The sequence below is a fragment of the Lutimaribacter marinistellae genome, from assembly GCF_042648365.1.
Lineage (GTDB): Bacteria > Pseudomonadota > Alphaproteobacteria > Rhodobacterales > Rhodobacteraceae > Lutimaribacter_A > Lutimaribacter_A marinistellae.
On the sequence record NZ_JBHRXI010000001.1, the window covers coordinates 452103 to 508408 of the forward strand.

53 protein-coding genes (2 of these 53 cut by a window edge) are annotated in these 56306 nt (G+C 63.8%); 24 read left to right on the plus strand and 29 right to left on the minus strand.

Annotated elements, in window-relative coordinates:
- Window positions 1-48, plus strand: the 3' portion of a protein-coding gene (gene mtaB, locus ACFORG_RS02060) for a tRNA (N(6)-L-threonylcarbamoyladenosine(37)-C(2))-methylthiotransferase MtaB (RefSeq protein ID WP_386733709.1). 1206 nt of this gene lie to the left of the window's left edge; only the last 48 of its 1254 coding nucleotides appear in the window; the start codon falls outside the window, past its left edge; it ends in the stop codon at window positions 46-48.
- A gap of 75 nt (window positions 49-123) precedes the next feature.
- Here the strand turns inward: mtaB and ACFORG_RS02065 are convergent, their stop codons facing one another.
- The 5 genes from ACFORG_RS02065 to ACFORG_RS02085 form a co-directional block, all read right to left on the minus strand.
- Window positions 124-915: a cytochrome c1 gene (locus ACFORG_RS02065; protein WP_386733898.1), complete on the minus strand. Its 792-nt coding sequence runs from the start codon at window positions 913-915 to the stop codon at window positions 124-126.
- A 20-nt stretch (window positions 916-935) separates the two neighbouring features.
- A complete protein-coding gene (gene petB, locus ACFORG_RS02070; protein ID WP_386733710.1) occupies window positions 936-2285 on the minus strand; it encodes a cytochrome b in 1350 nt (449 codons plus the stop codon).
- A gap of 12 nt (window positions 2286-2297) precedes the next feature.
- A complete protein-coding gene (gene petA / locus ACFORG_RS02075; protein WP_386733711.1) occupies window positions 2298-2858 on the minus strand; it encodes a ubiquinol-cytochrome c reductase iron-sulfur subunit in 561 nt (186 codons plus the stop codon).
- Window positions 2859-3056: 198 nt separating this feature from the next.
- A complete protein-coding gene (locus tag ACFORG_RS02080; RefSeq protein ID WP_386733712.1) occupies window positions 3057-3668 on the minus strand; it encodes a glutathione S-transferase in 612 nt (203 codons plus the stop codon).
- Between the two features lie 62 nt (window positions 3669-3730).
- Entirely contained in the window at window positions 3731-4351 is a 621-nt protein-coding gene (locus tag ACFORG_RS02085) for an FMN-binding negative transcriptional regulator (protein WP_386733713.1), read from the minus strand.
- 165 nt (window positions 4352-4516) lie between these two features.
- On the opposite strand from ACFORG_RS02085, the gene ACFORG_RS02090 reads away from it, so the two are divergent.
- From ACFORG_RS02090 to ACFORG_RS02110, 5 genes are all read left to right on the plus strand, one after another.
- The gene (locus ACFORG_RS02090; protein WP_386733714.1) at window positions 4517-4771 is read left to right on the plus strand and encodes a GlsB/YeaQ/YmgE family stress response membrane protein; all 255 of its coding nucleotides are present in this window, start codon (window positions 4517-4519) and stop codon (window positions 4769-4771) included.
- 27 nt (window positions 4772-4798) lie between these two features.
- Window positions 4799-5833, plus strand: coding sequence for a sodium:calcium antiporter (locus ACFORG_RS02095; RefSeq protein ID WP_386733715.1), 1035 nt, complete (start codon window positions 4799-4801; stop codon window positions 5831-5833).
- A 72-nt stretch (window positions 5834-5905) separates the two neighbouring features.
- Window positions 5906-7006, plus strand: a complete 1101-nt coding sequence (gene aroC / locus ACFORG_RS02100; RefSeq protein ID WP_386733716.1) for a chorismate synthase — start codon at window positions 5906-5908, stop codon at window positions 7004-7006.
- The gene (locus ACFORG_RS02105) at window positions 6990-7646 is read left to right on the plus strand and encodes an HD domain-containing protein (RefSeq protein ID WP_386733717.1); all 657 of its coding nucleotides are present in this window, start codon (window positions 6990-6992) and stop codon (window positions 7644-7646) included. The genes aroC and ACFORG_RS02105 overlap by 17 nt, the downstream gene beginning before the upstream one ends.
- The gene (locus ACFORG_RS02110; RefSeq protein ID WP_386733718.1) at window positions 7643-8584 is read left to right on the plus strand and encodes an AEC family transporter; all 942 of its coding nucleotides are present in this window, start codon (window positions 7643-7645) and stop codon (window positions 8582-8584) included. The genes ACFORG_RS02105 and ACFORG_RS02110 overlap by 4 nt, the downstream gene beginning before the upstream one ends.
- Here ACFORG_RS02110 and ACFORG_RS02115 read toward each other — a convergent pair.
- Window positions 8581-9906, minus strand: a complete 1326-nt coding sequence (locus ACFORG_RS02115; RefSeq protein WP_386733719.1) for a CoA transferase — start codon at window positions 9904-9906, stop codon at window positions 8581-8583. The two genes, ACFORG_RS02110 and ACFORG_RS02115, sit on opposite strands and share 4 nt — an antisense overlap.
- Window positions 9899-11407, minus strand: a complete 1509-nt coding sequence (locus ACFORG_RS02120; protein ID WP_386733720.1) for a malonate--CoA ligase — start codon at window positions 11405-11407, stop codon at window positions 9899-9901. Before ACFORG_RS02120 ends, ACFORG_RS02115 begins: the two co-directional genes overlap by 8 nt.
- 98 nt (window positions 11408-11505) lie before the next feature.
- Between ACFORG_RS02120 and ACFORG_RS02125 the strand changes: the two genes are divergently transcribed.
- Entirely contained in the window at window positions 11506-12438 is a 933-nt protein-coding gene (locus tag ACFORG_RS02125; RefSeq protein WP_386733721.1) for a DMT family transporter, read from the plus strand.
- A 55-nt stretch (window positions 12439-12493) separates the two neighbouring features.
- Window positions 12494-13093, plus strand: coding sequence for a cob(I)yrinic acid a,c-diamide adenosyltransferase (gene cobO, locus ACFORG_RS02130; RefSeq protein ID WP_386733722.1), 600 nt, complete (start codon window positions 12494-12496; stop codon window positions 13091-13093).
- A 100-nt stretch (window positions 13094-13193) separates the two neighbouring features.
- Here the strand turns inward: cobO and ACFORG_RS02135 are convergent, their stop codons facing one another.
- Window positions 13194-14753, minus strand: coding sequence for an alkaline phosphatase D family protein (locus tag ACFORG_RS02135; protein WP_386733723.1), 1560 nt, complete (start codon window positions 14751-14753; stop codon window positions 13194-13196).
- 135 nt (window positions 14754-14888) lie between these two features.
- The gene (locus tag ACFORG_RS02140; RefSeq protein ID WP_386733724.1) at window positions 14889-15755 is read right to left on the minus strand and encodes a branched-chain amino acid aminotransferase; all 867 of its coding nucleotides are present in this window, start codon (window positions 15753-15755) and stop codon (window positions 14889-14891) included.
- A gap of 157 nt (window positions 15756-15912) precedes the next feature.
- On the opposite strand from ACFORG_RS02140, the gene ACFORG_RS02145 reads away from it, so the two are divergent.
- The 6 genes from ACFORG_RS02145 to dxs all read left to right on the plus strand — a co-directional run bounded on the left by ACFORG_RS02145 (window position 15913) and on the right by dxs (window position 21224).
- Window positions 15913-16425 carry a MarR family winged helix-turn-helix transcriptional regulator gene (locus ACFORG_RS02145; RefSeq protein ID WP_386733725.1) on the plus strand — a complete coding sequence of 171 codons (513 nt, stop codon included), beginning with the start codon at window positions 15913-15915 and terminating at the stop codon, window positions 16423-16425.
- Window positions 16422-17123, plus strand: coding sequence for a response regulator (locus ACFORG_RS02150; RefSeq protein ID WP_386733726.1), 702 nt, complete (start codon window positions 16422-16424; stop codon window positions 17121-17123). Before ACFORG_RS02145 ends, ACFORG_RS02150 begins: the two co-directional genes overlap by 4 nt.
- 127 nt (window positions 17124-17250) lie before the next feature.
- Complete coding sequence (locus ACFORG_RS02155) at window positions 17251-18177, plus strand: histone deacetylase family protein (protein WP_386733727.1); 927 nt, start codon at window positions 17251-17253, stop codon at window positions 18175-18177.
- Window positions 18174-18416: an exodeoxyribonuclease VII small subunit gene (locus tag ACFORG_RS02160; protein WP_386733728.1), complete on the plus strand. Its 243-nt coding sequence runs from the start codon at window positions 18174-18176 to the stop codon at window positions 18414-18416. The genes ACFORG_RS02155 and ACFORG_RS02160 overlap by 4 nt, the downstream gene beginning before the upstream one ends.
- Window positions 18417-19280, plus strand: a complete 864-nt coding sequence (locus ACFORG_RS02165; RefSeq protein ID WP_386733729.1) for a polyprenyl synthetase family protein — start codon at window positions 18417-18419, stop codon at window positions 19278-19280. It begins immediately after the preceding gene.
- 15 nt (window positions 19281-19295) lie between these two features.
- Entirely contained in the window at window positions 19296-21224 is a 1929-nt protein-coding gene (dxs, locus tag ACFORG_RS02170) for a 1-deoxy-D-xylulose-5-phosphate synthase (RefSeq protein WP_386733730.1), read from the plus strand.
- Window positions 21225-21369: 145 nt separating this feature from the next.
- On the opposite strand, the gene ACFORG_RS02175 is transcribed toward dxs, so the two are convergent.
- Both ACFORG_RS02175 and ACFORG_RS02180 read right to left on the minus strand, forming a co-directional pair.
- Window positions 21370-22863, minus strand: coding sequence for a DUF1254 domain-containing protein (locus tag ACFORG_RS02175; RefSeq protein WP_386733731.1), 1494 nt, complete (start codon window positions 22861-22863; stop codon window positions 21370-21372).
- A gap of 31 nt (window positions 22864-22894) precedes the next feature.
- Complete coding sequence (locus tag ACFORG_RS02180) at window positions 22895-23071, minus strand: hypothetical protein (protein WP_386733732.1); 177 nt, start codon at window positions 23069-23071, stop codon at window positions 22895-22897.
- A gap of 102 nt (window positions 23072-23173) precedes the next feature.
- Between ACFORG_RS02180 and ACFORG_RS02185 the strand changes: the two genes are divergently transcribed.
- Complete coding sequence (locus ACFORG_RS02185; protein ID WP_386733733.1) at window positions 23174-24220, plus strand: helix-turn-helix transcriptional regulator; 1047 nt, start codon at window positions 23174-23176, stop codon at window positions 24218-24220.
- Here ACFORG_RS02185 and ACFORG_RS02190 read toward each other — a convergent pair.
- Window positions 24217-25071: an SDR family oxidoreductase gene (locus ACFORG_RS02190; RefSeq protein ID WP_386733734.1), complete on the minus strand. Its 855-nt coding sequence runs from the start codon at window positions 25069-25071 to the stop codon at window positions 24217-24219. The genes ACFORG_RS02185 and ACFORG_RS02190 overlap by 4 nt on opposite strands.
- 81 nt (window positions 25072-25152) lie before the next feature.
- On the opposite strand from ACFORG_RS02190, the gene ACFORG_RS02195 reads away from it, so the two are divergent.
- Window positions 25153-25788: a class I SAM-dependent DNA methyltransferase gene (locus ACFORG_RS02195; RefSeq protein ID WP_386733899.1), complete on the plus strand. Its 636-nt coding sequence runs from the start codon at window positions 25153-25155 to the stop codon at window positions 25786-25788.
- Between the two features lie 2 nt (window positions 25789-25790).
- Here the strand turns inward: ACFORG_RS02195 and ACFORG_RS02200 are convergent, their stop codons facing one another.
- The 4 genes from ACFORG_RS02200 to ACFORG_RS02215 all read right to left on the minus strand — a co-directional run bounded on the left by ACFORG_RS02200 (window position 25791) and on the right by ACFORG_RS02215 (window position 30670).
- Window positions 25791-26585: a carnitinyl-CoA dehydratase gene (locus ACFORG_RS02200; protein WP_386733735.1), complete on the minus strand. Its 795-nt coding sequence runs from the start codon at window positions 26583-26585 to the stop codon at window positions 25791-25793.
- Window positions 26582-27190 carry a DJ-1/PfpI family protein gene (locus ACFORG_RS02205; RefSeq protein ID WP_386733736.1) on the minus strand — a complete coding sequence of 203 codons (609 nt, stop codon included), beginning with the start codon at window positions 27188-27190 and terminating at the stop codon, window positions 26582-26584. Before ACFORG_RS02205 ends, ACFORG_RS02200 begins: the two co-directional genes overlap by 4 nt.
- Window positions 27187-29196 carry an acetate--CoA ligase family protein gene (locus tag ACFORG_RS02210; RefSeq protein WP_386733737.1) on the minus strand — a complete coding sequence of 670 codons (2010 nt, stop codon included), beginning with the start codon at window positions 29194-29196 and terminating at the stop codon, window positions 27187-27189. The genes ACFORG_RS02205 and ACFORG_RS02210 overlap by 4 nt, the downstream gene beginning before the upstream one ends.
- Before the next feature lie 313 nt (window positions 29197-29509).
- Window positions 29510-30670, minus strand: coding sequence for an acyl-CoA dehydrogenase family protein (locus ACFORG_RS02215; protein ID WP_386733738.1), 1161 nt, complete (start codon window positions 30668-30670; stop codon window positions 29510-29512).
- 54 nt (window positions 30671-30724) lie between these two features.
- Here ACFORG_RS02215 and ACFORG_RS02220 point away from each other — a divergent pair, with 54 nt between their 5' ends.
- Window positions 30725-31693: a GlxA family transcriptional regulator gene (locus tag ACFORG_RS02220; protein WP_386733739.1), complete on the plus strand. Its 969-nt coding sequence runs from the start codon at window positions 30725-30727 to the stop codon at window positions 31691-31693.
- A gap of 78 nt (window positions 31694-31771) precedes the next feature.
- Here ACFORG_RS02220 and ACFORG_RS02225 read toward each other — a convergent pair whose 3' ends face one another.
- The 3 genes from ACFORG_RS02225 to wecB form a co-directional block, all read right to left on the minus strand.
- Window positions 31772-32527: a class II aldolase and adducin N-terminal domain-containing protein gene (locus tag ACFORG_RS02225; RefSeq protein ID WP_386733740.1), complete on the minus strand. Its 756-nt coding sequence runs from the start codon at window positions 32525-32527 to the stop codon at window positions 31772-31774.
- 83 nt (window positions 32528-32610) lie between these two features.
- Window positions 32611-33909 (minus strand): nucleotide sugar dehydrogenase, encoded by a 1299-nt coding sequence (locus ACFORG_RS02230; RefSeq protein ID WP_386733741.1) that lies wholly within the window; start codon window positions 33907-33909, stop codon window positions 32611-32613.
- Window positions 33910-33975: 66 nt separating this feature from the next.
- Window positions 33976-35094 (minus strand): non-hydrolyzing UDP-N-acetylglucosamine 2-epimerase, encoded by a 1119-nt coding sequence (gene wecB / locus ACFORG_RS02235; protein WP_386733742.1) that lies wholly within the window; start codon window positions 35092-35094, stop codon window positions 33976-33978.
- A 200-nt stretch (window positions 35095-35294) separates the two neighbouring features.
- Here wecB and glmM point away from each other — a divergent pair, with 200 nt between their 5' ends.
- The 3 genes from glmM (at window position 35295) to fcl (ending at window position 38817) form a co-directional block, all read left to right on the plus strand.
- On the plus strand, window positions 35295-36635 hold the full coding sequence (gene glmM, locus ACFORG_RS02240) for a phosphoglucosamine mutase (protein WP_386733743.1): 1341 nt from the start codon (window positions 35295-35297) through the stop codon (window positions 36633-36635).
- A 91-nt stretch (window positions 36636-36726) separates the two neighbouring features.
- Window positions 36727-37845: a GDP-mannose 4,6-dehydratase gene (gene gmd / locus ACFORG_RS02245; protein WP_386733744.1), complete on the plus strand. Its 1119-nt coding sequence runs from the start codon at window positions 36727-36729 to the stop codon at window positions 37843-37845.
- A 3-nt stretch (window positions 37846-37848) separates the two neighbouring features.
- Entirely contained in the window at window positions 37849-38817 is a 969-nt protein-coding gene (fcl, locus tag ACFORG_RS02250) for a GDP-L-fucose synthase (protein ID WP_386733745.1), read from the plus strand.
- Window positions 38818-38834: 17 nt separating this feature from the next.
- On the opposite strand, the gene ACFORG_RS02255 is transcribed toward fcl, so the two are convergent.
- The 8 genes from ACFORG_RS02255 to ACFORG_RS02290 all read right to left on the minus strand — a co-directional run bounded on the left by ACFORG_RS02255 (window position 38835) and on the right by ACFORG_RS02290 (window position 48606).
- Window positions 38835-40271, minus strand: coding sequence for a mannose-1-phosphate guanylyltransferase/mannose-6-phosphate isomerase (locus tag ACFORG_RS02255; RefSeq protein WP_386733746.1), 1437 nt, complete (start codon window positions 40269-40271; stop codon window positions 38835-38837).
- A gap of 169 nt (window positions 40272-40440) precedes the next feature.
- Complete coding sequence (locus ACFORG_RS02260) at window positions 40441-40758, minus strand: hypothetical protein (RefSeq protein ID WP_386733747.1); 318 nt, start codon at window positions 40756-40758, stop codon at window positions 40441-40443.
- A gap of 118 nt (window positions 40759-40876) precedes the next feature.
- The gene (locus ACFORG_RS02265; protein ID WP_386733748.1) at window positions 40877-41557 is read right to left on the minus strand and encodes a YjbF family lipoprotein; all 681 of its coding nucleotides are present in this window, start codon (window positions 41555-41557) and stop codon (window positions 40877-40879) included.
- Complete coding sequence (locus ACFORG_RS02270) at window positions 41554-43773, minus strand: YjbH domain-containing protein (protein ID WP_386733749.1); 2220 nt, start codon at window positions 43771-43773, stop codon at window positions 41554-41556. The genes ACFORG_RS02265 and ACFORG_RS02270 overlap by 4 nt, the downstream gene beginning before the upstream one ends.
- Window positions 43774-43923: 150 nt before the next feature.
- Window positions 43924-45798, minus strand: coding sequence for a polysaccharide biosynthesis protein (locus tag ACFORG_RS02275; RefSeq protein WP_386733750.1), 1875 nt, complete (start codon window positions 45796-45798; stop codon window positions 43924-43926).
- 326 nt (window positions 45799-46124) lie between these two features.
- A complete protein-coding gene (gene galU, locus ACFORG_RS02280; RefSeq protein WP_386733751.1) occupies window positions 46125-47024 on the minus strand; it encodes a UTP--glucose-1-phosphate uridylyltransferase GalU in 900 nt (299 codons plus the stop codon).
- A 134-nt stretch (window positions 47025-47158) separates the two neighbouring features.
- Window positions 47159-47770 (minus strand): sugar transferase, encoded by a 612-nt coding sequence (locus ACFORG_RS02285; RefSeq protein WP_386733752.1) that lies wholly within the window; start codon window positions 47768-47770, stop codon window positions 47159-47161.
- Complete coding sequence (locus ACFORG_RS02290; RefSeq protein ID WP_386733753.1) at window positions 47767-48606, minus strand: NAD-dependent epimerase/dehydratase family protein; 840 nt, start codon at window positions 48604-48606, stop codon at window positions 47767-47769. The genes ACFORG_RS02285 and ACFORG_RS02290 overlap by 4 nt, the downstream gene beginning before the upstream one ends.
- A gap of 107 nt (window positions 48607-48713) precedes the next feature.
- On the opposite strand from ACFORG_RS02290, the gene ACFORG_RS02295 reads away from it, so the two are divergent.
- The gene (locus ACFORG_RS02295) at window positions 48714-49838 is read left to right on the plus strand and encodes a polysaccharide biosynthesis/export family protein (RefSeq protein WP_386733754.1); all 1125 of its coding nucleotides are present in this window, start codon (window positions 48714-48716) and stop codon (window positions 49836-49838) included.
- A gap of 16 nt (window positions 49839-49854) precedes the next feature.
- Here the strand turns inward: ACFORG_RS02295 and ACFORG_RS02300 are convergent, their stop codons facing one another.
- The gene (locus ACFORG_RS02300; RefSeq protein ID WP_386733755.1) at window positions 49855-51105 is read right to left on the minus strand and encodes a glycosyltransferase family 4 protein; all 1251 of its coding nucleotides are present in this window, start codon (window positions 51103-51105) and stop codon (window positions 49855-49857) included.
- 196 nt (window positions 51106-51301) lie between these two features.
- Between ACFORG_RS02300 and ACFORG_RS02305 the strand changes: the two genes are divergently transcribed.
- Window positions 51302-52249, plus strand: coding sequence for a ParB/RepB/Spo0J family partition protein (locus ACFORG_RS02305; RefSeq protein ID WP_386733756.1), 948 nt, complete (start codon window positions 51302-51304; stop codon window positions 52247-52249).
- On the opposite strand, the gene ACFORG_RS02310 is transcribed toward ACFORG_RS02305, so the two are convergent.
- A complete protein-coding gene (locus ACFORG_RS02310) occupies window positions 52246-53247 on the minus strand; it encodes an NAD-dependent epimerase/dehydratase family protein (RefSeq protein WP_386733757.1) in 1002 nt (333 codons plus the stop codon). The genes ACFORG_RS02305 and ACFORG_RS02310 overlap by 4 nt on opposite strands.
- Before the next feature lie 304 nt (window positions 53248-53551).
- On the opposite strand from ACFORG_RS02310, the gene glmS reads away from it, so the two are divergent.
- Together glmS and ACFORG_RS02320 are read left to right on the plus strand one after the other, a co-directional pair.
- Window positions 53552-55372: a glutamine--fructose-6-phosphate transaminase (isomerizing) gene (gene glmS / locus ACFORG_RS02315; protein WP_386733758.1), complete on the plus strand. Its 1821-nt coding sequence runs from the start codon at window positions 53552-53554 to the stop codon at window positions 55370-55372.
- Between the two features lie 166 nt (window positions 55373-55538).
- A protein-coding gene (locus tag ACFORG_RS02320; RefSeq protein ID WP_386733759.1) for a KpsF/GutQ family sugar-phosphate isomerase crosses the window boundary here: on the plus strand, window positions 55539-56306 show its 5' portion. It continues 186 nt past the right edge of the window; the window shows 768 of its 954 coding nt (coding positions 1-768); its start codon is at window positions 55539-55541; its stop codon lies off the right edge, out of view.

The window sequence follows — 56306 nt, forward strand, 5'->3', positions numbered from 1 at the left end:
GTGCCCGCCCGGATTTCAGCCGTTTCCGGCACGCAGCTCGTCGCCTGATCCGACACCCAACCCAGACGAAAAAACCCCGCGACGTAAATCGCAGGGTTTCGATTTTGCAGCATGCTGACTGGATCAGCTGGACTTGCCCTTCTTGACCGGCGCCCAGATGCGCTTGTTCGTCAGGTAGAGCAGCACCGACAGGATCGTCAGGAACACCACACCGACAAAACCCGCCTGCTTGCGTGCCATCATCTTTGGTTCCGCTGTCCACATCAGGAAAGCGGCAACATCCTCGGACATTGCGTGCATGTCATTGGCATGACCATCGGCGTATTCCACCTGCTCATCGAAGAGCGGCGGCGCCATCGAGATCCAGCCCCCTGGGAACGCAGTGTTTTCGTAAAGGATCACGCCTGCTTCTTCTTTTTCCTCACCAGTGTATCCGGTCAGGAGCGAAGCAATGTATTCAGCGCCGCCCATGCCTTTGAAGAGCTGGTTCAAACCGGTCCCGTAAGGGCCATGGAACCCCGCCCGGCCCTTGGCCATCAGGCTGAGGTCAGGCGCACCGGCTGCGGTCACTTCGGGGAAGTGGTCGGTCGGTGTGCGCGGACGCTCGTCTTCAAGCTCTTCATCGTAGATGAAGAAGTTGTCAGCCGCGTAGGCACGCACCTGATCCTCGGGGATGCCGGGGCCACCTTCGTCGGACAGCGTGCGCAGCGGGACGTATTTCAGCCCGTGGCAGGCAGAGCAGACCTCGGTATAGACCTGAAGGCCGCGCTGAAGCTGGTTCTGATCAAAAGAGCCGAACGGGCCTTCGAACGAGAACTGGAAATCCTCGATGTGCTGGTCGTAGGACCCTGCCGCGAAAGACGCGGCAGGAATGGCCAGTGCGAGCGCAGCACCGAGTGCGAGTTTCTTGAACATTGTCGTCATTGTCCTTTCCCTCACTCCGCGGGGCTTGCCGAAGGGGCAGTCTTCGTCCCGCCGGTATTCGGGGCGTAGTGCGCGTTGAAGTCTTCCTCGATGGTCTCGGGCTGCGGATCGGGCTTCTCGATCACACCCAGCAACGGCAGGATGATGAGGAAGTATGCGAACCAGTAGGCGGACCCGATGAGAGCGATGATCGGATAGATCCCCTCTGCAGGCATTGCGCCAACCCACATCAGAACGAAGAAGTTCACCACGAACAGCGCGAACCACCATTTGAACATCGGACGATAGCGACCCGAGCGCACCGAGGAGGTGTCGAGCCACGGTGCAAGGGCCATGACCGCGATCGCACCGAACATTGCCAGCACGCCGAAGAATTTGGCGTCGATGATGCCACCGGTGATAAAGCCCGCGAACTGCACCACCCAAACGGTGTCGTCGAAGGCACGCAGGATCGCGTAGAACGGCAGGAAGTACCATTCCGGAACGATGTGCGCCGGCGTCACCAGGGGGTCGGCCTCGATGTAGTTATCGGGGTGACCAAGGTAGTTCGGCATGAAGCCCACGATTGCCCAGAACACGGCCAGGATGACCGCCAGAGCGAACAGGTCTTTCATCACGAAATAGGGCCAGAACGGAAGCGTGTCCTTCTCGGCCTCGGCCTTGGACCCGCGGCGCACTTCGACCCCGGTGGGGTTGTTGTTGCCGGTCGTGTGGAACGCCCAGATGTGGACGATCACGAGACCCGCGATGACAAACGGCAGCAGGTAGTGCAGCGAGAAGAAGCGGTTCAGCGTGGCATTATCGACCGCAGGCCCGCCAAGCAGCCAGGTCTGGATCGGCTCGCCGATGAAGGGGATCGCACCAAACAGGCCGGTGATAACCGTTGCACCCCAGAAGGACATCTGACCCCAGGGCAGAACGTAACCCATGAAGGCGGTGCCCATCATCAACAGGTAGATCAGCATGCCTATGATCCACGTGATCTCGCGCGGCGCCTTGTAGGAGCCGTAGTAGAGACCGCGCAGGATGTGTGCATACACCGCAACAAAGAACAGCGATGCGCCGTTCATGTGCAGGTAGCGCAACATCGCGCCGCCGTTCACGTTCCGCATGATGTGTTCGACGCTGGCAAAGGCCATGTCGACATGCGGCGTGTAATGCATCACCAGGACGATGCCGGTGATGATCTGCAGCGCAAGACAGAAGGTCAGGACGATCCCCCAGATCCACATCCAGTTCAGGTTCTTGGGCGTGGGGATCATGATAGTGTCGTAGAGCAGACCCACGACGGGAAGACGGCTGTTCAGCCATTTTTCGCCGTTGGTCTTTGGCTCGTAATGGTCGTGCGGAATTCCGGACATACGTGCGTCTCCTTATCCCAGCTTGATCGTGGTCTCGTCCACGAACTCAGCGATCGGAATATGCAGGTTCTCGGGCGCTGGCCCCTTACGAATACGTCCTGCCGAGTCATAGTGCGACCCGTGGCAGGGGCAAAACCAGCCATGAAAATCACCGGCGCCATCGCCAAGCGGAACACAGCCCAGATGCGTGCAAACGCCGATCATCACCAGCCACTCGCCCGCTTCATCCAGTGTGCGGTTCTGATCGAGCGCATTGGATTGCGGATCATTGGGATTGCGCGCCTCGGGGTCGGGCAGATCGGACAGTTCGACTGCGCGGGCCTCTTCGATCTCTTCGGGCGTACGCCGACGGATAAAGACCGGCTTGCCAAGGAACTTGACGCTGATCTGGGTCCCGACCTCGACACCGCTGACATCGACACGGATCGACGACATCGCCTGAACGTCCGCCGACGGGTTCATCTGGTTTACAAGAGGCCAGATAGCGGCCCCTGCGGTTACGGCACCTGCGCCAGCCGTGGCGTAGTAGAGGAAATCTCTGCGGGTGCCTTCGTGGTCTTCTGCGTGGGACACGAGGTTTCTCCGATTCCTGCACCCGGTACTCCGGGCAAACATGCATCAAGACCGCATGAAAGCGGTGTCTCATCGCGGGTATCTAGCCGGGTGAAATCGGTTCGTCCAGCGGTCATAGGCGCGCACTACGCCGCAAGTGGGAAACTATGTCGCGACGGGACCAGTATTTTTCAACTCCCCGGCAATCCGCAGGGACTATCAGGCCGGCGGCGGGCGCGTTTCGATCATCGAGGGACGTGATTCGAACGTGGCAAACCAAGCGGCCAGATCCGGGCAGCCCTCGCGCCATCCGCGCGCGTCGTGGCGGAAGTCGAGGTAACCCAAGGCGCAACCAACTGCGATCTGACCCATGGTCAGCGGCCCGGACAAGTGGCTCATCCAACGAGACTCCAGCGCCGCGCAGGCACGTTTGATGCGGACCCATTGAGCGTCGCACCATTCGGGAGAGCGGATTTCCTCGCGGCGAAGCCTGCCTTCATAGGTGATCAGGAGCGCGGCATCCAGAATGCCGTCTGCCAATGCCTCGAGCGTAAGAACCTCCCAACGCCCAGGACCGGACGGGTACAGGCGCCCGCCAGCCCTGTCATCCAGCCATGCGCAGATCACCCGGCTGTCAAAAAGCGTCGGACCATCCGGCCGTTCCAATGCGGGGATCTTACCCAAAGGGTTTTTGTCATGCAGCGGCAGACCGCTGTCGAAAGGACCGAGAGAGGAGGGAATCAACTCCACCTCCGGCAATTGCCCGGTCTCGTGCAACACGACCATGACCTTGCGCACATAAGGTGAATTCGGGCTGTGATATAGTTTCATCGGCTCCCTCCGCTTGTTTCCGGGTCACGTTGAGACCGGATCGTCGAAAAGTCCAGCCGCCGTCAAACGTCGCGCATCCATTGCGCCAACAGCGCGGTCTCGGCCCCGATAGCCGCGTTTTCGGCCTCGTTCGCTGCGGCGACCCGCGCGCCATCAGGCTTGTTCTGGCCCAGCTTCCATGTCCCATCGAGCTCGTCGATCCACAGGCGAACCGGAACGATCATCCGCATCATGCGATCCAAGGCAGAGCCATCCATCTTGTCCGCGGTCCATGGCTTCTTCGGGTACAGTCGCGTTTCGAAGGCCGCTGTCTGCCTGTCGATCACGTCGCGCAAACTGTCCTGGGGTTGGCGTTCCAACCGGCCGATCAGGTGAACGGCGACGTAATTCCAGGTCGGAACCTGGTCAGCCGCCCCGTACCAGTCGGGCGAAATGTAGGAATCAGGACCCGATACGGCGAGCCTTGCGGGTTGCTGATCCTCCAACAATGGCAATATCGGGTTGGACCGGACAAGATGCATGTCGACATACAGCGCCCCTTCCGCCTCGATCACGAAGGGAACATGTGACATCAGAGGTGGCTTGCCGTCCTCGGCCACGGCAAGCGTACCAAATCCGCGCCCTCGGGCGAACGCAAGGATTCGATCGCGATCTTGCGTGCGGAAACTGGGATTCGGATGCATGGCGCGCGGCCCTTTTGTTGTTGCGCGACTTTCCTGCCCTACGCTCACCGATCTTTGCAAGTGATCCGGCGCCCGGTGGGCAAGGAACCATGTTACGCCGCGCGGGTTGCTCACCCATGGCGCGGGTCAGACCGTGCCAGAACAACCCTAAAAGGAGATCCTCGTATGGAAGGTGTAGGTTGGTTCGCGGCCATCATTATCGGCGGCCTCGCCGGTTGGTTGGCCGAAAAGTTCATGAATTCCGACATGGGCATCGTGATGAACATCATCCTCGGCATCGTCGGGGCACTCTTGCTCAATGCTATCCTCTTGGCCGTTGCCGGCGGCACGCTGGGCGGCTGGATCGGTCAACTTGTCGTGGGCTTCATCGGCGCCTGCCTGCTTATCTGGATTGCCCGCATGATCCGCGGTCGCGCCTGAGCCCGACAGGGCGAACCGACACGCGGCATGTTCGACGCTCTCTCTCTACCCGTTTTGCTTCTGCTCCTTTTCGGGGCGGGGGCGCTCGTAATCTTCGCGTCGATCCGCGCGACGGGCCTTGCAGACACCATCGCCGACCGTACCGCGATGGGCGAGGCAATGGTCGGCGGCATTGTCCTCGGCGGCGCAACTTCTTTATCGGGCGTGGTCGTATCCGTGACGGCCGCATCGGGGGGCGATGCTAGTTTCGCGGTCTCGAACGCAGTGGGCGGGATCGCGGCGCAGACGCTGTTTCTTGCCGTCGCCGACCTGCTGCACCGTCGTGCAAACCTCGAACATGCCGCCGCCGAGCCTGCGAACCTGTTCCAGGCTGTCATGCTGCTGATCCTGCTCAGCCTGCCTGTTGCCGCAATCGCCGGGCCGGACATGGCCTATTTCGGGGTTCACCCGGTCTCGATCTGCCTGTTCGTCGCGTATGTCGCCGGTGTCCGGCTCTCCGCCTCAGTCAGGGACAACCCGATGTGGACACCCGTCGAGACGCGCGAGACCCGGCGTGACGAGCCGGAGGATGAGAACGAAGCCAAAAAAACTGCGCTACAGCCCGCACTCGCCTTTGCCGGTCTGGTGGCAATCATGGGCGCGTGCGGTTGGATCATCAGCCAGATCGGCGGCAGCTTCATCGCGCGCTTCTCGTTGTCATCCAGCCTTGTCGGAGCACTGCTGACGGCAGTCATCACGTCGCTTCCGGAACTCGTGACGACACTCGTCGCCGTGCGGCGGGGCGCGTTGCAACTGGCGGTCGGTGGCATCATCGGCGGAAACACGTTCGACACGCTTTTCCTTGTTTTCTCGGACATCGCGTATCGCGATGGGTCGATCTATTCGGCGGTCGGCATGAACGACCTCTACTGGCTTGCGACCGGCATGCTGATGACCGCCGTTTTGTTGGCTGGATTGATCCTGCGCCAACGCGAAGGTCCGGCGCGGATAGGGATAGAAAGCGTTCTCATGATGGGCATCTACGCCAGTGCAGTCGCAGTCGAGATTTTCGGCCGCAGCTGATGCAATCGCCCTAAGGGCTTGAGGCACCTCGCCCGCGCCGCTAAGCACGGGCGCATAAAGGAGCCACGCCCCATGTCCATCAACTCTTTCGGCCATCTTTTCCGCGTCACGACCTGGGGTGAAAGCCACGGGCCTGCACTCGGGGCGACCGTCGACGGGTGCCCGCCGGGCGTGCCGATCGACGAAGCGACGATCCAGCACTGGCTGGACCGGCGCAAGCCGGGCCAGAACAAGTACACCACGCAGAGACGCGAGCCCGACGCGGTACGCATCCTGTCCGGCGTGTTCGAAGGGCAGACGACCGGAACCCCGGTGCAGTTGATGATCGAGAATACCGACCAGAGGTCCAAGGATTATTCCGACATCATGGACAAGTTTCGGCCGGGTCACGCCGACATCACCTATTTCCAGAAGTATGGCATTCGCGATTACCGAGGCGGCGGGCGCTCTTCGGCGCGTGAGACGGCCGCACGCGTTGCCGCAGGCGGTCTTGCGCGCGAAGCGATCAAGGCACTGGCCCCCAATATCGAAATCTCTGGCTACATGGTCCAGATGGGCCCAAACCGGATCGAAAGGGACCGCTTTGACCGCGCGCAGATCGAACAGAACCCTTTCTGGGTGCCGGATGCACAAGCTGCCGAGGAATGGGCAACCTATCTGGACGATCTGCGCAAGTCGGGCAATTCCGTAGGCGCCGTGATCGAGGTGGTCGCACGAGGGGTTCCTGCAGGCATCGGTGCGCCAGTCTATGGGAAACTCGATACCGACCTCGCGGCGGCGATGATGTCGATCAACGCGGTCAAGGGCGTCGAAATCGGTGAGGGGATGGCCGCTGCCGAACTGACCGGCGAGGCCAATGCCGACGAAATCCTCATGAGACAGGACGGGCCGCAATACAGCTCCAATCACGCGGGTGGGATCCTGGGCGGAATCTCGACCGGTCAGGACATCGTCGTGCGCTTTGCGGTCAAGCCGACCTCGTCCATCCTGACCACCCGGCGGACGATCACCAAAACGGGTGAAGAGACCGAAATCATCACCAAGGGCCGCCACGATCCCTGTGTCGGCATCCGCGCAGTCCCGGTTGGCGAGGCCATGATGGCCTGCGTTATTCTGGACCATCTGCTGCTCCACCGCGGGCAGATCGGCGAAAACCGTGGCCATATCGGCTGATCTGCGCTCGGCTCTACGGGCCGAGGTCACGGCGCGTATGGCTCAGGATCCGGCCCATGACCTCGCTCATCTCGACCGGGTCTGGGCCAATGCTCAGGCAATCTGCGACCACATGCCAAGTCGCATCCTTTTGGCCGCCAGTTACTTGCACGACCTGGTCAACCTGCCCAAGGACGACCCCGAACGTCATCTCGCCTCGCGCCGGTCGGCCGAGGCCGCGCGGCCCGTGCTGATGGCCCGGCAGTTCACCGCGGATGAGATCGAAGAAACGTGCCACGCAATCGAGGCGCATAGCTTCTCGGCCTGCATCACGCCGAACACCCAAACCGCGCGCATCCTGCGGGACGCGGACAGGCTCGACGCGCTTGGCGCGATCGGAATCGCACGGTGTTTTGCGGTCTCAGGCGCGCTGGGACGGGACCTATATGATCCGGTCGATCCTTTCGCGCAGACCCGTGACCCCGACGACAAGACATGGTCACTCGATCATTTCCGGGTCAAACTCTTGCGCCTGCCCGACGAGATGCTCACCGCGCGAGGCGCCGAGCTGGCGCATGACCGCGCCGCCCGCATGATCGTCTTTCTCGATACGCTGGCGTCTGAAATCGGGACACGCTTGCCCGACGATTGGCGCGCATGACCGGGATCCTCTCGATCACCTTCCCGATCTATGGCGCGATCACCATCGGCTTTCTGCTGGTGCGCTTCGGCTGGTTCTCTGCACAGGACATGCGTGTGCTGGGCAACTACGTCCTGAACGTGGCCCTGCCTGCACTGCTCTTCAACGCCGTCTCGCGCCGCAACATCGCCGAGGTCTTCGACGGCCCCTATATGCTCGCCTTTGCAATGGCCGGACTGGCGACGGTCGCATTGGCATATCTTTGGTTCGCCCTGACCCGAACCGAAGCACCCAGACGGGCCGTGGCCGTAATGGGTACGTCCTGCCCGAACTCCGGCTTCATTGGGTACCCGGTCATGTTGTTGATTTTTCCCGATATCGCCGGTGTCATCCTGGCACTGAACATGCTGGTCGAGAACATCGTGATCATCCCCGTCTGCCTGATCCTGATGGAGTTGAGCCGCGGCGACCAGCATGGATCGTTGACGCGAAAAATAGCGGCGATCCTATGGGGCGTGATCAAGCGGCCGATGGTTCTGGGGCTACTTTTGGGTCTCGTGTTTTCGCTGCTGCGAATCCCCATGCCTGAACCTGTCACGCGACTGTTCGACATGTTCGCGGCGGCGGCCGCCGCCCTGTCGCTACTGGTCATCGGCGGGTCACTGGTCGGCCTGCCCCTGCGCGGCAACCAATGGCGGGCGGCTCAGATCGCGGTTGGCAAGCTGCTTTTGCATCCGGCCATGGCGGCATTTGCCGTGATGAGTATCGGTGCCTTGGGCTTTGCACTGTCTGACGACATGCGGATCGCGCTGATCCTGTCGGCCGCTATGCCGATGTTCGGTATCTACGCCGTGCTTGCCCAGGAACAGGGACATGAGGGCATGGCGTCTATCGCGATGCTGATGGCCACGGCGGGCAGTTTCGTGACGCTTTCGGTCCTTCTGGCCTTGCTCACCTAGCGCCAGGTCGGATGGCTTGACCCCAACGTTGCCGCGCCGCTCGCCCAAGACATCGGTGTCCCGGCAACGCAAAGCGCGGGTTGCAGGCGTCGGGCGGTCCCCCAAGCCGTCTGCTCATTCCCTTCGGCAAGGTCCGATGGTTCGATCCCCGTGATCTCGAGCCCATCCGACTTCTCCATGCCGGCAAGCAACTCTGCCGTCCGAGCCAGCGACAATCGAGCCGAGAACAAACCATCCCCCTTCAAAGCCCGATCAAGAGCAACAATCGCAGCCGCTGCCATGAGGTAGCCCGTGGCGTGGTCAAGCGCCTGAACCGGCAACGGGTGGGGCCGGTCCGACCCGGCCCAACGCATACCCTCGTCGGCAATTCCGCTGCTCATCTGCAGCAAAGAGTCGAATCCGCGACGACCAGCCCACGGCCCGGTCCAGCCATAGGCATCCAGCGCAACTTCGATCAGGCCCGGAGCGATCGACTGTCTTTGCGTCGGGGAGATGATGGCATCCAGCGCACCGGGTCGATAGCCGTGCACCAACAGGTCGGCCCGGGCGAGAAGCGCCTCGAACGCCTTCCGTCCATCGACGGATTTCAGGTCGAGCCGCGCGCATCGCTTGCCCAATGTAACCTCCGGTACGACACCCGGCTCCTCCCAATCCGGTGGATCAATGCGCAAGACCTCGGCGCCGAAGCCGGCCAGCGTTCGGGTCGCCACCGGCCCCGCCAGCACTCGCGTCAGGTCGAGAACGCGCAAGCCCCTCAATGGCCTGTCAATGGTTCCGCCCCAGTCGCGGACGTGCCCGGGCCTGTCCGCCCAGTGCACCAATGGCTCGGCAGCTACGGCACGGCCCTGCGGATGTGACATCCAATCCGTCCGGCTGCGCATCGCAGCCGCGGCGCCCCCGGCAGCGACAATCGCGGCTTCCAGCTCCGCCGCCGCCCAGCGCGAGACCTCGGCGCGGACCGCGTCACGATCCCCGTCGCACCCCAGCACAGAGAGAGCCGCGCGCCGATGGTGTGGCGCGTTGGTATGTAACCTGATCCAGCCGTCCTGCGCCTCGTAATCGCCTGCTACAGGATCCCATGCTGCAGGCAACTCCCACCCTTCCGGCCGGAGCGACCATGAAAACCAGAGCGAGGCAAGCCGTCGGTCGACCGTAACCTCGGGGCGTTTTCCCCATCGCGTTCCGATCAAACCCGCCAACGCGCTGCCGACCGCACCCATCGAACGCGTGGCCAGTTCGGTCACCGCAAATGCCGAGCGCCAGACACCCTCGCCCGTTACCGCGACCTGCCCACCGCTCAACGAAGCGCTGAGATCATCCATGTGCGAACAAACCCGCGTAGTCCTCGCGCAGCGCCTTTTTCTGAACCTTTCCCATCGTGTTGCGCGGCAAGGCGTCAAGCATGATGATACGCTTTGGCTGCTTGAACTTGGCCAGCTGCCCTTCGAGCGCGCCGGTAATCGCCTCGGGCGTAATGCTGTCATCTGCGGGAACGACCACGGCGACGACACCTTCCCCGAAATCGGGATGGGGCACACCGATCACCGCGCTTTCCGAAACGCCCGGCAGATCGTCGATCAGCCCCTCGATCTCCTTGGGGTAGACGTTGAAACCGCCGGTAATGATCAGGTCTTTCTCGCGGCCGACGATGGTGACATAGCCGTCGGCATCCACCTTTGCCAGGTCACCCGTGATGAACCACCCGTCCGGGCGCAACTCTTCGGCCGTTTTCTCGGGCATCTGCCAATAGCCCTTGAACACGTTTGGCCCACGCACTTCGAGAACGCCGATCTCGCCGGTCGGCACCTCCGCGCCGTCGAGCATCACGCGCGCCTCAACGCCCGGCAGGGGAAAACCGACCGTCCCGGCGCGACGCTCCCCCTCATAAGGGTTGGAGGTGCTCATGTTCGTTTCGGTCATGCCATAGCGTTCAAGAATCCGGTGACCGGTCCGCGCCTCCCACTGCTCATGCGTATCGACGAGAAGCGGGGCAGACCCGGAGATGAACAACCGCATGTTCGCTGCCCGCTCGCGTGTCAGGCGCGGATCGGCCAGAAGACGCGTGTAAAAGGTCGGCACCCCCATCAGCGCGGTCGCTCGCGGCATCGCCTCGAGGATCGCATCGCTATCGAATCCCGGCAGGAACACCACCTGTGCCCCGGCCAGAAGTGCCACGTTGGTCGCCACGAACAGACCGTGAGTATGAAAAATCGGCAGAGCATGGATCAGCACGTCATCAGCCGTGAAGCGCCAGTAATCGCGCAGCGTTGCCGAGTTCGAGGCAAGGTTGGCATGGCTCAGCATCGCGCCCTTGGACCGGCCCGTCGTCCCCGAGGTGTAGAGGATCGCGGCCAGATCATCGGCTGCGCGCGGCAGTGGGTTGGCCGGCTCTTGCGCATCTGCCAGATCGCGCAGGGTGCCGTGGCCCGATGAGTCGAGGGTCAATACCTCGGCGCTGCCTGCGATTCCGCGCACCTCATCCAGCCGGCCCGGATCGCACACGACCACCCGCGGGGTGGCGTCCTTGAGAAAATAGGCGACCTCCGGCCCTGTATAGGCGGTGTTGAGCGGCAGGAAGACACCCCCCGCCATCACCGTACCAAGATACAGCTGAATGGCCTCGATGGTCTTTGCCACCTGCACCGCGACCCGGTCGCCCGGCTTTGATCCGCAAGCGATCAGTGCAGCGGCCATACGTCCGGCGCCCTCGAACAGATCGCCGAACCGGACCGTCGCGCCATCGGGAAGATAGGCAAAAATCTCGTCCGCGCGCCCATCGGTCGCGTCGCGCAGTTCTTTGATCAGGTGATTGTGGTCGGGCATTGCTCAGGCTCCTTCTCGCGGCGTGCGCACAGTGCGGGTAGCGCCCATGCAAAATCAAGCAATTGATCTTTCCCCGCCAAAGGCGCAGGGTCGCGCGCATGGCCACATCCTTAACATCGCATCGACCCATGCTGGCCATCGGCCTTAAATTGGGGGCGTTGTTCCTGTTCACCAGCATGTCGGCGCTGGTCAAGGCGCTTTCAGACGACATACCAGCCGGTGAAATGGTGTTCTTCCGGTCGCTGTTTGCGATCCCGCCGATCCTGATCTGGCTCAGCTTCACCGGCAAGCTGGAACACGCGTTCAAGGTCAAGCGCCCTATGGGCCATGTCTGGCGCGGCGTACTGGGGACAACCGCGATGGGCCTGACCTTTACGGGCCTAGGCCTTCTGCCGCTGCCCGAAGTTACCGCCATCGGCTATGCCACGCCGATTTTCACCCTGGTCCTCGCGGCGCTGATGCTGGGTGAAAAGATCCGCATGATCCGTATCGGAGCCGTGGCGCTGGGGCTGCTGGGCGTTCTCATCATGCTCTGGCCCCGTCTGGGCGCCGATCTGAGCGATGCGGCAACCATCGGCGCCTTGTGCATTCTGCTTGCGACCGTGGCCCGTAGCTTCGTGCAGATCCATATCCGCCAGCTTGTCGCCGTAGATCACGCAGCGGCCATCGTGTTCTATTTCTCGTTGACCGCTACGCTGTTGTCGGCCCTCACGGCGTTCGGCGGCTGGGTCATGCCCACGCCGGGACAGGCTGTGACCCTCGTGCTCATGGGGTTCATCGGAGGCGTGGCGCAGATCCTCGTGACTTCGTCCTACCGGTTCGGACAGGCCTCGATGCTGGCACCCTACGATTACACCACGATGCTGTTCGCGATCGTAATCGGCTATGTCTGGTTCGACGAATTGCCCACGCTTGTCATGCTGGCGGGCGCAACGCTGGTAATTGCAGGAAATGTCGTCGTGATCTGGCGCGAACATCAGCTTGGACTGGAACGCGGCAAGGCGCGCGCGGTCACCGATCCGAAAAGCTGAGCTTGCCCTCGGCGCGCCGATCCATAGGGTGGGCGCGACCAGACCGGAGGGCATGATGAACGACGCGCAGGATCACAAGGACAAGATGCAGAAAATGCAGACCAAGCAACGCGAGAAGGTCTCGCAGTTGCGCGACCCCGAGCGTGGGCTGGTTCTTGTCCATACCGGCAACGGCAAGGGAAAATCCTCTTCTGCCTTCGGGGTCGTCATCCGTGCGCTGGGGTGGAAACAGAAGGTCGCCGTGGTGCAGTTCATCAAGGGCACTTGGAAGACAGGTGAAAGGCAGTTTTTTGAACGGCTGGGCGGCATCGACTGGCACACGATGGGCGAAGGATTCACCTGGGACACGCAGGACAGGGATCGCGATATCGCGGCCGCGAACGCCGCTTTCGACAAGGCGTGCGACTTGATGGCAGGCGGTGATTACGACCTCGTCGTGCTGGACGAAATCAATATCGCCCTGCGCTATGATTACCTAAGCATACAGCGCGTGATCGAGGGGCTCGATGCGCGCGCAGCAAAGACCGGCGTGATCCTCACCGGCCGCGACGCGCCCGAGGCCCTTTGCGCCTATGCCGATCTGGTCACCGAGATGACCGAGGTCAAACATCCCTTTCACAACGGCATCAAGGCCCAGCGCGGCGTCGATTTCTAATATCTGATTTTCTTGTCGATCACGGGCCATGTCCGGCCCATGACCGTTCAGTTGCGAAAGAATGACTGGCAGGCCCCCGACCGGGGCCTGCCGTCTTTCGTCAGACGACGGGATCGAGCGTGGTTTTCCACAGCTCGACATCGTCGCGGTCCATCAGCCGCACCGTCATCTGCTGGGTCGCACCGTCGATATCCACAAGGCCAAAGAACTGCAGACCGTCGCTGGGCGGCAGGTTCACGCCCTGCCCCTCTTCGGGTGCTTTCACGAAACGCACCTCGGGGCCAAAGGTCATGTCCATCGCGTTCGGCCCGAAGGTTCCGGCGTGGAGCGGCCCCGAGACGAATTCCCAGAACGGTTCGAAATCCTGGAACTGGGCGCGGTCGGGACTGTAATGGTGCGCGGCTGTGTAGTGGACATCCGCCGTGAACCACACCGTGTTCTTGATCCCGGCAGACTTGATGAAGCGCAGCAGATCCGCGATTTCCAGCTCGCGCCCCTTGGCCGGGCCATCATCGCCATTGGCGACCGCTTCGGCACCGGCCTGTTCACTCCAGTTGTCCCAGACGATCACGCCGATGGGCATATCCGACGCGATCACCTTCCACGTCGCTTGCGACTGGGCCAGTTCACGCTTGAGCCAGGCAATCTGCTCTGCCCCCAGAACGCGGCTTGCCGGTGTCATCTCGTCTTCCATCGCGGGGCCGTTCGGCCCGCGATAGGAGCGCAGGTCAAGGAAGAACACGTCCAGCATCGGACCATAGGAGATCTTGCGGTAAACGCGCCCTGGCTCGGCCGGGGTGATCCGCAACGGCGTCATCTCGTGAAAGGCGCGACCGGCCCGCGCCTGCAGCACATGCACCGATTTCTCGGAATACCGGTCATCCGACATCAGGTCCTTTGAATCCGACCAGTTGTTCACGACCTCGTGGTCGTCCCACTGAAAGAACGTCGGCACCGACGCGTTCATGGCCAGCACATGCTCGTCCATCATGTTGTATTTCCACTGGCCGCGGAATTCGTCCAGCGTCTCGGCAACCTTGCGCTTTTCGTCGATCAGCACGGTGTTCTTCCAGATCACCTGCCCGTCCTTCTCGACCTCGTCCTTCATCGGACCGTCGGCATAGATCGTGTCGCCGGAATGGATGAAGAAGTCAGGTTCGTGCCGGGTCATCGTGGCGTAGGTGCGCATGCCCTCGTCGTCGATCCCCCACCCCTGGCCGGCCGTATCACCGGACCACGCAAAGCGAACCGAGCGGCGCGACGCAGGCGCCGTGCGAAAGCGGCCCACCAGAGGCTCGCTCACCGCATTCACGTCGCTCAGGTCCATCGCGGTGAAGCGATAAAAGATGTCTTGGTCCGACGGCAGCCCGTCGATCAGGCGCTTCACGGCGAAATCGCTTTCAGGCAGGGCATTCAGCGGCGCGAGTTTTCGAGCATTGGCAAAGCTCTCGGTGGTCGAAACCTCGACCGCGACGCGCGCGGGGCGATCCGTGCGGGTCCAGATCATGCCCGACGCGGTATCGACGTCACCCGACTGCACCCCATGGGTGAAGACGGGGCGCTGTGCCGCGCGGCTGATCGCGGGCATCGCAAGGGTGGTGGCAAAGGCGGCGCCGCCGGCCAGTACGGCGCGGCGGGACGGGCGAAGAAGACGTGTCATGGAGAACCTCGCTGTTTTCCGTTGGCTGACGCAACGAAGCCCGCTTATGGCGCCAAGGTAACAGGAATGGAGAGGTTCGGTAACAATTGGATCAAGTTGATATGACGGCGCCCGGCGGACGCCGCCCATCGTTCGTCAGCTGCGGACGAGCTTCTCATAATCTTCGGCGATTTCGCGGGTCAGTGAACCAACCTCGAATGTATAGTCGCCGATCTGCCCGACCGGCGTGACCTCGGCCGCTGTGCCGGTCAGCCAGCACTGCTCGAACCCGGCCATTTCCTCGGGCATGATGTGACGCTCATGAACCGTGATGCCCTTGTCCTTGAGCATCTGGATCACGGTCTGCCGGGTGATCCCGTTGAGGAAGCAGTCGGGCAGCGGCGTGTGCACTTCGCCATCCTTGACAAAGAACACGTTGGCCCCCGTCGCCTCGGCCACGTAGCCGCGATAATCCATGAAGAGCGCGTCCGAGCATCCCTTGGCCTCGGCCTTGTGCTTGGAGATGGTACAAATCATGTAGAGACCGGCTGCCTTGGCGTGCACCGGGATGGTTTCGGGGCTGGGGCGCTTCCACTCGGCGATGTCCAGCTTGGCGCCCTGCATCTTGGCATCGCCATAATAGGCGCCCCAGGGCCAGACCGCGATAGCCATGCGCACCGGGTTGCGGGCCGAGGCGACACCCATATCCTCGCCCGAGCCGCGCCACACGACAGCGCGCACATAGGCATCCTGGAGGCCACTGGCTTTCAACGTTTCTTGCTTGGCGGCCTCGATCTCGTCGACGCTCCAGGGCATCGGCATATCCAGCGCCTCGGCCGATTTCTTGAGCCGCTCTGAATGCTCGCGACTCTTGAAGATCTTGCCGTTGTACGCGCGCTCGCCCTCGAAGACGGAGCTTGCATAATGCATCGCGTGGGACAGGACATGCACCTTTGCGTCGCGCCACGGAACCATCTCGCCATCCATCCAGATCACGCCGTCGCGATCGTCATAGCCTGCCATAACCCACCTCCTGAATCGGGTCGTATTTCAATAAGTTGCGCAAGAGACCGCCAAAAGAGACGGAAAATTGCGCAAAAGTCGCGATTCGATATCGGTTCAGACTTGGAATGTCAATAAGACTGACTTAAACTGCCCGAAAGCGACCAAGAGGCAGACCATGTCAGACACGCGCAACGCGGCGAGCTTTGGCGGCGAGAGCCTGTTGTTTCTCACCGACGAGCAGTTGCGGCAGGGGATCGAGGCGATGTTTTTCGCCTATCGCGGCTTCACGGCCGACCCCGACCGGATCCTGGCCGAAATGGCTTATGGTCGAGCGCATCACCGCGCCATCCACTTCATCAACCGTGCGCCCGGCACGACGGTCAATAACCTGCTCAATATCCTGGGCGTGACCAAGCAGTCGTTGAACCGGGTTCTGCGGACATTGATCGAAGACGGGCTGGTCGAAAGCCGGGTGGGCAAGACGGACAAGCGCGAGCGCAACCTGTTCCTGACGGAAACGGGTAAGTCATTGGAAACACGTCTTTCTGATGCACAGAGGGCACGGATGCGCAGTGCTTACAAGGAGGCGGGACCAGAGGCAGTTGCAGGGTTTCGCAGGGTGTTGGAGGCGATGATGGACCCCGAGATGCATCACGCCTATGCCCGATTGAGGGATAGTGTGGCATGAGCGAGATGGACCCTCACCTGCTGATCGTGGACGATGACGAACGGATCCGCGATCTGCTCAAGAAGTTCCTGATGCGGAACGGTTTTCTCGTGACCGCGGCGCGCGATGCCGCGCATGCCCGGCGCATTCTGTCGGGGCTGGATTTCGACATGATCGTGCTGGATGTGATGATGCCCGGCGAGGACGGGGTCAGCCTGACCCGCGCGTTGCGCGAGGATAACGGCACACCGATACTGCTGCTGACGGCCCGGGGCGAAACCGAGCATCGCATCGCGGGGCTGGAGGCCGGCGCCGATGACTACCTCGCAAAACCCTTTGAACCCAAGGAGTTACTTCTGAGGATCAACGCCATCCTACGTCGTATGCCCGAGGTTTCGGCCGATCAGGGCACGCCGAAATTCCTGCAACTCGGCCCGATCCGCTACGACATAGAGCGCGGCGAGATGTGGCAGGGCGAAGAGGTCGTGCGCCTGACGGCGACCGAAAGCCAGTTGATGCGTCTTTTCTCGGCACAGCCGGGCGAGGCGATAAGCCGGGCGAAGCTGGTCGAGGACCTTGGCCGCGACCGGGGGCAGGCACAGGAGCGGGCGGTGGATGTCCAGATCACCCGGCTGAGGCGCAAGATCGAGCCGGACCCGAAGCAGCCGCGCTACCTCCAGACGGTGCGCGGCGCGGGCTACATGCTGGCGCCCGACTGAGGGGGTACCACCCGAATTGACCGTTTTGTACGTGGGTTCGGGCCGCGATTGACCGTTTTGTACAACCTGGTTCCCCCCGGCAACGCACGGTTTGCCAGCCGCGCGCGCAACGGCTAGCCTGCGCCCCATGACGACAGCCCTTCTGACCCATGCCGACTGCCTGAACCACGTGACGCCGGACGGCCATCCCGAGCGGGTGGCGCGACTGGAACACCTGTTGCACGCGCTCGAACCGCTGAACCTGAAACGCGTGACCGCGCCGATGGCCGCCGAGGATGACATCCTGCGAATCCATCCCGAAAGCTATCTGCGGGACTTGCGTGACACCGTGCCTGTCAGCGGCTTTGCCCAGATCGACGGGGACACGTTCCTGTCGCCCGGCTCGCTGGATGCGGCATTCCGGGGCGCGGGCGCGGTGGTGCGGGCGGTCGACCTGGTGTTGGGTGGCGAGGTCGGCAACGCCTTTTGCGCAACGCGCCCGCCGGGACATCATGCAGAGGAATCGACCGCGATGGGGTTCTGCCTGTTCGGCAACGCGGCGCTTGGGGCGAAACATGCGCTGGATCATCACGGGCTGAGCCGCGTCGCGGTGGTGGATTTCGATGTGCATCACGGCAACGGGACGCAGGACCTGCTGTGGGACGAGCGGCGCGCGCTGTTCATCAGCAGCCACCAGATGCCTCTGTGGCCCGGATCGGGGCGGGCGGACGAGACCGGCGCACACGACAACGTGCTGAACATGCCGCTGGCGCCGATGACCGGCGGGTCCGAGATGAGCGCCGCGTGGGAGGGGCAGGCCATGCCCCGGCTGCGTGCATTCAAGCCCGAGCTGATCATCATCTCGGCCGGGTTCGACGCCCATCTGGACGACCCGCTCGCCAACCTGGAATGGCTGGAAGAGGATTTCGCCTGGCTGACCGCCCAGCTATGCGCGGTGGCGGCGGAGGTCTGCGACGGCCGTATCGTCTCGACTCTCGAAGGCGGGTATGATCTGAACGCGCTTGCCGCCTCGGGCAAGGCACATGTGGAAGAACTGATGAAGGCCGCGCAATGAGTGACAAACCCGTCGAAGAGATGTCGTTCGAAGAAGCGATGAAAGAGCTCGAATCCGTGGTGGACAAGCTGGAGCGCGGCGACGTTGCGCTGGACGAGTCGATCACGCTGTACGAACGCGGTGCGAAGCTGAAGAAACGCTGCGAGGATGAGTTGAAGCGCGCCGAGGAAAAGGTCGCGCTGATCACGCAGGATGGCGAGGGCAACCCGACCGGAACGCGGCCCGTCGAAGGGCTGTAGATGTTTCGCGACAGGCTGGCGGCGGATGCCGCCCGCATCCAGGACGGTTTCGACCGGGTTCTTGGCGCACTGCCCGACAGCGATATCGCCCGCGCGATGGCCCATGCCTGCGACGGCGGCAAGCGGCTGCGCGGGTTCCTGGTTCTGGAAAGCGCGCGGCTGCACGGCGTCGAGGATCGCGCGCTGAACGCGGCCATCGCGATCGAGGCGCTGCACGCCTACAGCCTGGTGCATGACGACCTGCCCTGCATGGATGACGATGACATGCGGCGGGGCCGGCCCACGGTTCATGTCACGTGGGACGAGGCCGTTGCAGTGCTGGCCGGTGATGCCCTGCAGGCGCTTGCCTTTGAACTGGTTACGGCACCCGAAAGCGGCCCGGCCGAGATACGCGCCACGCTGGCGTCGAGCCTTGCACAGGCGGCTGGCGCGCGGGGCATGGTTCTGGGCCAGGCGCTGGACATGGCGGCCGAGACGGCGGCAGCGCCGCTGACGCTGGAACAGATCACGCGGTTGCAGGCCGGCAAGACGGGTGCGTTGTTCGACTGGGCGGCCTGCGCAGGCGCCCGGCTGGCCGGGGCGGATATCGCGCCGCTGCGCGGATATGCACGGGCGCTTGGTCTTGCCTTTCAGATCGCCGACGACATCTTGGACGTCGAGGGCGATGCCGCGCGGGCAGGCAAACGTCTTCAGAAGGACGCCGATGCGGGCAAGGCGACGTTCGTGTCGCTGCTGGGTCTGGAGGGTGCGCGGGCGCGTGCCGCCGAGCTGGTGGCGGAGGCCGAGGCCGCCCTGTCCCCCTATGGCACGGACGCCCTGTGCTTGCGGGAGGCCGCCCGTTTCGTTATTGCCCGCGACAGCTAACCGCAGGTGAGCCCAATGTCCGACCGCCCCGACACCCCCTTGCTGGACCGCGTCAGCCGACCGGCCGATCTGAAGCAGTTCAGCGATGCGCAGCTGGTTCAGCTGGCGTCAGAGTTGCGGGCCGAGACCATCTCGGCCGTGTCGGTCACCGGTGGCCATCTGGGCGCGGGTCTGGGCGTGGTCGAGCTGACCGTTGCGCTGCACGCGGTATTCGACACTCCGCGCGACAAGCTGATCTGGGACGTGAGCCACCAGTGCTATCCGCACAAGATCCTGACGGGGCGGCGCGACCGTATCCGCACCTTGCGCCAGAAGGACGGGCTGAGCGGGTTCACCAAGCGATCCGAAAGCCCCTATGACCCGTTCGGCGCGGCGCATTCCAGCACCTCGATCTCGGCCGCGCTGGGGTTTGCCGTGGCGCGCGATCTTGGCGGCAACGTGCCCGAGGGCCTGGGCGACGCCATCGCGGTGATCGGCGACGGCTCAATGTCGGCCGGCATGGCCTTTGAGGCGATGAACAACGCGGGCCACCTGAAAAAGCGCCTGATCGTGATTCTCAACGACAACGAGATGAGCATCGCACCACCGGTCGGAGCGATGTCGAACTACCTGTCGCGCCTTTATGCCGAGGAGCCGTTCCAGGACTTCAAGGCCGCGGCCAAGGGGGCGGTGTCGCTGCTGCCGGAGCCGTTCCGCGCGGGCGCCAAGCGCGCGAAGGACATTCTCAAGGGCATGACGGTGGGCGGCACCCTGTTCGAAGAGCTGGGTTTCTCCTATCTCGGGCCGATCGACGGACATGACCTGCACCAGCTCTTGCCGGTGCTGCGCACGGTGCGCGCGCGGGCGACGGGGCCGATCCTGATCCACGCGATCACCAAGAAGGGCAAGGGCTACGCCCCTGCCGAGGCCGCGCTGGACCGGGGCCACGCCACCGCCAAGTTCGACGTGGTGACCGGAGAACAGAAGAAGGCGCCGTCGAACGCGCCCTCTTACACTTCGGTGTTCGGCAAGGCGCTGGTCGCCGAGGCCGAGCGCGACGACAAGATCGTGGCGGTGACGGCGGCGATGCCGGACGGCACCGGGTTGAACCTGTTTGCCGAGCGCTTCCCCTCGCGCTGTTTCGACGTGGGCATCGCCGAACAGCATGGCGTGACCTTTTCCGCCGGTCTGGCCGCGGGCGGGATGAAGCCGTTCTGCGCGATGTATTCGACCTTCCTTCAGCGCGGTTACGACCAGGTGGTGCATGACGTGGCGATCCAACGCCTGCCGGTGCGGTTCGCCATCGACCGGGCGGGGCTGGTGGGCGCGGATGGCGCGACCCATGCGGGGGCGTTCGACGTGGCCTACCTGGCCAACCTGCCGGGCATGGTGGTGATGGCGGCGGCCGACGAGGCGGAGCTGAAGCACATGGTTGCAACCGCCGCGGCGCATGATGACGGGCCCATCGCGTTCCGCTATCCGCGTGGCGAAGGCGCGGGCGTCGAGATGCCGGAACAGGGCGAGGTGCTGGAAATCGGCAAGGGCCGCATGATCCAGCAGGGCGCGCGGGTCGCGATCCTGTCCTTTGGCACGCGCCTGTCGGAGGTGCGCCGCGCGGCGGAATCGCTGGAAGCAAGGGGCATCCGGCCGACCATCGCGGATGCGCGATTTGCCAAACCTCTGGACGAGGATCTGATCCTGCGACTGGCCGAGGACCACGAGGCGCTGATCACCGTCGAAGAGGGGGCCATCGGCGGCTTTGGCAGCCACGTGGCGCAGCTTCTGGCCGAGAAGGGCGTGTTCGACGAAGGCCTGAAGTACCGCTCGATGGTGCTGCCGGACACGTTCATCGACCAGGCCAGCCCGGCGGACATGTACGCGGTGGCCGGGCTGAACGCCGAGCAGATCGAGGCAAAGGTGCTGGACGTTCTGGGCGTCGCGCGGCTGGACGAAAAGCGGGCCTGAAACGGCCTCCTTCCGCCTGTCAGTGGCCGAGCGCGGACGGGCCGGCGCAAAAAAGGTGCGACGCCACGAGGGCAGCGCCGCACTGTCTTGCCGAAAGACCTGAATAATCAAAAATCCTTTGGCATGGCCTCGCTGATGCTGCGGATCACTCCATCAATGTGATCTCGCCCGGGCGCCAGCTTTGGTCGAACCAGGCCTCGAGTGGACCGTAGAGGCGCAGCACGGTCGACCACGACTTGCCTGGCATCGTCTGAATCCAGTTGCCTTCTTTGCCTTCCGGCGCTTCGGGACCGAAATAGACGGTGTAGCTGCCATCTTCGTTTGCCTCGAGTGTCGGCTGGTTACTGTCCACACCTGCAAGCTTCTGATCAGTCTCGAGCAGCGAGCGTGTCTGCGTATCATAGACCACGAAGGACCAGTAATCCTTGGCCGGCGGGTTTGGCGGGATCGTCACGGAGTATGTCTTGCCCCCGTCGAAATAGTTGCCGTCGCTGTCGCGGTTGGCGAGCGCGTATTGCGACCCGACCCCGACCTTTTGCGCAACCATCGCAGGCGTGATCCCGGTCGCGTAGTAGTGAAACAGCGTCCGGGCATCGAGGATCTTCACATCGCCCGCCTGAAACTCGTGGTTTCCACCGACGAAAGCCGTCTTCCAATAGCCTTCGTCATAATAGAACGGGGCGCGGGAACGGGGGGCGAAGTTCAGCGATTTCGCCGCCGCGGTTCCAAGTGCGATGGCCTCGGTCAGAAGCGATTTGAGCTCGTCATCCGGCTCGAACGGTTCGCCCTTGCGGATACCGAGAGAGAACATCGCGCCCATCAGCTCTTCGGGCAGCGCCCCTTCGGCCTCGCTGTCGATGACGGCCTTCATTTCTTCGAAGAAGCTGAAATCGTTGGCATGGATCGTGTTGAACTGCATGTCCGTCAGGTTGACGAACTCTTGCTCGGGCGGGTTGTCGCGATCCTCCCAGCGATAGACGCGCAGCGTTTGCTTGACGCGATCGACCGCGGCCTCCACGCCGTCCTCGCCGTAGAATGCCCTGAGCAGGAACCAGTTGCGATAGCTGGGCGGCTTGACGATGAAATAGCCGTCTTCGGGCAGATCTCCCTCGTAGCCCGGCGGCACAATGAGGAACTTGCCGCCCTTGCCTTCGTCCGGGCCGGCATTGCCGATATCGGTCACGTAGCGCATGTAGATGTCGTTCACGAAGCCGAGCATGCCCTCGGGCACGTCGTAGACCACTGGACCCTCGGACAGATCGGTGCAGTTCAGGATGTAGATCGTGGTGGTGTTCGGGGTCAGCAGCAGGGACCGGGCGTTGTAGAGATCCTCGAAAATACCGATTTTCATAGGATCGACACCGGCCCCTTCCTCGAGCCCGTGACACATGGCGTAGGTCGAGGCGGCGGGCATGCCATCCATGAACACCTGCATCCCGCGAACGAAGTTCAGCGCGTTGTAGGACAGCTTGGCCGTTTCGGGTGTCGGCAGACCATCGAAATATTTCAGCGTGCCGAACCGCGTCTCCAGTTCGTCGGGCACGATGATGCTGTCGGGCACGTCCGCCTTGTACTCCTGTGCGGTGGCCGGTATCGCGAATGAGATCGCGGCGGCACATGCAAGCTTGATAACCTTCATTTGTCCTCCTCCCGGAGCATGAGTTGGCTTTTTATCGGGTCGTCTTGACGGGATCGGGACGCTGCCAGCCGTCCATCGACCCGGACATGTGGGCGACACGGGTGCGCTCTCCCTCGGAAAGCGCGGGCGCCGTGGGCGCGGCCGTCGGCGCGAGGATCGACGCAAGCGGCAGTCCGGCGCCTCGGCACAGAAAGTATCTCTCTGACATTTAACGACTCTTTGATCCCATCCCTTTCAGAAATTTTGCACATCGACGGCGCGGTTGCGTATCATTTCACGACAGGCAGGCTGGTTTTTTTGGGTTGAAGGCATGGCATTCAGACCGATGATTTCCGCAAAGGCGCTTGGCGCCATGCCGCAATTCGTGTTCGAGGTCGCGGGCGAACGGCGGCTGGAAAAGGCGATGGATGCGGCCGGGCTGCCCTTTCATTTCATCGACGAGCGGGCCGGCTATATCTCCGAGCACTCGCTGGCGACGTTCATACACGAAGCCGCACGGTCCGCAGGCCGACAGAATATCGGGCTGCTATGGTCATCGGTCCTTACGGTTGCCGATTACGGGGCTTGGGGGGAATATGTGCTGTCTGCGCCGACACTCGAGGCGGCGCTTTGCAGGGCGTCTGCCGCCATGCCCTATCACGCGTCCACGGATCGTGCATGGCTGGAACGGGCAGATCCGCTGTCGCGCTTTTGCTACGGGTTCGGGCTGCGGACGCATCACGCCTATGCGGACATGGGTTTCTCGGCGATCGGGGCCATTCTCAGCATCTTTCGTGCATACCTCGGGCCGGGGTGGTTCCCCGCGGCGGTTCTGCTTGATTTCCCCAAGGTTCCGGGTTTCACCGAGGCAGAGGACGTATTTGCATGCCCCGTGATCTGGGATGCGCCGCGGCTGGCGGTGGTGTTCGAGACGTCATGCCTGCACGCGGAAAGGTCGGTGGGTTGCAGGTACGGGCCGACGACGATCGAGGATATCTGGCGCGAGCGCCGGGATGGGGCGCCCCGGACGGTCAGCGGGCAGGTGACCGCCCTGCTATGGCACCAGCTTTACCGGCACGACACGTCGATCGATGCAACGGCGCGTTCATTGGGGGTGGGGGTTCGGACGCTCCAGCGACGGCTCGAGGCCGAGGGGGTCCGGTTTCGCCGGCTGGTCAACGATGTCCGTGTTGCCCGTGCCAAGGAGCTGCTTTCGCTACCGACCGAGACGGTATCGGGCATCGCGTCGGCGCTGGGATATGAGACGGCCAACAACTTCAGCAGGGCGTTCAAATCCGCGACCGGGGCATCCCCTTCGGAGTATCGGCGCAGGATCGTCGGTCCTGGTGCCTGCGCGAGGGACCTGACGCTGCTCTAATCGCCTGTTTCGGCGGCGAGCAGCGCGCGCAGACCCTCGCGGTAGGAGGGATAGAGCAGTTCGACGCCCAGTTCCTGCTTGATAAGGTCGTTCCGCACGCGCTTGCTCTCGGAATAGAAGGAGCGCGCCATCGGCGACATCTCGGCGCTCTCAAAGGGTTCCTCGGGCGGCTGAGGCAGACCGAGGAGATGCGCGGCATGGGCGATCACGTCCTGCGGCGGGGCGGGATCATCGTCGCACAGGTTATAGACCGCGCCGGGACGGGGCCGCGCGATGGAGGCGGCCAGCACTTGCGCGATGTCATCGACATGTATCCGCGAGAAGACCTGCCCCGGCTTGATGATGCGCCGAGCCGTCCCGGCGCGGACCTTGGCAAAGGGGCCGCGGCCGGGGCCGTAGATGCCAGCGAGGCGGAAGATGTGCAGCGGCAGGCGGGGGATGGCGCTCCATGCGGCTTCGGCCTCGACCCGCAACTGGCCACGGCGCGAGCTGGGCGCCAATGGCGTTGCCTCGTCGACCCAGCCGCCGTCTTGATCGCCATAGACGCCCGTGGTCGACAGATAGCCCGCCCATTCGAGCCGGGGCGCCAGCGCCTCGACCTCGGCGCGCAGTGCGGCAAGAACCGGGTCGCCGTTTTCGCCCGGACCGGCGGTGATCAGCAGATGCGTCACGCCCGAAAGATCCGGCACTGCGCCGGGCCAGAGAACCGGCGTCACGCCATCGGCGCGCATTCGGTCGCATTTGTCGGGGGACCGGGTGGTGCCGCGCACCTGCCAGCCGTGCGCGACCAGAAGGCGGGCCAGCGCGCGCGCGCTGTAGCCGTATCCGAATATGAAAAGCATCCCTGCCATGCGCCTTACATGGCGCGTGGTGGGGGCGCTGGCAAGCGCTGGCGGCTTGCATCGAATCCCGGTTCGACGTTTCATGGCCGGATGAGCACCAAGCAACCCGACCTGGAAAGCGCCTACAACCTGAAGACACCGGAGGATTCCCGGAAGCTCTATGCCGCGTGGGCGGATGATTATGACCGGGCCTTTGCCAAGCAGGAGGATTACCGCCTGCATATCGAAACCGCGCGCGCCTTTGTCGAGGCGGGCGGCCAGGGGCCGGTTCTGGATGTGGGAGCGGGCACGGGGCTGTGCGGGATGGTGCTGGCCGAACATGGCGTGGGCCCCATCGACGCGACCGATATCAGCGCCGAGATGCTGGCCCAGGCGATGCGCAAGGACATCTATCGCGATGCAATCGAGGCGGATCTGTACGACGGCATACCCGCGCCGCAAGACAGCTATTCCGGCATCGTCTCGTCGGGGACGTTCACGCACGGCCATGTCGGGCCGGAGGTGATCCACGGACTGCTGCGCATCGCGCGGCCGGGGGCGCAATTCGCGCTGTCGATCAACGCCAAGCATTTCGCCGAGATGGGCTTTGCCGACATGCTCGACCACCTGGCGCGCGACCGGATCACCGCGCTGTCGCTACCCGAGGTCGCGATTTTCGGTCCACGGGCCGAGGGGCCGCACCGGCACGACACGGCGATGATCGCACTGTTCGAGAAAGCGCGTTAGGGTCAGCGCCCCTTCCATACCGGGTCGCGCTTTTCGGCGAAGGCGCGAGCGCCTTCCATCTGGTCCTCGGAATCGTACAGGACATCGACGCTGCGCAGTTGCCGCTTGGTGATACGGTTCATCATGTCCTGGAACCTGGAATCCTCGGCCTCGCGCACGATTTCCTTGATCGCGGCATAAACGAGCGGTGGGCCGGAGGCGAGCAGCCGGGCCAGGTCCCATGCGCGGTCCATCAGGCCGCTTGCCGGCACGATCTCGTTCACGATTCCCCAGCGATGCGCCTCTTCGGCGTCGAACCAGCGACCGGTCAGCAGAAGCTCCATCGCGATGTGATAGGGGATGCGTTTGGGCAGCTTGACGCTGGCGGCATCGGCCACGGTGCCCGAGCGGATTTCCGGCAGCGCGAAACTGGCATGATCGGCTGCGAGGATCATGTCGGCGCTCAGCGCAAGTTCCAGCCCGCCACCGCAGGCGATACCGTTCACTGCGGCGATCACCGGCTTGTTCATGTCGCGCAGTTCCTGCAGGCCGCCGAAACCGCCGACGCCGTAATCGCCATCGACAGCGTCGCCATCGGCCGCGGCCTTGAGGTCCCATCCGGGGCAGAAGAACTTCTCTCCGCCGCCGGTCAGGATCGCCACGCGCAGGTCCGGATCGTCGCGGAAGCTGCGAAAGGTCTCGCCCATGATCCGGCTGGTGGCAAGGTCGATCGCGTTGGCCTTTGGCCGGTCGAGCGTCACCTCGAGGATGGCGCCGTCGCGCCGTGTGCGGACCGGGCCGCCTGCCGCGTCTGTCATGTCTCGCTCCTTTCGAATGGGTCGTTGTCTGGGTCGGCATTGGGCAGGTACTCCGCCCAGAGGGCGGCGTCCTTTGCCGCCTGCGCACCCTGCTGGCGTTCGATGATGGCCAGCGCCATGTCCATGCCCGCCGAGACGCCCGAGGAGGTGACCATGTTGCCATCCCAGACCCAGCGCGCGCGGCGTTGCCAGTGGACCTGCGGGCATTGCTGGGCCACCCAGTCGAAGGCGAGCTTGTTCGTCGTGGCGCGCCGCCCGTCGAGCAACCCGGCCCGCCCAAGAAGGACGGAGCCGGTGCAGACCGACGCCATCAGCGCCCCGCCGGCGGCCTGCGCCACCAGCCAGTCGAGCAGCGCATCGTTCTTGCGCGCCTCACGCGCGCCGGCGCCGCCGGGGACGATCACCATGTCATAGATGGTCGTTGCCGCAATACCCGCCTCGGCCAGCGTGGCCGGTCCGCCGCTGGCCGGAACCGGCCCGGCATCGAGGCCGACCGGGGTGATCCCGTAGGCCTCGCGATGCATCGAGAAAAGCTCCAGCGGGCCATAGATGTCGAGCATCTCGAAGCCCGGAAAGAACAGCGCGCCAATATGGATCCGGGTCATTGCGTGGCCTTCCGTATCAGGGCATCCGCTGCAACCGCGCCCCGGGGGGTGCAGATCAGCGGATTCACCTCAACTTCACTGACGCTGGCGGCATTGGCAACCACGTAGGACTGCACCGCCTCAACCGCATCGAGCACGGCATCGAGATCGGCGGCAGGCTTGCCGCGATAGCCCGCCAGCAACGGCGCGCATTGCAACCGGCCCAAAGCGACGCGCACGGCCTCGCGCCCCGAGGGGACGAGCAGAGACACCGTGTCGCGCAGGATCTCGGTCAGCGTGCCGCCAGCGCCCAGCGTCAGGACAAACCCATGGGCCGGGTCGCGGGTAACGCCGATGAGCAGTTCGGCAACCGCACCGGTCACCATCTCTTCGACAAGGATCTCGGGCGTGCCGATCTCGGCCGCGACGCTGGCCAGCTCCTCGGGGCCGATCCCCAGCCGGACGGCGCCATGTTCGGATTTGTGGGCCAGTCCCGCGCCCTTGACGGCAAAGGGCGGGGTGAGCCCGGCACTGTCTATCGCGGATGCGGGCCCCGCCACGCTGCGCGGTACGGGCAGGCCGTGGGCCGCAAGCGCCGCCTTGGCCTCGGCCTCGGTCAGGGTGGTGTCGGCCTCGGCGCTACCGGGCAGAAGGACGGGATCGGCCCGATCGGGCAAGGGCCGGGCCGCGGCCTCGACAGCGGCCAGGGCTTCGTAGAGGCCCCCCACCGGAACGACGCCACCAGCCATCAGATCCTGCGCGACGTCCTCGGGCATGAGTTCAGGCATCGTGGCTGCCACCATCATGCGCGCCCCGGTCCGGGCGACGCCCAGCGCTGCCTTGGTCGCACACTCCCAGTCCGCCCGGTCGGTATGCGGATAGTCGACGATCGACAGGGTCAGGTCGATGCCCGGCCCGGTCATGCCGGTCCACGCGCGCGTCATCGCCTGCGCGTCGCGCCAGATGTAGGTGTGGTAATCGAGCGGATTGGCAAGCGCCACCATCGGTCCCAGCGCGGCGCGCAGGTCAGCCTTTTGTGCAGCGGCAAGAGGTGGAATCTCGAGGTCCCGAACAGTTGCCATGTCTGCCACGAGGCTCGCCTCGCCGCCCGAACAGCTGATCGCCGCGATGCGATTGCCCTGCAGGCGTCCGCCGAGGTGCAACAGCTTCAGCGTCTCGAGAAAGGACGGAACATCGTCGAGCCGCATGATGCCGAGGCGATCCAGGAGCGCCTGCGCGCCGGCATCGCCACCGGCAAGAGAGGCGGTATGCGATACCGTCGCCGCCTGGGCCTGCGCGGACCGGCCCATCTTGAGCGCGACGAGCGGAATGCCCCGGTCACGGGCACGGCCGGCCAACGCCTCCCACTTGCGCAAGTCGCCGAAGCCTTCGACATGCAGGCCGATGGCGGTGATGCGCGGATCGTCGAGCAAGGCAAGGGCGAGGTCGGCCTGATGCGTCTGCGCCTGGTTCCCGCAGGCGGCTACCAGCCCGATCGGCAGCGCACGGCGCTGCATGGTCAGGTTGATCGCGATGTTGGAACTCTGCGTCAGGATGGCGACCCCGCGATCCACCGGCGACATCCCGTGCTGGTCCGGCCAGATGGCCACGCGGTCCAGCGCATTGACGAACCCATAGCAATTGGGCCCGAGGATCGGCATGTCTCCTGCTGCGTCCACGAGCGCGGATTGCAAATCGGCCGAGCCTGCATCCTCTGCAAGCGCCTCGCGAAAACCCGAGGCAAAACAGACCGCGCCGCCGGCGCCGCTATGTGCGAGGTCCCGAACGATCTCTACCGTCGCGTGACGGTTGACCGCGATGAAGGCCGCATCCACCGGCGCGCCTATCTCACCGATGCTTCGGGCCGGACGACATCCGTCGAGCATCTTGCCGTCGGGGTGGACAAAAACCAGCTCGCCCCTGAACCCCAAACGGGTGGCGGCGCCCACGACGGCCTTACCCCAAGCGCCGCCGCCGAAAATGGCGAGACGACGCGGCGCGAGCAGGCGGGAGACGCCGCGACTCATGATCTAATCCGGTGAATCGAGCCCGTTCCGGGCTCATCTTTGCGCGCCCGTTCCGGGCGCCTTTGCGAGGCTCTGCCTCGCGCTCCGGGATATTTTTGGCAAGAGGAAGGGGGGAGCGTCACGCATCCCCCCAAGGAAAAGGCGCAGTGCCCTTCCCCTTGCACGGCCATCGGCTTCCCAGCCTGTTCCGTATCTTCAAACTCGCCGCGAAAGGTTAAGTTTGTCTTTCCTCTTGCGAAAAATATCCCGGGGGAGCGCGAGGGGGCTGGCCCCCTCGCCCTGGTCGGATGGGCGCAGCCCATTCGATCCATTGTCATGCGCCCAGCGCCCTCAGCAGATCGCGGCTTATGATGTGGCGCTGGATCTCGGACGTCCCGTCCCAGATTCGTTCGACCCGCGCGTCACGCCAGAATCGTTCCATCGGGTAGTCATCCATCAGGCCCATGCCACCATGGATCTGGATCGCCGTGTCGGTCACCCGGGCCAGCATCTCCGAGGCATAGAGCTTTGCGCTGGCGATCTCGCGGTTGGCGGGCAACCCCTTGTCCAGCCGATCGGCGGCGGCAAGCGTCAGCAGGTCGGCGGCATCGATCTCGGTAATCATGTCGGCGATCTGGAAGCTGACGCCCTGGAACTTGCCGATCTTCTGGCCGAACTGTTCGCGCTCGGCCGCATAGGTCAGCGCATAGTCGAAGGCCCGTCGCGCACGCCCCACGGACATCGCTGCGACGGTGATCCGGGTAGCGTATAACCATGTGTTCATGACCTCGAACCCGCCATCGACCTCGCCCAGAACCTGTGCATCGGGCAGGCGGCAATCGTCGAATTCGAGGATCATGTTCTTGTACCCGCGGTGACTGACGGATTTATAGCCGTCGCGGATCGTGAAGCCGGGGGCACCCCTGTCAACGAGAAAGGCGGTGATCCGCTTTTTCGGACCCTTTGGTGTCATGTCCTCGCCCGTGGCGATGAAGACGATGACGAAGTCGGCATGTTCCGCACCCGAGATGAAATGCTTGGTGCCGTTCACCACCCAGTCACCGCCATCGCGGACAGCCGCGCATTTCATGCCTCTCACGTCCGACCCTGCGCCCGGTTCGGTCATGGCCAGGGCGTCCATCTTCTCGCCGCGCACTGCAGGCATGAGGTAGCGCTCCACCTGTTCCCCTTCGCAGGCCATCAGGATGTTCTGCGGCCGACCAAAGAAATGGTTGAGCGCCATCGAACCGCGCCCAAGCTCGCGTTCAACAAGCGCAAACTCCAGGTGGTTCAGACCGGCGCAGCCGACGCTTTCGGGAAAGTTGCAGGCATAGAAACCCAGCTCCAGCGTCTTGCGCTTGATCTCCTGCGCAATCTCGTGGGGGACTTCTCCGGTGCGTTCCACCAGCTCCTCGTGCGGGTAAATCTCGTTCTCGACGAAGCTCCGCACCGTCGCGGCGATCATTTCCTGTTCTTCGTTCAGCCCGTATTGCATCGCCGATCCTTCCCCCGTTTCGCGGTGATGGTGGCGGGGCTTGCCGATGACATCATGCAGGATTATCCCTCGAACATGCGGAAATGGACAAAATCGCCCGCTGCGACGCAGCATTTCGGTGTGCTTCTATTCGAGGGGTTCTCGAACCATTGCCTTGCCAACACGGTGGAGCCGCTGCGTGCTGCCAATTCTCTATCGGGAAAGGATCTGTACAGATGGCAGATCCTGGGGCTCGAGTCCGCGCCGGTCACCTCTTCCTCGGGGCTTGCCGTCACCCCGCAAGAACGGCTTGGACACGCGCGGGGGGACATGCTGATGGTGATGCCCTCCTATGGGTTCCGGGACCACGTGGGCTGGGCCGTGCAAACCGGGCTGCGCGCGGCCGCAAGCCGGTTCCAGGTGATGACCGGGCTAGACACGGGCAGCTGGCTGATGGCCGAGGCGGGGCTGCTGGACGGGTATCGGGCGACCATACATTGGGAAGAGATCACCGGGTTCGCCGAACGGTTTCCGCAGGTCGACGCCGTGCGCGAGCGCCATGTGACCGATCGGGATAGGATAACCTGTTCCGGTGCGATGGCGGCCTTTGACATGGTGCTGGAGTTTATCGCGCGTGATCACGGGCAGGCGCTGGCGCTGGAGGTGGCGCAACTTTTCATGACACGCGATTCAGCCCGGTCGCATGGCGGGCTTGCCGGATCACGCAGTTCGACTGTGAACAGGGCGCTGGCCCTGATGCAGGAGCACCTCGAAGACCCACTGCCAATTCCGGATATCGCGCGGCGGGTGGGACGGACCCAAAAGGCGCTCGAGGCCCGGATGCGTGCCGACCTGGGGGCCGGGCCGGCGGTGGTCTACCGAAGGATGCGGCTGAACCTGGCCCGCAAGCTGGCAAGCGAGACGTCCCTGCCCGTGTCCGAAATCGCTCTGCGCACGGGATATGCCGATGCAAGCGCTATGACCCGCGCCTTCCGGGCCGAGTTCGGCCTGTCGCCCAGCGCGCTGCGCCGGGCCGGGGACTGACCGCAGCGCGTCAGCGCTGCCCGGCCCAACGGCCGGGGGCGCATCTGCGATGCGTCCGCGGCGGGCGGGAGCACTCCGCTACTGGGCGTAGGTGGAACCTTCCTCGTCGAGGATGGCCTTGAGCTCGGCCAGGTGGCGTTCGTCCTGTTCGGGATACTCTTCCAGCTCGCGGGCGGTCTTTTCGGCCACCGCATCGCTCAGAAGGCGCAGTTTCTGCCCGGTCTGAAGCGCGCGGATATAGGTTTCGGCCGCACGTTCGAAATAATAGAGCCGGTTGAAGGTTTCGGCGACGGTCTGTCCGATCACCATGACGCCGTGATTGCCCATGATCAGCACCTTCTTGGCCGGATCGGCGAGCAGCTTGGCGCAGCGCTGCGCCTCTTCCTCGAAGGCGAGGCCGCCATATTCCTCGTCGATCACGTGCCGGTTGAAGAACATGGCCGAGTTCTGGTCGACCGGCGGCAGGTGTGAGTCGGCGAGAGAGGCCAGAACCGTCGCGTGGATCGAATGCACGTGCATCGCGCAGCGCGCATGCGGGCAGAGCCGGTGGAGCGTGCCGTGCAGGCCCCACGCGGTGGGATCCGGCGCATCGGGCGCTTCCATCGTCGACGGGTCGTTGGCGTCGAGCAGCAACAGGTCCGAGGCGCGGATACGGGCGAAATGCATCTGGTTGGGGTTCATCAGAAAGCGCGTGCCATCCTCGTTGACCGCAAGGCTGAAATGATTGGCCACACCCTCATGCATGTCGAGCCGTGCGGTCCAGCGGAAGGCGGCGGCAAGATCGACACGCTCTTGCCAGTGCTCGATATTGGGTAGCGGGGTTACGGCACGCATGTCTTTCTCCTCTGCTTGGGCGAAACGTATTCCGGTCGTGCGATCGGAGTCGCGGACAGACTGCCCGGCGTTGCGCGTGAATGCTAGAGCCTCAGATCGCTTTCGCTGCGCGCGAACACCGCTTTCATGTCGAAAAACACGCCGGCACCCGCAGTCAGCGCCCTGATCCGCGGCGCGCCAAGCTCTACGAATTCGCGATGTGGCACGGCAAGGACGACAGCGTCGTAGTCTGAGCGCCCGGGCAGGTCTGTCAGGATGTCTTCGCCCAGCGCGGTGCGGGCTTCGTCGGGATCGACCCGTGTATCGCAGATCTCGACTTGCAGGTCGAAACCGCGCAGCACGTTGGCCATATCGACCACCTTGGTGTTGCGAATATCGGGGCAGTTTTCCTTGAAGGCAAGGCCGAGGATCAGCACCCTCGCGCCCTTGAGCGCCTTGCCGGTGCCGATCATCGCCTTGATCAGATGGTCGGCGGCGACGCGGGACATGCCGTCATTTATCTCGCGGCTGGTGCGCACGATGTCGGGGATATAGCCCGTCGCCATGGATTTATGCACGAGGTAATAGGGATCGACGCCGATACAGTGGCCGCCGACCAGTCCCGGGCTGAGCCGCATGAAGTTCCACTTGGTCGCCGCGGCGTCGAGCACGTCGCTGGTATCGATGTCGAGATGCGAAAAGACCATCGACAGCTCGTTGATCAGCGCGATCGACACGTCGCGCTGCACGTTCTCGATCACCTTGGCGGCCTCGGCCACCTTCATGCTGGTGGCCTTGAACGTGCCCGCGGTGATGATCGTGCGGTAGAGCGCATCGACGAGTTCGGCGATTTCGGGGGTCGAGCCGGACGTGACCTTGACGATGCTGGGCAAGGGGCGCGTCTTGTCGCCGGGATTGATGCGTTCGGGGCTGTAGCCGGCATAGAAGTCGTGATTGAACCGCAACCCCGAGGCCTGCTCGACCACCGGCAGGCAATCTTCCTCCGTCGCGCCGGGATAGACGGTGGATTCGTAGATCACGATCCCGCCGCGCGCGATGGCCTTGCCGACAGTGCGCGAGGCTGCGAGCAGCGGTGCGAGGTCAGGCTGGTGATGCGTATCGATGGGCGTCGGCACCGCGATGATGAAGGTGTTGCAGTCTTTCAGGTCCTCGGGATCCGAGGAAAACGAAAGCTGGCCGGCCTTGCGCAGGCTCTCTGGTTCGACCTCTCCGGTCGCATCGTGGCCGCCTTGCAGTGCGGCGATGCGCGACGGGTCGATATCAAAGCCCAGGGTGGGCCGGATACTGCCGAACTCCACCGCGAGCGGCAGGCCGACATAACCCAGCCCGATCACGGCAAGCCGGATCTCGGACAGGTCGGGGATGGGAGCGGGAGAGGTCATGGCATCGATCCTCGGGCGGCGGCTGCGGCCTGTCTACTGGTGGGCCGACCGGGTGGCAAGGCGGGCTCAGGCCTGCGGACGCAGGGCAAGCGCGATCCGCTGCGCGGCCTGCCCATCGCCATAAGGGTTGAGGGCGCGCGACATGGTCGCGTGTGCCTGCGGGTCGGTCAGCAGGCGCATCGCCTCGGCGTGTATCTTGGCCGGATCGGTCCCCACGAGACGCACGGTCCCGGCCTCGACCGCCTCGGGGCGTTCGGTCGTCTCGCGCATCACCAGAACCGGTATGCCAAGGCTGGGCGCCTCTTCCTGGACGCCGCCGGAATCGGTCAGGATCAGGTGGGCACGGCGCATCAGCCAGACGAAAGGCAGGTAATCCTGCGGTTCGATCAGGTGGATGCCCGGCTGTTCGCCGAGAAGGCGGTTCACCGGGTCCTGTACATTGGGGTTGAGGTGCACGGGATAGACCACCTGCGCCCCGCTGTCGCGCGCGATGCGGGCGATGGCGCTACAGATATCCGCGAAGCCCTGACCGAAATTCTCGCGCCGGTGGCCGGTGACAAGCACCATGCGGCGATCGGGGTCGAGAAAGGGAAACCGCGCCTGCATCTGCGCGTCGAGCGCAGGATCGGCATCGAACCGCGCGGTCACGTCGAGCAGGGCGTCGATGACGGTGTTGCCGGTGACGTGGATCGTGGCGTCATCGACATTCTCGGCCAGAAGCGCGCAGCGCGCGGTTTCAGTCGGTGCAAAATGCAGATCGGCAAGGCGCCCCACGACCGAGCGGTTCATCTCTTCGGGCCAGGGTGCGCGCAGGTTGCCGGTTCGCAGCCCGGCCTCGACATGGCCGACGGGAACCTGTGCGTAGAACCCGGCCAGCGCGGCGGCCATCGTCGTGGTGGTGTCGCCGTGGACAAGCAGCCTGTCGAACCGCTCGGTCGTCAGCACATCGCGCATCGCGACCAGGATCCGGGCGGTGACGTCGGTCAGATCCTGCCCCGGCTGCATGATGTCGAGGTCGATATCGGGCGTGATGGCAAACAGGTCGAGGACCTGGTCCAGCATGCTGCGATGCTGGGCGGTCACGCAGACGCGGGTATCGATCCCCGGGGTCTCGCGCAGGCGATGGATCACGGGGGCCATCTTGATGGCTTCGGGCCGGGTTCCGAATACGACCAGTGTCTTCACGCTTGCCCTTTCCCCATGCTGGCGGTGCATGCCCCCTGCCCTGCCTAGCCGCTTGGCACCGGAATGCAAGGCCGCCAGACAGTGTGGTGACACCGGGCGGCGAAATCGTGTATGGCATCCCGACGCACGGGCCGGGTGCGGAGCACTGCCGCGCGCAGCCCGCATGACATCATGGCCGCAAACGCAAGGACATCTGCTGCATGACTCGCAAGCTATTCGGAACCGACGGGGTGCGCGGACGCGCGAACGAGTTTCCGTTGACCGCCTCGACCATCCTGTCGCTGGCCTCGGCCGTGGGGCAATATTTCAACCGCGACCAGAAACGGCACCGGGTGGTGATCGGCAAGGATACGCGGCGGTCCTGCTACATGCTGGAAAACGCGATGACCGCGGGGTTCACAGCCGCCGGGCTGGACGTGTTCGCCCTGGGCCCGATTCCGACGCCGGGCGTGGGCCGGTTGACGCATTCGATGCGGGCCGATCTGGGCGTGATGATCTCGGCCTCGCACAACCCGCATTTCGACAACGGCATCAAGTTCTTCGGCCCCGACGGCTACAAGCTGGACGATGCGGCCGAGGCCGAGATCGAGGCGCTGATGATGCAGAACATCGCCCCGGTCGATGCGCTGCAGATCGGGCGGGTCACGCGTCTGAACGACTCCATCGGGCGCTATGTCGAATATGCCAAGACCACCGTATCTGACCGGGGCCGGCTGACCGGGCTGAAGGTGGTGCTGGATTGCGCCAACGGGGCCGCCTACAAGGTCGCGCCGCTTGTCCTGTGGGAGCTGGGGGCCGAGGTGATCCCCATCGGGGTCAACCCGAACGGCTACAACATCAACGAGGGCTGCGGCTCCACCCATCCGGAAAAGGCCGCGCAGGCGGTTCTGGACCACAAGGCCGATGTGGGGATCTGCCTGGATGGCGATGCCGACCGGATCATCATCATCGACGAGACCGGCGCGGTGGTCGATGGCGACCAGATCATGGCGCTGCTGGCGGCGGACTGGTCGCGCGCCGGGCGGCTGCGGCATAACACGCTGGTGGCAACCGTCATGTCCAACCTGGGGCTGGAACGGTACCTTGAGGGTCTGGGCGTCGCGATGCGCCGCACGCCGGTCGGCGACCGCTATGTCGTGGAGGTGATGCGCAAGGAGGGGTTCAACCTCGGCGGTGAGCAATCGGGCCATGTCGTCATGACCGATTACACCACCACGGGCGACGGGCTGGTCACCGGGCTGCAATTCCTCGCCATGCTCAAGGAAAGCGACAAACCGGCAAGCGCCCTGCTCAACGTGTTCGAAAAGGTACCGCAGATCTTGGAGAATGTCCGTTACGCGCAGGGAACCGCACCGCTGGAGAACCCCATCGTGCAGAAGGTGATCCAGGAGGGCGAGGCGCGGCTTGGCGATACCGGGCGGTTGCTCATCCGCAAGTCGGGGACCGAGCCGCTGATCCGCGTGATGGGCGAAAGCGAGGATAGCGAGCTGCTGGCCGAGGTGATCGCCGATATCGCGCAAAGCGTAGCGGAAGCCGGGTGACGCCGGGAACTGGCCGCAACGGTGGACATTTCGCCGTGAAACATCCTACTCGGAGACAGGGCGCGACGGTTGCGCCGGATCGGGGCATTGCATGAAGAAAGCACTTATCACGGGCATCACGGGGCAGGACGGCTCCTACCTGGCGGAATTCCTGCTGGAAAAGGGATACGAGGTGCATGGCATCAAGCGGCGCGCCTCGCTGTTCAACACCCAGCGGATCGACCACATCTACCAGGATCCGCACACCGATCACGCGCGGTTCCGGCTGCATTACGGCGACCTGACCGACAGTTCCAACCTGACCCGCATCATGCGCGAGGTGGAGCCTGACGAGGTCTATAACCTCGGCGCGCAAAGCCACGTGGCGGTCAGCTTCGAGTCGCCCGAATACACCGCCGATGTCGATGCGTTGGGCACCCTGCGCCTGCTGGAAGCGGTCCGTTTCCTTGGCCTGGAGAACAAGACACGGTTTTACCAGGCCTCGACCTCGGAGTTGTACGGGCTGGTGCAGGAGACGCCGCAGAAGGAAACGACGCCATTCTACCCGCGCTCGCCCTACGCGGTGGCAAAGCTCTACTCCTACTGGATCACGGTGAATTACCGCGAGGCTTACGGGATGTATGCCTGCAACGGCATCCTGTTCAACCACGAGAGCCCGCGCCGGGGCGAGACCTTTGTCACGCGCAAGATCACGCGTGGGCTGGCCAATATCGCGCAGGGGCTGGAGCCGTGCCTCTACATGGGCAATATCGACGCGCTGCGCGACTGGGGCCATGCCAAGGATTACGTGCGCATGCAGTGGATGATGCTGCAACAGGAAAACCCCGAGGATTTCGTGATCGCCACGGGCAAGCAGTACTCGGTCCGCCAGTTCATCGACTGGTCCGCGCAGGAACTGGGCGTGACGCTGGAATTCTCGGGCGAGGGCGTCGAAGAGATCGCCACTGTTGCGGCAGTCGAGGGCGACAGGGCCCCTGCCCTGAAGCCCGGCGACGTGGTGATGCGGATCGACCCCCGCTATTTCCGCCCCGCCGAGGTCGAAACGCTACTGGGCGATCCGACCAAGGCCAAGCAGAAGCTGGGCTGGGAACCCGAGATCACCGTGCAGGAGATGTGCGCCGAGATGGTGCGCGACGACCTTGCCGCCGCGCGCCGCCACGCGCTGCTGAAAGAGCATGGCATGGACCTGCCCGTGTCGCTGGAGGGCTGAGCCATGCGTATCTACGTGGCGGGCCATCGCGGCATGGTGGGCGGCGCGATCCTGCGCCGGCTGGAGGCGCGGCGCGCGGCGGGCGAGGATCTGGCGCTGATCACCCGTACCCATGCCGAGCTGGACCTGACCGACCAGGCGCAGGTCGCGGATTTCATGGCCGAGGCGCGGCCTGACGTGGTGATCCTTGCCGCTGCCAAGGTGGGCGGCATTCACGCCAACAACACCTACCCGGCCGAATTCATCTATGAAAACCTGATGATCGAATGCAACGTGATCCACCAGGCCTATGCCGCTGGGGTCCGTCGCCTGCTGCAACTGGGATCAAGCTGCATCTATCCCCGCGCCGTGCCGCAGCCGATGCGCGAGGATGCGCTGCTGACGGGTGTTCTGGAACCCACGAACGAGCCTTATGCCATCGCCAAGATCGCGGGCATCAAGCTGTGCGAAAGCTACAATCGGCAATATGGCGTCGATTACCGCTCGGTCATGCCGACGAACCTTTACGGGCCGGGTGACAATTTCCACCCTGAGAACAGTCATGTCCTGCCGGCGCTGATCCGGCGGTTTCACGAAGCCGCGCGCGACGGGGCCGAGAGCGTGACGATCTGGGGCACCGGCACGCCCCGGCGCGAATTCCTGCATGTCGATGATATGGCCGAAGCGTCGCTTTTCGTTCTGGACCTCGATGCCGAGACCTATGCGGCCAACACGCAGCCGATGCTAAGCCATATCAACGTGGGCACGGGAGAGGATATCGCGATCCTGGACCTGGCGCACATGGTGGCCGAGGTCACCGGTTTTGCCGGGCAGATCGAGACCGACCCAAGCAAGCCCGACGGCACCATGCGCAAGCTGATGGATGTGAGCCGGCTGGCCGATATGGGCTGGAGCGCGCGGATCGGCCTGCGTGACGGTGTCGAGGAGACCTATCGCTGGTTCCTTGCCAACCAGGACAGTTTCCGCGCCTGACGGGTTTCAGACCGGGCTCAGGACCGGGCGTAGACGTCCTCGTACCGCACGATATCGTCCTCGCCCAGGTACGACCCGGTCTGTACCTCGATCAGAACCATGGGCACCTTGCCCGGGTTTTCCATCCTGTGCACCGATCCCAGTGGAATGTAGACGGATTCGTTTTCCGAGATCAGCCGCACCTCGTCATCGACGGTGACCTTGGCAGTGCCCGCGACCACGATCCAATGCTCGGACCGGTGGTGATGGCTTTGCAGGCTGAGCGCCGCGCCGGGATGCACGTGGATGCGCTTGACCTGGAAACGGTCGCCTATGGCAAGGCTTTCGAACCAGCCCCAGGGACGATGATCGACCGGCAGGCTTTCCGCTTGCACGGCGTGCTTGGCCTTGAGGGCAGTGACAGCCTGCTTGACGTCCTGCGCGCGGTCCATGCTGGCCACCAGTACGGCATCCTTCATCGCGACGGCAATCAGGTTCTCGACGCCAAGGCCCACAAGTTCCAGCTGCTCTGCCTCGGACCGCAAAAGGGAGTTGCGGCAATCGATGGCGGTGACCGAGCCGGAAGTGGCGACGCCATCTGCATCCGGATTGCCCAGTTCATGTACGGCAGACCAACTGCCGAGATCGGACCAGCCGCCGGAAAACGGAACGACGGACAGGTTGCCCGCCCTCTCCATCACCGCGTAGTCGATCGAGATATCCTCGGCCCCGGCCCAGCTTTCGGGATCGAGCCGCAGAAAGCCAAGATCGGGTTTCGCACGCTCGACCGCAGCGCGGACCGGCGCACATAGGGCGGAGGCATGCGCCTCGAACGCGGCAAGGATGTCGCGCACGGCGAACAGGAATATGCCCGAGTTCCACAGGTAGCTGCCATCGGCGAGCATCTGTTCGGCGGTCTGCATGTCGGGCTTTTCGACAAAGCGCCGAAGCGGTTGCGCGGCGCCCGAACCGTCGGGCCGTGTTTCGAGTTGCAGGTAGCCGTAACCGGTTTCCGGTCGATCGGGCGTGATGCCAAAGGTCACGAGGTCGCCGCGGGTGCGCACCGCCTCGATCCCGCGGGCAACGGCGGCGTGGAACGCCTGCGCGTCGGGCACGACGTGATCCGATGGTGCGACCAGCATGATCGCCTCGGGGTCGGTCGCATGGAGATGCAGCGCAGCGGCAAGGATCGCAGGCGCGGTATTGCGCCCCTCGGGTTCGATGAGGATGGGACCGGGGTCGATGCCGATGGCTGAAAGCTGCTCGGTCACGATGAAGCGGAAATCGGAATTGGTCAGCACCATGGGCGACCCGAACGCCAGATCCGCCGACTGGCGCATACGCTGAGCCGAGGCCTGGAACAGGGTCACATCGCCCACCAGCGGAACGAATTGCTTGGGATAGCTCTTGCGCGACAGCGGCCAGAGCCGCGTTCCGGACCCGCCGCACAGAATGACCGGAACGATCTGCGTCATCTCTCTCCTCGCTGCTGTCGCATGCCGCGCCCATCGGTGCGGTTCGGGACCATCTATCCGGGAAGGCATCGGAAAAGGGAACGCCTGAAATGCGGACAGGCCCGCACTGGGGCGAGCCTGTCACAGTATTCTACATGACCGCAGGTCGTTTACGTCCGGGTCGGGACGATTACGGGCTGGTGGTCGTGGTGGTGGTCGAGTCGTCGTCACCCAGCGCGATGGCGAGGAAGACAACCGCAACTGCGCCTGCGACTGCGGCCTGGTTCAGGCCGGTGCCGCCCAGAACTGCGGGAGTGGCAACGTTGCCGGCATAGGCCGGGTTCACGGTGCCGGGTACGCAGACAACCTTGAGACGACCGTCTTCCAGGTACTCTGCATCCGTTACGTCGCAAATGTTACGTTCACGCGCATCGTCGATGGCCGCAGCATAGGACACGGCGGGAACAAATGCTGCGCAGGTGGCGATCGCTGCAATTACTTTTTTCATATCAAACCCCTTTCGACGGAAGTTGCTCGGCTTGTAGACCAGATCATAGCCCGTTTCAATCAATGATATAGCCTTCTATCTCACCTTGCGGCACTTTTTTGCCATTGGCACACAAACATTATTGGTTGGTCAGGCGACGGAATCGCATGTAGCCGATGCCCGGACCGGCCCATTGGCGCGACTGCCAGACCAGGCCCGCAGCGTTATCGACCCAATAATCGTTGGCGAAATTGCCTGTCGCGCCCTCGCATGTCTGACGCAGATGGCGCGTCGCGTGGCGGCGTTGCACGATCACGATCGTCTCGGGGCCCAGATCTTCGAGTTCGCAGGCGAATGTCATCTGCCGCGAATCATACAGGGCTGTGCGAATGAACTGCACATGCTCGCCACCGCTTGCCGGGCCGGGCCTTGCGCCCTGCGCCTGCACGCGACTCGACAGCAGGTCGTCGCCGAGGCCACGGGTGCTGATCAGGATGTCGTTGCGCATGGTGAGCGTCACGTTGTCATCTGTGCGCCAGACGCGGAGTCGACCCGGATGGTCGTCGGTCAGCTCGGCGTTGACGAAGAGATAGGCCAGTATGTCGCGTCGTTCGATGCTGGCCTCGAGGAATGACCCCTCGAGCGGGTCGAGATCGGCCCTGCGCAGCGGCGGACGCTCGACCGGTTCGCCCTGTGCCAGTCGCGCGCGAATCACGTCACGGGTGGAATTGAACACCTCGAGCTGGAGCGGCGACTCCTCGGTACCGCTGGCGCAGGCCGACAGCAGCAGCACGGCACCCATCAGAAATCGGCGAATCATTCCCAGAACCCCGCCCATTGATCGTCCATCGCCTTGCGATGCGCGCCGCGGACCTGGTCGTAGAGCCGCCCAGGTACATGCATGCGCGCCCCGCCGTCACGCTGGATCGGCCGGATCGTTGTGCCCTGCGACTTGCGGCTGGGCTGTCCGGTGAAGAAGCTGAGCGGGATCGAGAACCGGATGCCCTTGTCAAAGGAACCTTCCCCGAACTCGGTCGAGCTGGCCGTCGTCTGGGTAAAGAACCCCCCAACGCTCCATCCGTTGGCAAAGACGCGGTCGACGGAAACCGTCACACCGTAATCCCCGGCGAGGTAGCGCCCGACATCGACCTGGCCGTAAATGCCGTTGTCGAAATCCATATAGGCAGAGGCGTGGCCCGTAACGATGCTGTAATCCTGAAAACCGAGCATCTGGTCATAGTCGCGCTTCATCGCGTAATTGACCTCGACCCCCAGCCCAAGCTGGCTGTTGACCGGCTTCCACAACAGTTCGGTGGATAGGCCGCCATAGCCATATTCGAAGTAACCCGCCGAAACCCGCGCATAAAGGTCGTCATCGGGCTTCCAGTAGCGGGCGACATAGAGCTGGTTGATCGTGGTGCTGTACTGCGCATAGAGCGCCTGATCGGTACGGACGGGGGGCAGCAGCGAGGGCGAGGTCCGCCCGTTTTCGAGGTTCCCCGCGATCCGCTGCCGCAAGGCACCCGAGATGACCCAGCCCGGCGCGGGTTTGTAGGTGGCGCTTGCCTCGACCCCGACATCGATCAGGAAGGGTTGAGTCGGGTCGAAATAGGCGGGAGAGAAATAGGGGGCGATGGCCCAGCTGAAATCGGGATAGAGGTTTTCGTTGACCTGCGCGGTTGCAGAAGGCGCACCGGCGTTGGTTATTCCGGCCACGGACAGGATCGCATCGTTGTTGTCGGGTGCGAATTCCAGCGCTTCGAGGTCAGACCGGCGAATGGTCACGGCCGACAGGGCCATCCCGCGTTCGACCGGCACGATCCGGAAAGTTTCGATCGACCCCGGTAGCGCCCGCGCCATGGCCCGGGCAACGCGGCCCACCGCGATCGGGTAGGTGTTGTAGCGGGTGTTGCGGAAGCGCACTTCGGCGGCATAGGGCTCAAGCGCGAGGCTCTGCAGAATCAACCCGTCCGGTTCGAGGAGCGCAGCGATGTTCTGCTGCAACGCCGAAGGCGCGCTGGCACTCTCGGTCCAGGCAAGGGTCCAGACCTCGGGCGCCTCGGCACGGCTGGGCCGGGGCTGGATCGGCTGGGGCGCGGAAACCCGCATCGGCGTGATCGGACGCGACGGGTTGAGCTGGAACTGCGCCGACACGCCGATTTCAGAGCCGTACATGTAATAGGCGCCAAGACGGGTGGTTCTCGTCCACTGGTACTCGACCCCGAAGTTGACCGGCGATTTCTTGTCGAAGACGCTCGTGGTCTGGGTCTCGGTCACGTAATCGTCCGAGGAATATTCGAGCTTGAAGGCCCATTGCTCGTTGGCCTGCCATTCGAGCCCGCCGAAAAGTGCGAAAGGCCCGCGAAACCACTGGTCATAGGACAGCTGGCCGCCCGTGTTGCTGGGGTCGAAGGGCGGGCGTGTCCCGTAGGACGCGATGGAGTTGTAGCTGCCGAGCCTTCCCCACCCGACACCCGCCGTGACCTTGAGCCGTCCGGGCAGTCGCGAAGTGCCCAATGGAGGCGTCTCGAAGTTCTTGGTCGCCACGATGTATTCCGCGGCATAGATGCCGGTGCCCGCGAAGTCCTGCAGGCCGAGTGTGATCTCGGGCAGGTTGCGCCTTTCCTTCAGCAGGCGGAACCTGACATCGAACCCACGGTCGTAATAGGTCGGGAAACCGCCGAGGTTCCAGTTCCTGATCGAGTTGTAGCGAAAGCTGGCGGACAGCCAAGGAAGCGCCTGAAAGGTCAGGGTATAACGGCCCTGCCCGCCGAAATAGGACACGGTGGTGGCGAATTGTCCGTCCGGCATCATCTCGGCCGTGGGCATGTCGATCAGGCCGGGCGAGCCGTAGAAGTTCAGGCTGGGTTCGGGGATGATCCGAAAGCTGGGTTCCTCGAAATCGGCGGTGCGCTGCGCGGCTGCGTTGAGCCCGGCGTTTTCCTGCGCCACCACGGCCCCCGCAGGCAGCAGGATCGCCGCCATCACCACGCCCAGGTGCCGGTGCGCTGTCTTTCTGGCGTGTCGAGAGATCACCCGTTCCTGTCCTCGTCTTTTCACGGCGCCATCATGCGCGGCGCCCTGTGGCGGTTAGACCATGTCGGATGGCTGACGATCAATCGGCAATTGCACAAGGGGCGGATTTTGTCCTGCCGGACGACGCGCGCGCCACATGCAAGCGGGCGATCAGGAGAGCTTGCGCGCTTCTTCGCTGGCGGCAAAGCCCTCGACCCAGCGCCGGATCACGCCGCGCGCGGCATCCTCGTCGCTGGCGGCAAGCGCATGGCGCAGTCCGCGCAGGGCGGATGCCACCTCGATCTCGGACAGGTGGCTTTCTTCGGCGCAAAAGATCTTCTGGTGACGGGTGCCGATCAGCGTGTCGTTGAGCGTCAGCTCTTCTTCGAGCTTTTCGCCCGGGCGCAGGCCAATCACCTCGATCTCGATATCGCCTTCGGGATGCTCGGCGTCACGCACGGTATAACCGGCCTTTTCGATGACCTGCCGGGCAAGTTGGATGATCGGGATGGGCTCGCCCATGTCGAGAACGAACACCTCGCCGCCGCGCGCCTCGGCACCGGCCCGCAGGACAAGCTGCACCGCCTCGCGGATCGTCATGAAATAGCGCTTCACGTTGCGGTCGGTCACGGTGACCGGCCCGCCGCGGCTGATCTGGTCCTGAAAGAGCGGCACGACCGAGCCACTTGACCCAAGGACATTGCCGAACCGTACCATGGCAAAGATCGTCGCGGGATGGCGTGTCGACAGGTCCTGCACAACGAGTTCCGCCATCCGCTTGCTGGCACCCATCACGTTTGTCGGGCGCACGGCCTTGTCCGACGACACCAGAAGGAAGCGCTCCACCTGCAGCTCGGCAGCCTCGCGCGCCAGTGTCTGCGTTCCAAAGACGTTGTTGGCAAGGCCGGCAAGCGGGTTCGATTCGACCAGCGGCACATGCTTGTAAGCCGCGGCGTGCAGAACGACCTGCACCTCGTGATCGGTAAGCACCTTGCGCACCTGGCGAGCATCCGTGACCGAACCGAGCACCGGCACCAGTTCGATATCCGAGCATTCGGTCATCTGCATCAGGTCCTGATAGACCGTGTAGAGCGCAAGCTCGCTCAGCTCATACAGCACCAGGCGGGACGGGCGGCATGCAAGGATCTGGCGGCAGAGTTCGGACCCGATCGAACCACCCGCACCCGAGACCAGCACGTTGCGGCCGACGTAACACTCGCAGCTTTGCGCCAGTTCCATGTCGCAGGCCGCGCGGCCGAGGAAGTTCTGCGGGCCGACTGGCGTCAGCTTGTCGACCAGGGCCTCTTCGCCGATCAGCTGCGCGAAAGAAGGAAGGATCTGCACCTCGAGCCCAAGCTTTTGAAGGCGGGCCGTGACCTTTGCCTGCACCGGCTGCGATTGCGAAGGCATTGCCAGCAGCACGCGGTTGATGTCGCGTGCCTTCACGATTTCTTCGATCCGGGCGGGCGGAAAGACCGGCAGGCCAAACAGGTTCATGCCCTGCAAAGAGGTGTTGTCGTCGACAAAGGCCACCGGCTCGATCGATTCATGCGCCTTGAGCGCCTGCGCCAGTTGTGTTCCCGTGGTTCCGGCGCCGTAGATCAGCACGCGGCGACGCGGCAGCATCCGGCGGTAGGCCGCCATCACGACCTGGAACAGCACGACCCGCGTCGCGACCAGCGCCAGGAAATAGCTGATCCCGAACATCACATGCGTACCGGGCGGCAGGTCGACGCCCATCGTCTGCGTCATCAGCGCCGAACTTCCGGCCAGCAGCAGTGAAAGAACCGCGGTCAAACCCGCGGCGTGGCGTTCGTAGGCCATCAACTGGATGTAAGGCAGGCCCAGCCAGAGCGAGAGACCCGCAGCGACGGCCATCAGGTAGGGAAGAATGGGAAGAACCGAGATCAGGGTGTCGAGCGGCGATGTCGGCAACGACTGCAACATGTACGTGAACAGGAGCGCCGCCGGTATCAGGGCCAGATCGATCGCAAGAAAAACATAAGCCTTCTGCGTGCGCGACCATGAGCTGATCAACTTGAACATGCGGGTCGAAGCCCCCTAAAAATTTCTTTGCCGCCCCCGGAATTGGAGGCTCGCCCGATGCCTCGCCGCTTTGCGACTATCTTTTTGAGGCATGACTGGCCAACAATCACTTGACCCAAAAGCCTTTTCTCGACTTCTACTGCATTATTTCAATTCTGCAAAATGCTGTGTGGCAAGATTACGCTGATAATCGCCCGGACCCTATGACGCATGCTGTATCTTGAGGAAAAAACCGTTCGCACGCCAACATGTTGATTCACCTTTTCCGGGCCATGACGGGCCTAAGCGCGCCACAAGGCCCGGAAAACAGGGAGAATCACCCTGCGTCACTCAGCCGCTTTTGCGGCCGTCTGTGACAGGCTCTCGATGTACTGGCTCAGGTCGTCGCGCAACTCTTCGCGCGCAAGGGCGAAGGCAACCGTCGCCCGCAGGAAGCCCGACTTGGACCCGCAGTCGAAACGCTGCCCTTCGAACCGGTAGCCATAGACCGGATTATCGGTGCCGATATCCTCGGCGATGGCATCGGTCAGCTGGATCTCTCCGCCGGCGCCGGACTTCATCTTGTGCAGGTTGCGCAGGATGGACGGGCTGAGAATGTAGCGCCCGATCACGGCAAGGTTCGACGGCGCATCCTCGGGCTTGGGCTTTTCGACCATGCCCTTGACCTTGACGCAGCTGCCCATGTCCTCTTCGACGTCGAGAACGCCATAGGCGCTGGTCTTTTCGGTTGGTACTTCCATCGCGGCGACCATGTTGCCACCGGTTTCGGCATAGGCCTCGACCATCTGTTGCAGGCAGGGCTTTTCGGCCGCGATCACGTCATCTGGAAGGATCACCGCGAACGGCTCGTTCGAAGCGATGAGGCGTCGCGCACACCACACGGCATGCCCCAGCCCGAGGGCCCGGTGCTGCCGGATATACGCAATGGCACCGCTTTCCATGTTGGTGGATTTCAGCGTCTCGAGCAGCTTGTCCTTGCCCTTTTTCTTCAGCTCCTGCTCAAGGATCGGGTTGTGGTCGAAGTAATCCTCGAGAGCGGACTTGCCGCGCGACGTGACGAAGAGGAACTCCTTGATCCCGGCCGCGCGCGCCTCGTCGATCGCGTATTGCACGAGGGGACGGTCGACGAGCGTCATGATCTCCTTGGGAACGGATTTCGTCGCCGGCAGGAACCGCGTCCCCAGCCCCGCGACAGGAAAAATCGCCTTCGTCACTTTGCGTGTCATCGCTTGCCCTCAAAATTATCGTTATTGGGCAATACTGCCCGAGTAATCTTAACCCGCTATTAGGGCCGAACCCTGACGCGGATCAACAACCGAAACGTTCGTGCAGTCCGCGCAGTTTCATCTATGCCACGTTTTCACCCCCGCCGCAGCAGGTTGCCGACGGTTTGGAAAACAAGATCGAAATCATAGCATATGTTGCGCTCGCGCTGATAAATCAGGTCGAGCCGGGCCTTTGCCGGAACGCAGATCCGGCAATAGACGTCATCCGTTTCGCGGGGCGTTTCGCATCGTGACAGCAGCGCCGCCTCGTGCCGGTGATAGACGATTGAAGCGAGCCCCGTCACGCCGGGACGCGACCGAAGCACCCTGCCGTAGATCTCGGGAAACCGTTCAACATATTGCCGCAGGGGCGGTCGCGGGCCGACGAAACTCAGGTCGCCGCGGATGATGTTCCAGAGCTGGGGCAGCTCGTCCAGCCGCTTGGAACGCAGCCATGCGCCCGCCGGGGTGATCCGCGCGGCCTTGTCACCGCCCGACACGCCAGAATCCTGGGAAACGACCGTCATCGTGCGGAATTTCCACAGCATGAAGGGCTCATCGATCCCCTTCATGCGTTCAGCGACATAAAATATCGGCCTGCCCTGCTTGATCAGCAGCCACAGGATCAAGCCGAGGATGACGGGCCAGAGAAGTGCCACCAGCAGCAGCGCGAAGAAAAGATCGAGGAGCCTTTTGCCGATTGTCACGCCTGCCAGTCCTGCCATTCCCGTACCAGAGTAGCGGGCAGGTTAGCCGAGGGATCGAGCCGGGTGAAGGTGCCAAGCGCGCGCGTCGACAGCTCGACGACCTCGATGGCGCTGTCCGGGGCAGGTCGTGGCGTCCATTCAAGCCCCGCGGCGTCCAGCAGGGCGCCCATCTCGACTACGCCGGGCAGCGCGACATTCAGCGCAGGCGGCAGGTCGCGGCGTGCGACGAGATCGCCAAGGATGCGCGCAAGGCTTGCCGGCCCCACATAGCTGCGCCGGGGCGTGCGCCCATCGGCAAACCGGTCGAGCATGAAGCCGGGGCGCCAGCCACCAAGAATGGCATCACACCCCGCGACATTTCCGATACGCAACGAGGTGACGCGGACACCGATTTGATCGGCGAGCCGGGCGGCGACTTCCTCCATCCGGGCCTTCGCACGGCCATAGTCCGACAATGGCCGAAGGGGCACCCCTTCATCCAGGACACCGCCCGCCGCCCCGTAGACCGCAGCCGAAGAGGCCAGAAGGACCGGCCCGCCGCCGCCCTCGCCAGCGGCCCGGATTGCGACCTCGGCCAGTCGGACATGATCCTCGGGGTCTCCCTCACCACGTCCGGGAACCGGCCCAGCAAGGCACAGGACCGTGCGCCCCCGTACCGCACGGGCGAACTCGGCAGGCTCCGAAATCGGGTCGAAAACCTTGAAATCCGGGCCTGCGCCAATGCGCCGCGCCTGCCATGTGACCGGGCTGGGAAAGGCTCCTGCCGGCCAGAAGCTGCGCAAGACTCCGCCGATCCGCCCGGTCGCGCCCAAGACGAGGACCTGTGTTTTGGTCATCTATGCGGTATTCCTCTTCGGACCTTTTGGTTGACCGGCGGTGCTGCGCCGGTATTTTGCCACTAAAATAATCGTTCAAAACAAGACTTCACGCGGGACACTCCAACATGCGCTTTCTTCCAAATCTCCTTGCCATGGCAAGTGCGGTGTTGTTCCTGTCCTCCTGCAGCGACAGCCTGCCGGGTGGCGCGCCGGTCAGCAACGAGATCCTCAAGGAAGCCGGCGAAGAAACGGCCGATTTCGCCTTCTACCCCGTCACCCGCGCGTTCCTGCCGATCGTTCACCAGTGGCCGCCGACCGGCAAGCAGGAAAACCTGTCCTGGATCGGCAACACGCGGGGGGCCAAGACCCAGATCATCCAGCCTGGTGACCGACTGACCCTGGCCATCTGGGACAGCAGTGAAAACTCGCTGCTGACATCGATACAGCAGAAGAACGTCAACCTCGAGAATGTCATCGTCGCGTCGAACGGGACGATCTTCATGCCTTACGTGGGCAATATCAGCGTGATCGGCATGACGCCCGACCTCGCCCGCGAAGAGCTTCAGGCATCGCTGGAGGCCATCGTCCCCTCGGCACAGCTGCAACTGACCATGTTCGAGGGGCGCAACAACTCGGTCGACCTGGTGACCGGCGTGGCAAGCCCCGGCACCTATCCGATGCCCGACCGGAACTATACTGTTCTGGGGCTCATCTCGGCCGGTGGCGGAGTCAGAACGGGGATGAACAATCCGCAGGTGCGGTTGATGCGGGAAGGACAGATCTTCGGCACCTCGGTCGACCGGCTGCTGGACAACCCCAACTATGATACGCTCCTGCGCGGCGGCGACCGGGTCTTCGTCGAGGAAGACCGCCGCTACTTCCTGTCATACGGCGCAGCCGGGACGGAAGACCTCCATATTTTCACCAAGGACGAGATGTCGGCGATGGACGCGGTCGCGGTCATGGGCGGGCTCAACGATTCCAAGGCCGACCCGCGCGGCCTGATCGTTCTGCGCGAGTATCCCGCCTCGGCCGTCTCGACGGGCGTGCGTGGCCCGCGCATGACGCGCGTGGTCTTCTCGCTGAACCTTGCGACGACCGATGGCCTGTTCTCGGCGCGGCGTTTCCGCATCAATCCCGATGACCTGCTCATCGCGACGGAATCGCCGATCAACGACATCCTCACGGTGTCGACCATCATCGGCAACTTCGTCGGCGTGTTCAACGCGACGTCGAACATAGGCAACTGACGAACCGGCGCGGACCTCAGGGCATGGGGATCCGCACCGCCTCGGGCACCAGTTCGTTCATCTGGCGGATATGTTCGGGCAGGCATTTGGTGAGGAAATCGTATTTCTCCACGACCGACTTGCGCGCTGCCACGCCGAGATGCGCATAACCCTCGGGGTTCGACAGCACCTCGACAACCTGGGCGGCCAGCGCATCCGGATCGAAGAAATCGACCAGCAACCCGGTTTCGCCATGCGTCACCGCCTCGCGCACGGGGGCCACGTCGGAGGCGACGATGGTGGCCTGCATCGACATCGCTTCGAGCAGCGACCAGCTGAGAACGAAGGGCATCGTCAGGTAGATGTGGCAGCGCGACAGCTGGATCACCTGGCAGAACTTGGAATAGGGAACCCGGCCCAGGAAATGCACGCGGTCCCAGTCGACACTGGCGCCGACCTCTTCCTCCATCTCGGCGCGCAGCCCACCGGGGTGCTTGCTTTTGCGGCCGTATGACACCTCGTTTCCGCCCAGCACGATCACCCGCGCATTGGGTCGCTCACGCAGGATTCGCGGCAATGCCCGCATGAAGATGTGAAATCCCCGGGCATGTTCGAGATTACGGGCGAGATAGGTGAAAACCTCGTCCTCGCGCGTGAGCGGCTTTTCCAGCCGCCCGAGCTCGAGGCTGACATCCGGGTCGGGTTGCAGCCGGTCTGTGCGGATCCCGTCGTGACAGGTGTAGAACTTGGAATGGAACAACTCGGGGAAACAGTTCTTTTGCCACTCGGTCGGGACATGCCCCTTGTCGACCACGTGCAGGTTGGCAAAGGGAACCGCGTTGCGCGCGTGCAGCAGGAACGGCGAATGATCCGATGGCGGATCCTCGGGGTCGAAACCGACGAGACCGCCCTTGCTGAGGTAGAAATACTCGAAGAAGCCCAGGATCGGCACATCGGGCCAGACCTGCTTGAAGAACAGAAGCTCTCCCCAACCGGTATGACCGACGATGAGGTCCGGCTTGAACCCCTTTTCCTCTTCCAGCCGACGGGCGGCCATGGCGGCACCAAAACCCGCGCCGGTCGCCTCTTCCCAGACCTTGCTCAGCCCGTAGGCATCGGATTTCGGCTTGTGATGAGGGCCATAGACCAGCGTGGCGACGCCCTCGATCTGCGGCGGGGGGCGGCGCTGCGTCAGGAACACGATCTGGTGTCCGCCCTGCGCCACGAGGAACTGCAGAAGCTCGCGATACTGGCCGGGCATGTTCTGGTGTACAAAGAGTATTTTCATGAAACGCGCCTTCGGGACAATGCCCGAACTGCTTAGCAAGAGCGGGCCGTACCTGTCACCTGCCTGCCCCACATTGATGCCACGTCGTGTCCTGCCTGCCCCGCCGCGATGACGGGCGCGCGGAGATATGGTAACGCAGAGGAAAGCCGAACAAGGGCACCGGGCGTCAGCCACGGATCGGAGACGAGGGGCAGAGATGGCGGAACAGGGTGAAGTCTTGCCGGGCGAGGCGGATATGGCGGCGGTCCAAGCCGCCATGGCGGACGGCCGTGTTATCGAGTTGTTGCCGGTCGGGGTCATCGACGCAGAACACCTCGTTCGCGATCGCCTGGCCATCGACGCGGACGAGATGCAGGCCCTGACCGATAGCTTGCGCAGGCGCGGCCAGCAGATGCCGATCGAGGTCGTACCCCTTCCCCGTCCCGGCCCCAATGGCGAAACGCATGGGCTGGTGTCGGGTTGGCGGCGGCTGACGGCGCTGCGCCGGCTTGCCGAGGAAACCGGCGATCCGGCTTTCGCGACCGTACGCGCGATGGTGGTCACGCCGGACACTGCGCAGGATGCCTACCTCGCCATGGTCGAGGAGAACGAGATCCGCGTGAACCTGAGCCATTACGAACGCGCACGCATCGCCTGCAAGGCGATGGAGGAGGGCGTCTTTGCCAACCAGCGCGCGGCGCTGCAGGGGTTGTTCGGCAATGCCACGCGGTCCAAGCGATCCAAGATCGGCACGTTCATCGTTTTGGTCGACAGTTTCGACGATGTTCTGCGCTTTCCTTCGTCGATCAGCGAAAAGCTGGGCCTCGCCCTCGCCCGCGAGATGGTCCGCGACCCCTCTCTGACGCAAGAGATCAGGGAGGCCCTGGCCGAGGCAAAGCCCGTCAGCGCGCTGGACGAGATGCGCCTGCTGGCGGCAATGGTGACCGCCCGCGCGGAACAGGCCGCATCGCCGGAGCGGACGCAAGAACCGCGCGCCGCCGCGGAACGCACGGCGCGCGAGGTGACACGGATCACCGAAGCTCTCGAACTGCGCTTTGACGCGGATCGCGGGCGGATCGAACTCGTCGGTGCCGACGCGACCGACACGCTTGCCGCCGACCTGCGGGCTTGGCTGACCGAGCGCCTCGGCGCATCCGAAGGTTAAAGCTCGTAATACTCCCGGTACCACTCCACGAACCGGGCGACCCCTTCGGCCAGAGGGGTCTGAAGGTCGAGACCGGTCAGATCCTTCAGCAACTGCGTCTCGGCCCACGTTGCGGGAACATCGCCGGGCTGCATCGGCAACATCCGTTTTTCCGCCACCTGCCCGCAGGCCGCTTCGATCGCCGAGATGAAATCCATCAGCGCCACCGGTCGGCTGGCCCCGATATTGACCACGCGGAACGGCGCAACCGGGCTGAGGCTGTCGCGCTCACCCACCGGCGCATCGCCGGGGATCGCATCGCCCAACGCGCGGATCGCGGTGACCAGATCGTCGACATAGGTAAAGTCGCGCTGCATCCGCCCATGGTTGTAGACGTCGATGGGCCGCCCTTCGAGGATCGCGCGGGTGAACTTGAAATACGCCATGTCGGGCCGGCCCCACGGCCCGTAGACGGTAAAGAAACGAAACATAGTGACCGGCAGCCGATAGAGATGCGCATAGCTGTGCGCCATCGCCTCGTTCGCCTTTTTCGTGGCCGCGTAGAACGACATCTGTGTATCGGCCTTGTCGGTCTCGGCATAGGGCATCGCCTCGTTCGCGCCATAGACCGAACTGGTCGAGGCAAGCAACATGTGCTCTGGCGGGTGGGCGCGCGCGGCCTCCAGCAACTCGAACGTGCCGATCAGGTTCGCCTCCACGTAGTCACGCGGCGCATCGATGGAATGCCGCACCCCGGCCTGCGCAGCCAGGTGGATCACGCGCGACGGAGCGTAGCGGCCAAAGATCTCCATCAGCACGCCCGGATCCTCGAGCCGCGCGGTCACGGCGGCAAACCCGTCTTGGCGGGTCAGTTCGGCCAGCCTGCGCCGCTTCAACTCGGGGTCATAATAACTGTTGAGTGAGTCGAGGCCGATCACCTGCCACCCCTCGGCCAGCAGCCGCAGGGACAGGTGATACCCGATGAACCCGGCCGAACCGGTGACAAGGACGCTTTTCATGCCCAGCGCTTAGCCAGCGTGCCGAAGGGCTGTCAAACCTTTCGCTCGGTGAGCATGGTTTTGCCGCCCCGACTGTGTCCACGAAACGTGCATCCCGAGACAAACACCCCGCCGGACCACGCGCAAACACCTGCCATGCAACCATTTCCGGGCGCGAAAGGTTGGTGGATGCGGCGTGCGGACGTTGCAAGGCGGGTAACAAAGCGTGACCGGTCCGACTGCCGGTCGGCCGCGCTTTGACTGGTCTTGAACGGCGTGATCGGGATATGACTGACCGCGAAAGAAAAGATCGAGGTGGCAGAGCATGTGTGGAATTGTCGGCGTCCTGGGGCATCATCAGGCAGCCCCGATCCTTGTCGAAGGTCTCAAGCGGCTGGAATATCGCGGCTATGACAGTGCGGGCATCGCGACCATCCATGACGGGCATCTCGACCGCAGGCGCGCCCTTGGCAAACTGGTCAACCTGAGCGACCTGCTGGTGCATGACCCGCTCGCCGGCACAGCGGGCATCGGCCATACGCGTTGGGCCACGCATGGTGCCGCCACGACCCGAAATGCCCACCCGCATGCCCGCGGCAAGGTCGCCGTCGTGCATAACGGCATCATCGAGAACTACCGCGAGCTGCGCGCCTTTCTCGCCGACAAGCAGGTCGTGCCCGAAACCGAGACCGATACCGAGACAGTTGCCATGCTCTGCGACTGGTTCATCGGGCAGGGACAGGCTCCTGTGGAGGCGGCGCTCAGCACGATCTCGCGCCTCGAAGGGGCCTATGCGCTTTGCTTCCTTTTCGATGGCGAAGAGGACCTGATCGTCGCCGCCCGCAAGGGCAGCCCGCTTGCCGTCGGCTGGGGTGAGGGCGAGATGTATGTCGGCTCGGACGCGCTGGCACTGGCCCCGATGACGGACGAGATCACCTATCTCGAAGAAGGCGATATCGCCGTCGTGACGCGGGCGGGTGCAAGGTTTCTCGATGCCGATCAGCAACCGGTGGAGCGTCTCCGCCGCCGGGTATCCGTCGATGCCAAGGCCGCCGACAAGGGCGGCTATCGCCACTTCATGGCGAAGGAGATCGCCGAACAGTCCTCGGTTCTGGCAGATGCGGTGGAATACTACCTGTCCAGCGCCGAGGGTCGTGCCGCGATCGAGACCGGACTCGATTTCAGCCAGGTCGACCGGTTGGTGATGGTGGCCTGCGGCACTGCCTCGCTGGCCTGTCACACGGCGAAATACTGGTTCGAACAGATCGCGGGCATCCCCGTCGAGGTCGATATCGCCTCCGAATTCCGCTATCGCGAGCCGCCGATCTCGGACCGGACCATCGCGCTTTTCGTCAGCCAGTCGGGCGAAACCGCCGATACGCTGGCGGCGCTGCGCTACTGCGTCGGCAAGGCGGGCCGGATCGTGTCGATCGTCAATGTCGCGGAAAGCTCCATCGCGCGCGAAAGCGACGTGGCGCTGCCCATCCTTGCGGGACCGGAAATCGGTGTCGCCTCGACCAAGGCCTTCACCTGCCAGCTCGTCGTGCTGGCCGCGCTCGCGCTGCAGGCAACCCGCCAGCGCGGCGCACGCGATGACGCCGCATTGGCCACGCTCGAAGGGCAGCTTCGCCAGATGCCCGGTTACGTCGCCGACGCGATGACCTGCGAGGATCAGATTCGCGACATCAGCAAGGAACTGGCCCAGTTCGAGGACGCGATCTTTCTTGGGCGCGGCGCGATGTATCCGCTGGCGCTCGAGGGCGCGCTCAAGCTCAAGGAAATCAGCTATATCCATGCCGAGGGCTGCGCCAGTGGCGAGTTGAAGCACGGCCCCATCGCGCTGATCGACAGCGACATGCCGGTGATCACGCTGGCGCCCCGCGACAACCGCTTCGACAAGATCGTGTCGAACATGCAGGAGGTGATGGCTCGCGGCGGCAAAATCGTGATGATCTCGGATGCGCAGGGGATCGAAGAGGCCGGAGAGGGGACCTGGCACCGCGTCGCCCTGCCCCGCGTGGACAGCCCCTTTGCGCCCATCGCCTATGCGGTGCCGATCCAGCTTCTGGCCTATCACACCGCGGTGGCCAAGGGTACCGATGTGGACCAGCCGCGCAACCTCGCCAAATCGGTGACGGTTGAGTGAGGCGCGACCGCGCGCGACCGTCAGGGCGCGCGCCCGGCCCAACCGGCCAAGCGCATCCTTGATGCGCGTCCGACGGGCGGGAGCCCCCGCCGCATGGCGCGGCCTTGACGGCATCGCGGGTTAAGGAAAGAACGGGCGCGACCGCACGGGACGAAAGGAACGGCATATGAGTGGAATTCTGGCCGAAGCCGAACGGGTGATCGGGATTGAGGCACGCGCGCTCGACGCGCTGGCCCGCAACATTCCCGCCGATTTCGAACCCGCCGTTCAGGCGATCCTCGCCTCCGGGGGCCGTGTCATCGTCTCGGGCATAGGCAAGTCCGGCCATATCGGCGCCAAGATCGCCGCGACGCTCGCCTCGACCGGCACGCCCGCCTATTTCGTTCACGCGGCCGAGGCCAGCCATGGCGACCTGGGCATGATCACCCGCGACGATGTCTGCCTGTTGATCTCGAACTCGGGGGAAACCGCCGAACTGGGCGACATCACCGCCTATACGCAGCGCTTCTCGATCCCGATGATCGCCATCTCGTCGCGTCCCGACAGCACGCTGATGCGCGCGGCAACCTATCGCCTGCCGCTTCCGCCCGAACCCGAGGCCTGCGCCATCGGCATGGCCCCCACAACTTCGACCACGCTTACCCTGGCACTGGGCGACGCGCTGGCAGTGAGCCTGATGAACCATCGCGGCTTCCTCGCCTCGGACTTCCAGGTCTTTCACCCGGGCGGCAAGCTGGGCGCGCAGATGGCCAGGGTCGCGGCCTTCATGCACACAGGCGACGCCATACCGCTCGTCCCCGCCACGGCGCACATGGACGAGGTGCTGCTCACCATGACCTCCAAGGGGTTCGGCACCACCGGTGTTCTGGATACGGATGGCCGGCTTGCAGGCATCATCTCGGACGGTGACCTGCGCCGCAACATGGCCGGGCTG

Coding starts and splice junctions, on each gene's coding strand:
- ACFORG_RS02065 (WP_386733898.1), bottom strand. CDS start 915: ATGTTCAAGAAACTCGCACTCGGTGCTGCGCTCGCACTGGCCATTCCT.
- petB (WP_386733710.1), bottom strand. CDS start 2,285: ATGTCCGGAATTCCGCACGACCATTACGAGCCAAAGACCAACGGCGAA.
- ACFORG_RS02080 (WP_386733712.1), bottom strand. CDS start 3,668: ATGAAACTATATCACAGCCCGAATTCACCTTATGTGCGCAAGGTCATG.
- ACFORG_RS02085 (WP_386733713.1), bottom strand. CDS start 4,351: ATGCATCCGAATCCCAGTTTCCGCACGCAAGATCGCGATCGAATCCTT.
- ACFORG_RS02090 (WP_386733714.1), top strand. CDS start 4,517: ATGGAAGGTGTAGGTTGGTTCGCGGCCATCATTATCGGCGGCCTCGCC.
- ACFORG_RS02095 (WP_386733715.1), top strand. CDS start 4,799: ATGTTCGACGCTCTCTCTCTACCCGTTTTGCTTCTGCTCCTTTTCGGG.
- aroC (WP_386733716.1), top strand. CDS start 5,906: ATGTCCATCAACTCTTTCGGCCATCTTTTCCGCGTCACGACCTGGGGT.
- ACFORG_RS02110 (WP_386733718.1), top strand. CDS start 7,643: ATGACCGGGATCCTCTCGATCACCTTCCCGATCTATGGCGCGATCACC.
- ACFORG_RS02115 (WP_386733719.1), bottom strand. CDS start 9,906: ATGGATGATCTCAGCGCTTCGTTGAGCGGTGGGCAGGTCGCGGTAACG.
- ACFORG_RS02120 (WP_386733720.1), bottom strand. CDS start 11,407: ATGCCCGACCACAATCACCTGATCAAAGAACTGCGCGACGCGACCGAT.
- ACFORG_RS02125 (WP_386733721.1), top strand. CDS start 11,506: ATGGCCACATCCTTAACATCGCATCGACCCATGCTGGCCATCGGCCTT.
- cobO (WP_386733722.1), top strand. CDS start 12,494: ATGAACGACGCGCAGGATCACAAGGACAAGATGCAGAAAATGCAGACC.
- ACFORG_RS02135 (WP_386733723.1), bottom strand. CDS start 14,753: ATGACACGTCTTCTTCGCCCGTCCCGCCGCGCCGTACTGGCCGGCGGC.
- ACFORG_RS02140 (WP_386733724.1), bottom strand. CDS start 15,755: ATGGCAGGCTATGACGATCGCGACGGCGTGATCTGGATGGATGGCGAG.
- ACFORG_RS02145 (WP_386733725.1), top strand. CDS start 15,913: ATGTCAGACACGCGCAACGCGGCGAGCTTTGGCGGCGAGAGCCTGTTG.
- ACFORG_RS02150 (WP_386733726.1), top strand. CDS start 16,422: ATGAGCGAGATGGACCCTCACCTGCTGATCGTGGACGATGACGAACGG.
- ACFORG_RS02155 (WP_386733727.1), top strand. CDS start 17,251: ATGACGACAGCCCTTCTGACCCATGCCGACTGCCTGAACCACGTGACG.
- ACFORG_RS02160 (WP_386733728.1), top strand. CDS start 18,174: ATGAGTGACAAACCCGTCGAAGAGATGTCGTTCGAAGAAGCGATGAAA.
- ACFORG_RS02165 (WP_386733729.1), top strand. CDS start 18,417: ATGTTTCGCGACAGGCTGGCGGCGGATGCCGCCCGCATCCAGGACGGT.
- dxs (WP_386733730.1), top strand. CDS start 19,296: ATGTCCGACCGCCCCGACACCCCCTTGCTGGACCGCGTCAGCCGACCG.
- ACFORG_RS02175 (WP_386733731.1), bottom strand. CDS start 22,863: ATGAAGGTTATCAAGCTTGCATGTGCCGCCGCGATCTCATTCGCGATA.
- ACFORG_RS02180 (WP_386733732.1), bottom strand. CDS start 23,071: ATGTCAGAGAGATACTTTCTGTGCCGAGGCGCCGGACTGCCGCTTGCG.
- ACFORG_RS02185 (WP_386733733.1), top strand. CDS start 23,174: ATGGCATTCAGACCGATGATTTCCGCAAAGGCGCTTGGCGCCATGCCG.
- ACFORG_RS02190 (WP_386733734.1), bottom strand. CDS start 25,071: ATGGCAGGGATGCTTTTCATATTCGGATACGGCTACAGCGCGCGCGCG.
- ACFORG_RS02195 (WP_386733899.1), top strand. CDS start 25,153: ATGAGCACCAAGCAACCCGACCTGGAAAGCGCCTACAACCTGAAGACA.
- ACFORG_RS02200 (WP_386733735.1), bottom strand. CDS start 26,585: ATGACAGACGCGGCAGGCGGCCCGGTCCGCACACGGCGCGACGGCGCC.
- ACFORG_RS02205 (WP_386733736.1), bottom strand. CDS start 27,190: ATGACCCGGATCCATATTGGCGCGCTGTTCTTTCCGGGCTTCGAGATG.
- ACFORG_RS02210 (WP_386733737.1), bottom strand. CDS start 29,196: ATGAGTCGCGGCGTCTCCCGCCTGCTCGCGCCGCGTCGTCTCGCCATT.
- ACFORG_RS02215 (WP_386733738.1), bottom strand. CDS start 30,670: ATGCAATACGGGCTGAACGAAGAACAGGAAATGATCGCCGCGACGGTG.
- ACFORG_RS02220 (WP_386733739.1), top strand. CDS start 30,725: ATGCAGGATTATCCCTCGAACATGCGGAAATGGACAAAATCGCCCGCT.
- ACFORG_RS02225 (WP_386733740.1), bottom strand. CDS start 32,527: ATGCGTGCCGTAACCCCGCTACCCAATATCGAGCACTGGCAAGAGCGT.
- ACFORG_RS02230 (WP_386733741.1), bottom strand. CDS start 33,909: ATGACCTCTCCCGCTCCCATCCCCGACCTGTCCGAGATCCGGCTTGCC.
- glmM (WP_386733743.1), top strand. CDS start 35,295: ATGACTCGCAAGCTATTCGGAACCGACGGGGTGCGCGGACGCGCGAAC.
- gmd (WP_386733744.1), top strand. CDS start 36,727: ATGAAGAAAGCACTTATCACGGGCATCACGGGGCAGGACGGCTCCTAC.
- fcl (WP_386733745.1), top strand. CDS start 37,849: ATGCGTATCTACGTGGCGGGCCATCGCGGCATGGTGGGCGGCGCGATC.
- ACFORG_RS02255 (WP_386733746.1), bottom strand. CDS start 40,271: ATGACGCAGATCGTTCCGGTCATTCTGTGCGGCGGGTCCGGAACGCGG.
- ACFORG_RS02260 (WP_386733747.1), bottom strand. CDS start 40,758: ATGAAAAAAGTAATTGCAGCGATCGCCACCTGCGCAGCATTTGTTCCC.
- ACFORG_RS02265 (WP_386733748.1), bottom strand. CDS start 41,557: ATGATTCGCCGATTTCTGATGGGTGCCGTGCTGCTGCTGTCGGCCTGC.
- ACFORG_RS02275 (WP_386733750.1), bottom strand. CDS start 45,798: ATGTTCAAGTTGATCAGCTCATGGTCGCGCACGCAGAAGGCTTATGTT.
- galU (WP_386733751.1), bottom strand. CDS start 47,024: ATGACACGCAAAGTGACGAAGGCGATTTTTCCTGTCGCGGGGCTGGGG.
- ACFORG_RS02290 (WP_386733753.1), bottom strand. CDS start 48,606: ATGACCAAAACACAGGTCCTCGTCTTGGGCGCGACCGGGCGGATCGGC.
- ACFORG_RS02295 (WP_386733754.1), top strand. CDS start 48,714: ATGCGCTTTCTTCCAAATCTCCTTGCCATGGCAAGTGCGGTGTTGTTC.
- ACFORG_RS02300 (WP_386733755.1), bottom strand. CDS start 51,105: ATGAAAATACTCTTTGTACACCAGAACATGCCCGGCCAGTATCGCGAG.
- ACFORG_RS02305 (WP_386733756.1), top strand. CDS start 51,302: ATGGCGGAACAGGGTGAAGTCTTGCCGGGCGAGGCGGATATGGCGGCG.
- ACFORG_RS02310 (WP_386733757.1), bottom strand. CDS start 53,247: ATGAAAAGCGTCCTTGTCACCGGTTCGGCCGGGTTCATCGGGTATCAC.
- glmS (WP_386733758.1), top strand. CDS start 53,552: ATGTGTGGAATTGTCGGCGTCCTGGGGCATCATCAGGCAGCCCCGATC.